The following is a 57,671-nucleotide window of genomic DNA, read 5'->3' on the forward strand; positions in this document are numbered from 1 at the left end:
CGGTCTGCCGTTGGCTGCCAAGCCCGGCAAGGTAATACCGGACGGCATTGAGTTTGTCTTGCAGTGAATACTTCATAAAGCTGCACCTCCAAATGTCAGATGTGTCCAACATTTGGGGTGCAGTTCACAAAGGCGCCCTGATTTTAGGCGATGTTCAGATACTTGTGGGTCTGCATCGACAGCCGCCAGTTGCGCGCGATGCAGGTTTCGATGCACAGGCGGGTCGCCTCTTCTTTCTGGCTGATCGGCTGCAGCGCGATAATCCGTGCCTTGTCGTCCTGCAGCGTCGCCAGCAGCGCGTCCAGCGCCTCGATGTCGCGCTCGCGCGCCACCGGATGCTTCACCTCGTCGGCGCGCCGCAGCGCCTGATCCAGCACCTTCATGCCGCCACGCATATTCACCTTCGGCGAAACCGTCACCCAGGTGTTGGCGGAACAGCGCACCTCGTGGGTACCGCTGGTCTCAATCTGGCAGCCGTAGCCATGCTGTTCGAACAGCTCGGTCAGCGGCGTCAGATCGTAGATGCAGGGTTCGCCGCCGGTGATCACCACATGGCGCGCGGTGTAGCCTTGTTGACGCATCACCGCCAACAGCTGCTCGGCGCCGGCGTTGCCCCAGGCGTCGCTTTCCTCTGTTTTGACCAGGATCCGTTGCAGGTCGACTTCCCGATTGGCTTCCTTTTCCCAGGTATGTTTGGTATCGCACCAACTGCACCCTACCGGGCAGCCCTGCAGGCGGATAAAAACGGCCGGCACGCCGGTGAAAAAACCTTCGCCCTGCAAGGTTTGGAACATCTCATTGATCGGGTACTGCATCGGTTTCTCAATCTGGAAAAGTAAAAAGCGATTATCGCAGATTCCGGCCCGGCGACCAAACGGCCAACATTGTATTAAATTTTATTCTCCGCGCCGCCGTCAGCATATCTCACCGCCAATGGCGTTCATTTAATTTGTTAACCGGTCTTCGACACTTCATCGGCGGTGCAATCTGCCCCACAGAAAACAACACACAGTTAACAAATAAGATAATTATATTTGACATAAAGCGCCGACGCGCAGATGTATATACAAGCAAACACAAGCCGAGCGCCAGTTTCGGCCACGTTCCATCCATCACGACTACATCTGCGTTTAGAGGGTGCCATGACTCATTCCACCAGCGAGTTGAACATTCAGCAGGCCATCGACGACAGCAAGTTTTCGCTGTTTCACTGGACCCTGATCATTCTCGGATTCCTGATCCTCGCCATCGACGGCTTCGATACCGCCGCCATGGGCTATATTGCGCCGTCGGTCGCCAAAGACTGGGGCATCGTCAAACAGGATCTGGGGCCGGTGCTGAGCGCCGCGCTGCTGGGGCTGTCGCTCGGCGCGCTGATCGCCGGGCCGATCTCCGATCGCATCGGCCGCAAGCGCGTACTGGTGTTTTCCTGCCTGTTCTTCGGCCTGTCGAGCCTGGCCACCGCCTACGCCGGTTCGCTCAATAGCCTGACGCTGTGGCGTTTCCTCACCGGCCTCGGGCTGGGGGCGGCGATGCCCAACGCCATCACGCTGATCTCCGAATACGCGCCGCAGCGCTGCCGTTCGCTGGCGATCAACACCATGTACTGCGGCTTTCCGCTGGGCGCGGCCGGCGGCGGCGCCATTTCATCGTGGCTGATCCCGAGCTACGGCTGGCACAGCGTGCTGCTGCTGGGCGCCATTGCGCCGCTGGCGTTGACGGTCTTGCTGATCCTGCTGCTGCCGGAATCGGTCAAATATATGGTTAATCGCGGCCAGGATGCGGCGAAGATCAAGCGTATCGCACAGCGCTTCGTCAGCCAAAGCCTCGACGACGTGACGCGTTTTTACCTGTACGAAGAGAAGCTGACACAGGCCAAGACCAGCGTCGGCCTGCTGTTCAGCCGCCCTTACCTGCTCGGCACGCTGATGCTGTGGCTGACCTACTTCATGGGGCTGGTGATCTACTACGTGCTGCTGAGCTGGATGCCAATCCTGATGCAGGGGCTGGGCTATCAGCTGGAACAGTCGGCGATGCTCACCTCGCTGTTCACCTTCGGCGGCACGCTCGGCATCCTGGTGGCCGGCTGGCTGATGGATCGCTGGAATGCGCACAAGGTGGTCTCGAGCGGCTTTGTCGTCACCGCCCTGCTGATCGTGGCGATGGCGACCGAAGACAAGCAGATCGTGTTGCTGGGCGCCTTCATCTTCCTGATGGGCGTCACCATGAACGGCGCGCAGTCCGGGCTGCAAACGCTGGCGGCCACCTTCTACCCCACCCACAGCCGCGCCACCGGCATCGCCTGGATGCAGGGCATCGGCCGCTTCGGCGGCGTCGCCGGCACCATGATGGGCGCTCAGTTGCTGGCGATGCAGTGGGAAGTGCAAAGCATCCTGATGTTCCTGTGCGTACCGGCGCTGATCGCCGCCGTCGCCACGGTGTGCAAGATGAGCCGCAAGCCGACGCTGCAACCGGCGGCCTGAGCCGCAAAAGCCCGCTCCGGCGGGCTGGTTCCCTGTGGCGATAGGGTTTATTTATCCCCTGGTCGCAACTGTAATCAGTCTGTAAAAATATTGTGACTAGCCGCCCAAAAATGAGTCAATTTTAATTCATTTTTGCCGAACAGCTCACTTTTCTCCGGCGTCTCTCGCATGAAACCGGCGATAAAAAAACGCATATCAATCTGATATAAAAAGAAAATAACTTTTTCTTATGCCACTTTTCGGCGGCAACTGGTCAGTGTTGCATATGCTTGTACATACAAGTATATGTTAATAAACCCTACGCATGGTTATGCCGTGGTACTCATCCCCACCGCGGCATGGAATCTGCACCGATACTGTTTGAGGAAACTGCTGTGACTACAAATAACAAAGTTCGCAATGTCGATGTACGCGCGCCACGCGGCACACAATTAAACGCAAAAAGCTGGCTGACCGAAGCGCCGTTACGCATGCTGATGAACAACCTCGATCCTGAAGTTGCGGAGAACCCACACGAGCTGGTGGTGTACGGCGGCATCGGCCGCGCCGCGCGCGACTGGGATTGCTACGACAAGATCGTCGAAACCCTGAAAACGCTGGAAGAGGACGAAACCCTGCTGGTGCAGTCCGGCAAGCCGGTCGGCGTCTTCAAAACCCACAGCAACGCCCCGCGCGTGCTGATCGCCAACTCCAACCTGGTGCCGCACTGGGCGACCTGGGAACACTTCAACGAACTGGACGCCAAAGGCCTGGCCATGTATGGCCAGATGACCGCCGGCAGCTGGATCTACATCGGCAGCCAGGGCATCGTCCAGGGCACCTATGAGACCTTCGTCGAAGCGGGCCGCCAGCATTACGACGGCAGCCTGCAGGGCCGCTGGGTACTGACCGCCGGCCTGGGCGGCATGGGCGGCGCGCAGCCGCTGGCCGCGACGCTGGCGGGCGCCTGCTCGCTGAACATCGAATGTCAGCAGAGCCGCATCGATTTCCGCCTGAAAACCCGCTACGTCGATGAGCAGGCCAACGATCTGGACGACGCGCTGGCCCGCATCAAAAAATACACCTCAGAAGGCAAAGCCATCTCCATCGCCCTGTGCGGCAACGCGGCGGAGATCCTGCCTGAGCTGGTGCGCCGCGGCGTGCGCCCGGACATGGTCACCGATCAGACCAGCGCCCACGATCCGCTGAACGGCTACCTGCCGAAGGGCTGGAGCTGGGAAGAGTATCGCCAGCGCGCGCAGACCGAGCCGGCTAAAGTGGTCGCCGCCGCCAAGCAGTCGATGGCCGATCACGTTAAAGCCATGCTGGCGTTCCAGCACATGGGCGTGCCGACCTTCGACTACGGCAACAACATCCGCCAGATGGCGAAAGAAACCGGCGTCGACAACGCCTTTGACTTCCCGGGCTTCGTGCCGGCCTACATCCGTCCGCTGTTCTGCCGCGGTATCGGGCCGTTCCGCTGGGCGGCGCTGTCCGGCGATCCGCAGGATATCTACAAAACCGACGCCATGGTGAAAGAGCTGATCCCGGATGACGAGCACCTGCACCGCTGGCTGGACATGGCGCGCGAGCGCATCAGCTTCCAGGGCCTGCCGGCGCGCATCTGCTGGGTTGGCCTCGGCCAGCGCGCCAAGCTGGGCCTGGCGTTCAACGAGATGGTGCGCCGCGGCGAACTGTCCGCCCCGATCGTCATCGGCCGCGACCACCTGGATTCCGGCTCCGTGTCCAGCCCGAACCGTGAAACCGAAGCGATGAAAGACGGCTCCGACGCAGTTTCCGACTGGCCGCTGCTGAACGCCCTGTTGAACACCGCCAGCGGCGCCACCTGGGTTTCCCTGCACCACGGCGGCGGCGTCGGCATGGGCTTCTCCCAACACTCCGGTATGGTGATCGTCTGCGACGGCACCGATGAGGCCGCCGAGCGCATCGCCCGCGTCCTGCACAACGACCCGGCTACCGGGGTCATGCGTCACGCCGACGCCGGTTACGATATCGCTATCGACTGCGCCCGCGAGCAAGGCCTGAACCTGCCGATGGTTGCCGCCACCCAAGGAGAAAAAGCATGAAAGCGCTGACTATTCGCCCAGGCAAACTGACGCTGACCCAGCTACGCGACGTCTACCAACATCCGGTGACGCTGACGCTGGACGACAACGCCTATGCCCCTATCCAGCAGAGCGTGGCCTGCGTAGAGCGCATCGTTGAAGAAAACCGCACTACTTACGGCATCAACACCGGATTTGGCCTACTGGCTTCGACGCGCATCGCCCGCGACGATCTGGAAAACCTACAGCGTTCGATCGTGCTGTCACACGCCGCCGGCGTGGGCGAGCCGACCGACGACAATCTGGTGCGCCTGATCATGGTGCTGAAGATCAACAGCCTGTCGCGCGGCTTCTCCGGCATTCGTCTGGAAGTCATTCAGGCGCTGATCGCGCTGGTCAACGCCGAAGTTTATCCACATATTCCACTGAAAGGCTCGGTCGGCGCTTCCGGCGACCTGGCGCCGCTGGCGCACATGAGCCTGGTGCTGCTGGGCGAAGGCCAGGCGCGCCATCAGGGCCAATGGTTGCCGGCGACCGAAGCGCTGGCGAAGGCCGGCCTGAAACCGCTGACGCTGGCGGCGAAAGAGGGCTTGGCGCTGCTGAACGGCACCCAGGTCTCCGCTGCCTTCGCACTGCGCGGCCTGTTCGATGCCGAAGACCTGTTCGCCGCCGCCACCGTGGCGGGCAGCCTGACGGTGGAAGCGGCGCTGGGCTCGCGCAGCCCGTTCGATGCGCGTATCCACGAGGTGCGCGGCCAGCGCGGCCAGATTGACGCCGCCCTCGCCTATCGCCACCTGCTCAGCGCGCGCAGCGAAGTCTCCGACTCGCACCGCAACTGTGAAAAAGTGCAGGATCCTTACTCCCTGCGCTGCCAGCCACAGGTGATGGGCGCCTGCCTGACGCAGATCCGCCAGGCCGCCGAGGTGCTGGAAATTGAAGCCAACGCCGTCTCCGATAACCCGCTGGTGTTCGCCGAACAGGGCGACGTGCTGTCCGGCGGCAACTTCCACGCCGAACCGGTGGCGATGGCCGCCGATAACCTGGCGCTGGCGTTTGCCGAAATCGGTTCGCTGTCCGAACGCCGCATCTCGCTGATGATGGACAAGCACATGTCGCAGCTGCCACCGTTCCTGGTGGAAAACGGCGGCGTGAACTCCGGCTTCATGATCGCCCAGGTCACCGCCGCGGCGCTGGCCAGCGAAAACAAGGCGCTGGCGCACCCGTCGAGCGTCGACAGCATTCCGACCTCCGCCAACCAGGAAGACCACGTTTCCATGGCGCCGGCCGCCGGCCGTCGTCTGTGGAGCATGGCGGACAACGTGCGCGGCATTCTGGCGGTCGAATGGCTGGCCGCCTGCCAGGGCCTGGATTTCCGCACCGGCCTGAAGACCTCGGATGGTCTGGAGCAGGCGCGCCGTCTGCTGCGCGAGCATGTCAGTTTCTACGACAAGGATCGTTTCTTCGCCCCCGACATTGAAGCCGCCAGCCAACTCTTGGCGGCCGGTCACCTGACATCGCTGCTGCCTGCGGCGCTGCTGCCTAGCCAGGCATAATCATCACACACTGAATCACGCAGTTTGTTCTGCCCCGCCGGGTGCGTTCCACCCGGCGCGGGCAGCGCGTGCCTGTTCGGCAAACACTTAACGGGAAGCAACATGCGTAACGAAACGACACAACTCAGACGCGGACTAAACGCGCGGCATATCCGTTTCATGGCTCTCGGCTCGGCGATCGGTACCGGCCTGTTCTACGGCTCCGCCGGCGCCATCCAGCTGGCCGGCCCGGCCGTGCTGCTGGCCTACCTGGTGGGCGGCGCGGCGGTATTCATGGTGATGCGCGCGCTGGGTGAAATGGCGGTGCACCAGCCGGTTTCCGGCTCGTTCGGCCACTACGCCAGCCACTATCTCGGCCCGTTGGCCGGGTTCCTCACCGGTTGGACCTACACCTTCGAAATGGTGATCGTCGCCCTGGCGGACGTCACCGCCTTCGGCATTTATATGGGGCTGTGGTTCCCGGAGGTCGCCCAGTGGGTTTGGGTGCTCAGCATCATTCTGTTTATCGGCGCGCTCAACCTGTGCAGCGTCAAGGTATTCGGCGAGCTGGAGTTCTGGCTGTCGCTGGTCAAGGTCGCCGCCATCGTGGCGATGATCGTCGGCGGCGCGGCGGTGATGCTGTTCGGCTTCGGCCAAACCCAGCACGCCACCGGTATCAGCAACCTGTGGCAGCACGGCGGCTTTATGCCTAACGGCATCGGCGGCGTGGTCGCGTCATTGGCGGTGGTGATGTTTGCCTTCGGCGGCATCGAGATCATCGGCATTACCGCCAGCGAGGCGAAAGACCCCGCCAAAGTGCTGCCGAAGGCGATCAACGCCGTGCCGGTGCGCATCCTGCTGTTTTACGTGCTGACGCTGACGGTGCTGATGGCGATCTACCCGTGGAACAGCATCGGCCAGAACGGCAGCCCGTTCGTTGAGATCTTCAGCAACCTCGGCATCAGCTCCGCCGCCAACGTGCTAAACGTGGTGGTGATCACCGCCGCCATCTCGGCCATTAACAGCGACATCTTCGGTGCCGGCCGCATGATGTACGGCATGGCGCAGGACGGCCAGGCGCCGCGCAGCTTCACCAAACTGACCGCCAGCGGCGTGCCGTGGATGACGGTGCTGGTGATGTCGATCGCCCTGCTGTTGGCGGTGGTGCTCAACTACCTGATCCCGGAGAAGGTCTTCATGATCATCGCCTCGATCGCCACCTTCGCCACCGTCTGGGTGTGGCTGATGATCCTGCTGTCGCAGATCGTCATGCGCCGCACGCTGTCGCCGGAGGAAACCCGTCAGCTGAGCTTCCCGGTGCCGTGGTGGCCGGTGGCGCCGGCATTGGCGACCGCCTTTATGGCATTTGTCATCGGCCTGCTCGGCTACTTCGAAGAGAGCCGCATCGCCCTGTACGTCGGGCTGGTGTGGATCGCTTTACTCACCGTGGCTTACTGGCTGTGGGTGCGCAAGAAAGGCGGGGGTTCACCCGTCGCAACCACGCAGCAAAGCTACTAAAACCCATAAGCCCGCCGTTCCCGGGCTTTTTATCATTAAAGCGGAGTATCACCATGCAAACACGACACAAACTCTGGCTTCCATTAATCGCACTCGGGCTGATGACAGGCAGCCTTTCGGCACGCGCCGCCGGCTGGTGCGAGTCCGGCAAACCGGTCAAATTCGCAGGACTGAATTGGGAGAGCGGAATGCTGTTGACCGATGTCATGCAATACGTGCTGCAAAAAGGCTACGACTGTAAAACCGATGTGCTGCCGGGCAATTCCATCACCATGGAACAAGCGGTCGGCACCAACGACATTCAGGTGTTTGCCGAAGAGTGGATTGGCCGCAGCGAAGTGTGGAACAAAGCCGAGAAAGCCGGCAAAGCGGTCAGCGTCGGTGCCCCCATCGTCGGTGCCGAAGAAGGTTGGTATGTACCGCGCTACGTGATTGAAGGCGATGCCAGACGTAAGCTGAAACCACTGGCACCGGATCTGAAAAGCATCCCTGACCTGGCTAAATACGCCCAGGTGTTTCGCGATCAGGAAGAGCCGGGAAAAGGCCGCTTTTACAACTGCCCGGCCGGTTGGACTTGCGAATTGGATAACACCGCCATCCTGAAGAAATTCAACCTGGACGATAAGTTTACCAACTTCCGTCCCGGCACCGGTCCGGCCTTGGATACCGCCATCCTCTCCAGCTACCGCCGCGGCGAACCGATCCTGTTCTACTACTGGTCACCAACCCCGATCATGGGCCAGCTCGATCTGGTGAAACTGGAAGAACCGGGCGTGGACAAGAATATCCACATCAAGGTCGGCCTCTCCAGCGTGTTTAACCAGCAGGCGCCGGAACTGGTGCAGGTATTGGAAAAAGTGAACCTGCCGCTCGATCTGGTGAACCAGAACCTGGCACGCATGAGCAAAGAACGCATCAGCTCGCAGAAGCTGGCGCTGGAGTTCTTCAAGCAGCACCCTGATATCTGGCAACAATGGGTGAGCGAGGACGCGGCGAAAAAAATTCAGGCTTCGTTGTAAGCATATTGAGGTCGAGTAAACACTTACCCGGAGCCTGACAGGTCCGGGCTGTACAGGGGAAAAAGTTATGTTTCCAGAACGCTTTACCTTTTCCATCGCCGATTGGATCAACGGCTGGGTCGATATGCTGGTCACCCACTACGGCGACATGTTCCGCCAGATCTCCGACACCCTGCTGTGGGCGGTGATCCATCTTGAAAGTCTGCTGCGCGCCACGCCCTGGTGGCTGATGCTGGCGATCGTCGGGCTGCTGGCCTGGCACTCTACCCGCCGCTGGCTGTCGACGCTGGTGATCGTCGGCCTGTTATTGCTGGTCGGCACCGCCGGTATGTGGGACAAATTGATGCAAACACTGGCCTTGGTGCTGGTGGCTACGCTGTTGGCGGTGATCATCGGTATCCCTCTTGGCGTGCTGGCGGCCCGCAGCGATCGCGTACGGGCAGTGATGATGCCGCTGATGGATGTAATGCAAACCATGCCGAGCTTCGTTTATCTGATCCCGGTGCTGATGCTGTTTGGCCTGGGCAAGGTACCGGCGATCCTGGCGACGGTGATCTACGCCACGCCGCCGCTGATCCGCCTGACCGATCTGGGGATCCGCCAGGTTGATAAAGAAGTGATGGAGTCAGTCACCGCCTTTGGCGCCAACCGTTGGCAGAAACTGTTTGGCGTACAACTGCCACTGGCGCTACCGAGCATTATGGCCGGCATCAACCAGACCACCATGATGTCGCTGTCAATGGTCGTAGTCGCCTCAATGATCGGCGCGCGCGGTTTGGGTGAAGACGTGCTGGTGGGTATCCAGACACTGAACGTCGGCCTGGGGCTGGAAGCCGGCCTGGCGATCGTCATCCTGGCCGTGGTCATTGACCGTATTACGCAGGCCTATGGCCGCACCGCCGTTGCGAGGTAATCCTGATGAACAAGATTGAAATCCAAAACGTTTACAAGATCTTCGGCCACAAAACGGCGTCAGCGTTGGCAATGAGCCAGCAGGGAAAAACCAAGCAGGAAGTACAAGCCGCCACCGACTGCGTGGTTGGGGTGCACGATCTGTCTATGTCGATCGCCGCCGGTGAGATCTTCGTCATCATGGGGCTGTCCGGTTCCGGCAAGTCGACGCTGGTGCGCCACTTCAACCGCCTGATCGATCCCACCAGTGGCCAGATCCTGATAGACGGTGAAGATATCCTGCGCTACGACGAAAAGCAGTTGGAGCACTTCCGTCGTCACAAGATCAGCATGGTGTTCCAGAGCTTCGGGCTACTGCCGCACAAAACGGTGCTGGATAACGTCGGCTACGGTCTGAAGGTCCGTGGCGAAGCCAAAGAGGTTTATCAGGAGCGGGCCCGTCACTGGATCGATACCGTCGGGCTAAAGGGCTATGAAAAATCCTACCCACATCAGCTGTCCGGAGGTATGCGCCAACGCGTCGGGCTGGCGCGCGCGCTGGCGACCGATACCGATATCATCCTGCTGGACGAGGCCTTCAGCGCACTCGATCCGCTGATCCGCGCCGAAATGCAGGATCAGCTGCTGGCGCTGCAAAAAGAACTGCACAAGACGCTGGTGTTCATCACCCACGATCTGGACGAGGCGGTACGCATCGGCAACCGAATCGCGATCCTGAAAGACGGCAAGCTGATCCAGGTCGGTACCCCGCAGGAGATCCTAAACAATCCGGCCGACGAGTACGTCAACCGCTTCGTGCAACGTCGACTGGCACTGGATGAAAACGTGCAAAAGCCGCGCCCGATGAACGTGGCCAGAGCCTGAGGAGAACATGATGAATTACCCCGCTTCGGTCAGGATCGATAGCCAGCCGCTGCACTGGCAGGACATCGTGGCAGTGGCGCGCTATCGCGCGCCACTCAGCCTATCTGACGCCGCTTGGGCACGTATCGACAATGCCCAGGCAATCGTGCAAAGGATCGTCACTGGCGAGCAGCGCGCCTATGGCGTCAATACCGGTCTGGGCGCGTTGTGCAACCAGGTGCTGCACGGCGAACAGCTGGCGCAACTGTCGCGCAATACGCTGCTGAGCCACGCCTGCGGGGTTGGGGCACCGCTGAGCGATGAACAGACCCGCGCCATCATCTGCTGCGCCATCGTCAACTACAGCCACGGCAAATCCGGCATTCAGCGTCCGTTGGTAGCCATGCTGCTGGCGCTGCTTAACGGCGGTATCACGCCGCTGGTGCCAGCACAGGGCTCTGTGGGTTATCTGACCCATATGGCGCATGTCGGCGTCGCCCTGCTCGGGTTAGGCGAAGTCAGCTATCGCGGCCAAGTGGTTGGCGCCGCACAGGCGCTGGTGGCCGAGGGCCTGACGCTGCCGTCGCTGGGCGCCAAAGACGGCCTGTGTCTGGTCAACGGCACGCCTTGCATGACCGGTCTAAGCTGTCTGGCATTGGCCGACGCCTTCCGGCTGTCGCGCTGGGCCGACGTGTTGGGTGCCATGAGCTTTGAGGCGCTGCGCGGACAGATCGCCGCCTTTGACGAGGAGATCCTTACACTGAAACCGCATCCCGGCATGCAGCAGGTGGGGAAAAATCTGCGCACACTGTTGAACGACAGCGAGGTCATCGCTACCAGCGAGGGCATTCGCACTCAGGATGCGCTGAGCATCCGTTCAATCCCGCAGGTCCATGGCGCCTGTCGCGATCAAATCGCCCACGCCGCGCGGCAGATTGAAACCGAATTGAACGGCGCCACCGATAACCCCCTGTTGCTCGGCACGCCGGATGCCTACCGGGTGATGTCGCAGGCCAACCCGCACGGTGAATCGGTGGCGATGGCCGCCGATCTGCTGGCGGTTGCCGTCGCCGAGTTGGGCGGGATTGCCGAGCGACGCATCGATCGGCTGATCAACCCGTTGGTCAGCGGGCTGCCAGCGTTTCTGGTGAGCGAACCTGGGGTAAACTCCGGCATGATGATCACTCAATATGTGGCGGCGTCGCTGTGCGCAGATAACCGCCAATTGGCCCAACCCTGCGTGGTAGACAATTACGTTACCTCTGCGCTGCAGGAAGATCATCTGAGCCTGGGCACCGGCGCTGCACTGCGGCTGCATCGGATGCTGGAGAACACCAACCAGATTTTGGCAATCGAGTATCTGCTGGCGGCGCAGGCATTTGAGTTTTTGCAGCAGTGCCGATTCGGCGATGGCACAGGTCGCGCCTGGCGCCGGCTGCGACAACATGTAGCACCTTACCATCGGGATCGCTGGCTGGCGCCGGATATCGCCGCCTGCGTGGCGTTGCTGCGAGATGAACAGGCACTGGCGGCGATTGCGCCCGATCTGCACTGATCCCCTGTCCCTCTGTCTACCGGCCATAAAAAAACCCGCCGCAGCGGGTTTTTATTTAACAACCGAATCGGTCGAACTTACTGGCCTTTAACTTCTTTCAGGCCGTTGAACGGCGCACGGTCACCCAGCGCTTCTTCGATACGGATCAGTTGGTTGTATTTGGCAACGCGGTCAGAACGGCTCATGGAACCGGTTTTGATCTGGCCAGCCGCAGTCCCTACCGCCAGGTCGGCGATGGTCGCGTCTTCGGTTTCACCGGAACGGTGAGAGATCACCGCGGTGTAGCCAGCGTCTTTCGCCATCTTGATAGCAGCCAGCGTTTCGGTCAGAGAACCGATCTGGTTGAATTTGATCAGGATGGAGTTAGCGATGCCTTTCTCGATGCCTTCTTTCAGGATCTTGGTGTTGGTCACGAACAGATCGTCGCCCACCAGCTGGATTTTGTCGCCCAGAACTTTGGTCTGGTAAGCGAAGCCCGCCCAGTCGGATTCATCCAGGCCGTCTTCGATAGACACGATTGGGTACTGTTTGGTCAGATCTTCCAGGAAGTGAGTGAACTCTTCGGAAGTGAAGGCTTTGTTGCCTTCGCCGGCCAGCACGTATTTACCGTCTTTGTAGAATTCGGAAGCCGCACAGTCCATCGCCAGAGTCACGTCTTTGCCCAGCTCGTAGCCCGCCGCTTTTACCGCTTCAGCGATAACCGCCAGCGCTTCGGCGTTGGAACCCAGGTTTGGCGCGTAGCCGCCTTCGTCGCCCACGGCGGTGTTCATGCCTTTGGCTTTCAGCACTTTCGCCAGGTGGTGGAACACTTCAGAACCGATGCGCACCGCTTCTTTCAGGGTTTTCGCGCCAACCGGCTGGATCATGAATTCCTGAATGTCGACGTTGTTGTCAGCGTGCTCGCCGCCGTTGATGATGTTCATCATCGGCAGTGGCATGGAGAATTTGCCTGGGGTGCCGTTCAGTTCAGCGATGTGCTCATACAGCGGCATGCCTTTAGAGGCTGCGGCCGCTTTCGCTGCTGCCAGGGAAACCGCGAGAATGGCGTTGGCGCCGAAGTTGGATTTGTTTTCGGTGCCGTCCAGATCGATCATGATCTTGTCGATGTTCGCCTGGTCTTTGGCATCTTTACCCAGTACTGCCTGAGCAATCGGACCGTTCACTGCAGCAACGGCTTTCAGTACGCCTTTACCCAGGAAACGAGACTTGTCACCGTCACGCAGTTCCAGCGCTTCGCGGGAACCGGTAGAAGCACCTGACGGCGCAGCAGCCAGGCCTACGAAACCGCCTTCCAGATGAACTTCGGCTTCAACAGTCGGGTTACCGCGGGAGTCGATGATTTCACGACCGATGACTTTAACGATTTTGGACATTAGGTTTTCCTCAGTACAAGTTAAACTAAAACTCCAGACAAACAGCGCGCGGTTCTCACCGCGCGCCGCCTACCAAATATTTTATTTCACCTGGCGCTTCTGATGCTCGCCAGCGGCTTTCACGAAGCCGGCGAACAGCGGATGCCCATCACGCGGCGTAGACGTAAATTCCGGGTGGAACTGACAGGCTACAAACCACGGGTGATTCGGCAGTTCAATGATCTCGACCAGCTTGTTGTCGGCGGAACGACCGGCGACGCGCAGCCCTGCGGCTTCGATCTGCTTCAACAGCATGTTGTTAACTTCGTAACGGTGACGGTGACGCTCGACAATGGTCGGTTCGCCGTACAGCTGACGCACCAGGCTGTTGTCGCTCAGGTGACATTGCTGGCCACCTACGCGCATCGTGCCGCCCAAATCGCTTTCTTCGCTGCGCACTTCGACGTTGCCGTCTTCGTCGCGCCATTCGGTGATCAACGCCACCACCGGGTACTTACAGTCTGGCATAAACTCGGTGGAGTTGGCGTTCTCCATGCCCGCCACGTTGCGAGCGAACTCCATCAACGCCACCTGCATGCCCAGGCAAATGCCCAGGTAAGGAATGTTGTTCTCGCGCGCATAGCGTGCGGTCATCACTTTGCCTTCCACGCCGCGGTAGCCGAAGCCGCCCGGGATCAGGATCGCGTCCAGCCCTTTCAGCACTTCCACGCCGCGGGTTTCCACGTCCTGCGAGTCGATCAGCTTGATGTTCACGGTCAGACGGTTTTTCAGCCCGCCGTGCTTCAGCGCTTCGATCACCGACTTGTAGGCGTCCGGCAGCTCAACGTATTTGCCGACCATACCGATGGTCACTTCGCCGCCCGGATTGGCTTCTTCGTAGATCACCTGTTCCCATTCGGCCAGGTTGGCTTCCGGCGCGTTCAGGCTGAATCGTTTACAAATATAATCGTCCAGCCCCTGAGATTTCAATAGGCCTGGGATTTTATAAATAGAATCAACGTCTTTCAGAGAGATAACCGCTTTTTCCGGCACGTTGCAGAAAAGCGCGATTTTAGCGCGTTCGTTAGCAGGAACCGCGCGATCGGAACGGCAAATCAGCACATCCGGCTGAATACCGATGGAAAGCAGTTCTTTTACGGAATGCTGGGTTGGCTTGGTTTTCACTTCGCCGGCCGCCGCCATGTACGGCACCAGCGTCAGGTGCATGTACAGGGTGTGCTCGCGGCCCACTTCCACCGCCATCTGACGGATGGCTTCGAGGAACGGCAGCGATTCGATATCGCCGACGGTGCCGCCGATTTCCACCAGCACCACATCGTGGCCTTCACCGCCTTCGATGATGCGCTCTTTGATCGCGTTGGTGATGTGCGGAATGACCTGCACGGTCGCACCCAGATAGTCGCCGCGGCGTTCTTTACGCAGCACGTCGGAGTAGATGCGGCCGGTGGTGAAGTTGTTGCGACGCGACATTTTGGTGCGGATGAAGCGCTCGTAGTGACCCAAATCCAGATCGGTTTCTGCGCCGTCTTCGGTGACGAAAACTTCCCCATGCTGAATCGGGCTCATGGTGCCCGGATCCACGTTGATGTACGGGTCCAGTTTCATGATGGTAACGTTGAGGCCACGGGCTTCAAGAATAGCCGCCAGAGAGGCTGCGGCAATGCCTTTACCCAGAGAGGATACGACCCCGCCGGTCACAAAAATATAATTAGTTGTCATGCTGAACCTGAGAGTTTAGGTTTAAAGACGATGGAAGAACCAGGACGGGAAAGTAGTATACCCGAACCTCTCCTGACCTACAAACGATCGTTTTGCTGTCCATCATCTCGGCCGCCCTCCCGTGTTCATCAGGGTTTACTCCGCCGGCGCCGCATAAACCCTCCAGGTAAAACAAAGAGTTAGCAGAGAAAATTTCTTTTTACCGCCCCTCAGGAGCGATAAAACGCCTTAGATTTCAGTTTGTTGGCCTTTTGCTGCCGCCGGCAGCCATGCGCCTGTGACCCGATCGCAAGCTTAACCGTTTCAGCCATGACGAACCTTGTCGGCGATCAACATTGCGGCGGCGGTTCCGCTTTCCTTAATCCGATTGGCCTGGGATCAAGGCACGTCGAGTTAACGACTGATGTAGAGCATGCGTTCAGGCATATCAACAATCACACGATGCCCCCGCATAAAGCCCATCCCCAGCAGACCATCAAAGCCCAGCACCTCAGACGATGGGCCTTCGCTAACAATGGCCAAATCGTTGCGAGACCGGCCTCGGCGATCGGTCAACGTGAACCTGGCCACTCGGCAATCCAGATTCATGGCCTCAGGCTCAATGGAACGACAGCCGGAAAACAAGACGCCGGCCGGCAAGCCTGCGGCAAACAAAAGAGAATGGCTGGCACCGGTATCAACAATCAGACGCAACGGTTTCTTGCCAACGAAGGCCGTCACGCTCAGCCCCTCATCGGTCTGTTCGAACGGATAAGAAGCCCATATCGCAATGTCTGAAGGCAGATGAGCCAACATTTGCAAGCGATCGTTTTCGAAGTCCATCAGCACTTTTCGATCGCGGAACAGCCCGAGCCCCATCACTTCACTTGCCGGCACCTCGTTTCCCAGGCTGAGCCCCCACGGCTTAAAACTCACCGCTTCAACATCGTTAAAAGGGATATTGCCAATAAACAGCCGACTAATCCGCCAGGCAGACACCTGATGTTCACCGCCAGAGAGATCTCTTAGCCGCCGTGGCGCCAGACGCACCACTTTCAGGCTCGGTTGCGCCACCAGACGCTCCAGATCGTGTTGATAAAGGTGTATCCCTTCTGCGCTGCCGGTATCCAGCATGAGCGTGTGTAACCGGTTACCGATCTGCACATCGACTAATGGCAGCCGGCGTTCATCATACCGCAGCCGCCCGACGTCAGCAGGAGGGGACGCCATGCTGAAACCGGAAACAAAACAGGCTAAAAGCATCAGCCTCTTGATCATAACCGCACTTTCCCTTGTCTGCGTGGAACGTCCTTGATGTCCGACCCGGTACCATTACACCGGCAGCTCATCAGACTTCAGATTTTTTCACCTGCTGCCAGGCCTCTTCCATCTGCTCCAGCGTCGCGTCTTCAAGCCGCAGCCCGCGCTGCTTGACGATCGCTTCCACCTGGCGGAAACGGCGCTCGAACTTGCGGTTTGCCGCCTGCAGCGCGTTCTCCGCCTTGTGGCCCAGATGGCGCGACAGGTTCACCGTAGCGAACAGCAGATCGCCGATCTCCTCTTCCAGCTTGTGCTCATCGACCACCGCCTGGCGGGCTTCGTGCATCACTTCGTCGATCTCTTCATACACTTTGTCCAGCACCGGCCCCAGGGTATTCCAGTCGAAGCCGACCGAGGCGCAGCGCTTCTGGATCTTGTGTGCTTTCATCAATGCCGGCAGCGCCTGCGGAATGTCGTCCAGCACCGAGTGCAGCGCTTTCTCGGCGCGCTCGCCGGCCTTCAGCTGCTCCCAGCGCGCCGCCACGGCTTCGCTGTCTCCCCCCTCGGCGTCGCCGAAGATATGCGGGTGACGGCGTTCCAGCTTGTCGCTGATGGCGGTGCACACCTCATCGAAATCGAACAGCCCCTGCTCCTGCCCCATCTGGGCGTAGAACACCACCTGGAACAGCAAGTCGCCCAGCTCGTCGCGCAGATCGGCATAGTCCTGCCGCTCGATGGCGTCGAGCACTTCGTAAGTCTCTTCCAGCGTGTAAGGCGCGATGGTAGCGAAGGTCTGCTTGCGGTCCCACGAGCAACCGATCTGCGGATCGCGCAGCGTTTTCATGATGTTCAACAGGCGCTGCAGCGGAGTGGATTGGGTCATAAAAAAGTCTCTGAGAAAAGGAGGGTCCATCGGCACCCATGAATTCCGGGCCGCATCCGCTCTCGATACGGCCCGAATGGCGATGTGGGCTTAGTTGCCGTGCAAACGCTTGGCGTCTATCACGTCCGGCAGCTGATTCAGCTTCGCCAGCACCCGGCTCAGCACCTGCTGGTTGTAGATCTCGATATCCATATCGATGGTAGCCAGCTGCTTTTTGGTGTCGCTGCGGCTGGCAACCCCCAGCACGTTGACCTTTTCGTTGGCCAGAATGGTGGTGATGTCGCGCAGCAGCCCGCTGCGGTCGTTGGCCATCACGCGAACCACCAGCGAATAACCACTGGAGTAGCTTTCGCCCCATACCGCGTCGACGATGCGCTCCGGCGCGTGCGATTGCAGATCGACCAGCTGATCGCAGTCCGCACGGTGGATCGAAATACCGCGCCCCTGGGTGATAAAGCCGACGATATCGTCGCCCGGGATCGGCTGGCAGCAGCGGGCGATGTGGTGCATCAGGTTGCCCACGCCTTCTACTACCACCCGGCCGTTATCCTTGCTGCGGGCCGGCGGCGGCGATTTTTGCTGCACCAGCTGGCGCAGCGCCTCACGATCCTGCTCTTCGGCGCTCGGCTTGTTGAACTTGCCCTGCAGGTAATTCACCATCTGGTTCAGGCGAATGTCCCCACCGCCGATCGCCGCCAACACCTCGTCCAGCGAGTTCATGTTATAGCGCGGGATCAACAGCTTCTCGGCCTCTTTCAGGCTGATGCCGAGGTGTTCCAGTTCGTTGTCCAACATCTGGCGGCCGGCGAGAATGTTCTTGTCGCGATCCTGCTTGCGGAACCAGTTGTGGATCTTCGAGCGCCCGCGGCTGGTGGTGACATAGCCCAGGTTGGGGTTCAGCCAGTCGCGGCTCGGGTTCGGCTGCTTCTGGGTGATGATCTCAATCTGATCGCCCATCTTCAGCTGATAGGTAAACGGCACGATGCGGCCGCCGATCTTGGCGCCGATACAGCGGTGGCCGACATCGCTGTGAATGTGGTAGGCGAAGTCAAGCGGCGTGGAGCCGGCCGGCAGATCCACCACGTCGCCTTTCGGGGTAAATACATACACCCGATCGTCGAACACCTGGCTGCGCACTTCGTCGAGCATTTCGCCGGAGTCCGCCATCTCTTCCTGCCAGGCAATCAGCTTGCGCAGCCAGGCGATGCGTTCTTCGTAGCCGGAGCGCACGGTGACCCCCGCGCCCTCTTTGTACTTCCAGTGCGCGGCCACGCCCAGCTCGGCGTCTTCATGCATTTGCCGCGTGCGGATCTGAATTTCGACGGTTTTACCGCGCGGCCCCAGCACCACGGTGTGGATCGACTGGTAACCGTTGGGTTTCGGGTTGGCGACGTAGTCGTCGAACTCGTCCGGCAGATGGCGGAAGTGGGTATGCACGATGCCCAGCGCCGCATAGCAATCCTGCAGGCGCTCCGCCACGATGCGCACCGCGCGCACGTCGAACAGTTCGTCGAACGCCAGGTGCTTTTTCTGCATCTTGCGCCAGATGCTGTAGATGTGTTTCGGCCGGCCGTAGATCTCCACCCGAATGCCTTCGCTGGCCATCTCGGCGCGCAGCCCGGCGACGAAATCGTCGATGAACTGCTCGCGATCGATGCGGCGCTCGTGCAACAACTTGGCGATGCGCTTGTATTCTTCCGGATGCAGGTAGCGGAAGCAGAAATCTTCCAGCTCCCACTTCAGCTGGCCGATGCCGAGCCGGTTAGCCAGCGGGGCGTAGATGTTGGAACACTCTTTCGCCGCCAGCACGCGTTCGTCTTCCGGCGCGTCTTTCACCTCGCGCAGGTGGGCGATGCGTTCCGCCAGCTTGATGACCACGCAGCGGAAATCCTCCACCATCGCCAACAGCATGCGGCGCACGTTGTCGACCTGTTCGGAGGCCATCGAGTCGTTTTGGGTGGCTTTCAGTTGGCGAATGGCGTCCATATCGCGCACGCCGTGCACCAGCGCGACGATGCCCTTGCCGAACGCTTCGGTCAGGGTCTCTTCCTGCACGATGCCGGCATCCACCAGCGGGAACAGCAGCGCGGCGCGCATGCTGTCGTTGTCCATGCTCAGCGTCGAGAGGATCTCCACCATCTCCAGGCCGCGCCACAGCAGCAGCGAGGCGTCGGGATGGTTTTGGGTCTGCTGCTCACAATAACGCCAGGTTGCGGCCAATCGCTCACATGACTGCGGGTTAGGTAGCCCCAAGCTGGCGATCCACTCATCGAGAGCGAACTCACCCGCCGTATTCAGATGTGCACTTCTTACCGCAACCATAACTTCTCCCTACTTTGCAGCGACCTCTGGCGCGCGCTCGTTGATAAACAGCGCCATTGATTCAAGATGCCCCGTGTGCGGAAACATATCCAACATCCGCACGCGCGCAAGACGATAACCGGCGCTCAACAGCACTTTGCTGTCGCGAGCCAGCGTGGTGGGGTTACAGGAAACATAAACCACTCGCGCCGGCGCCAGTTTTACAATATGTGACATCACCCCGGCCGCACCGGCACGGGCGGGATCCAGCATCACCTTATCAAACCCTTGTGCTGCCCAAGGTTGCCGCTCAACGTCGTCCTCCAGATTCTCGTGGAAGAACGAGGCATTATTCAGCTTATTCTTATGTGCATTATATTGCCCATTCGCTACCAGCGTGGCAACACCTTCGATGCCCACCACCGCAGCGGCGCGGCGCGCCAGCGGCAGCGTGAAATTGCCCATGCCGCAGAACAGGTCCAGCACCCGATCATTGGGTTGAATATCGAGCCATTCAAGGGCCTGCGCCACCATTTGTTGGTTTACGGCATCATTGACCTGAATAAAGTCGCGCGGGCTGAAGTCTAAGCGTAGCCCGTCAACCTGATAATACGGCGCTTCACCGCACAGTTTCTCCACGCGATCGCTGTCCGGCGCCAGATAAACGGCGACGTTTTCCCGCTCGCCAAACGCCAACAGCGCCTGGCGATCCGCCTCTTTCAGCGCGTCGAGATGGCGCAGCACTAGCAGCGGGCCGTTGTCCGCCAGCACCAGTTCCGCATGCCCCAGCCGCCGCACCGCCTGCAGCCCGTTCAGGCAGGCGCGCACCGGCGCCAGCAGTTGCTCCAGTTCCGGCCGCAGCACCGGGCAGTGCTCCACCGCCACCAGTTCGCTGGATGCCGCCTGTCGAAAGCCCATCACCAGGCGCTGCGGCTTGGGCTGCCATGCCAGGCTCAGGCGGGCGCGGCGGCGATAGCCGTATTCCGGGCCGGCGATCACCGGCTCCTGTTGCGGAGCCACCCCGGTTTCGCGAGCGATCATGCGCACCAGCGCCGCCGCCTTGCTCTGCTGTTGCAACGCCTCATCCGCATGCTGCTGCTGGCAGCCGCCACACACGCCAAAATGCGGGCAGCGCGGCGCCACCCGCTGCGGGCTGCGGCTCAGCAAGCGCTTAAGCTTGCCTTTGGCGAACTGGCGCTTGTCTTCGGTCAGCTGGATTTCCGCCTGCTCGCCCGGCAATACGCCCGGCACGAACACCGCTTTGCCGTCGTGGCGCGCCACGCCCTGGCCGAAAGGATCGAGATCGCTCACCGTTACGGTGAAGATTTGTGCACTCTGCCGGGTCGTCACGCGGCGTTTGGGAGAGTAGAATTGCGCCATATTTGTCGATTGTGTGCTGGTTCATTAAGCTAGTGTCAGCCGTCAATTCTCCCACATTGGAATCCCATGACCAAATACAGCCTGCGTGCGCGCATGATGATCCTGATTCTGGCCCCGACCTTGCTGATTGGTTTGCTGCTCAGCACCTTCTTCGTGGTGCACCGTTATAACGAGCTGCAGGAGCAATTGGTCGACGCTGGCGCCAGCATCATCGAACCGCTGGCGGTGGCCAGCGAGTACGGCATGACGTTCCGCAGCCGCGAATCGGTCAGGCAGTTGGTCAGCCTGTTGCACCGCCGCCATTCGGACATCGTGCGTTCGATCACCGTGTTCGATGCGCAGAACAATTTGTTCGTCACCTCCAATTACCACCACAACTTCGCCCAGCTGCAGCTGCCGAAAGGCGTGCCTTTGCCCACCGACTTGATGCTCACCCGACGCGGCGATTCGCTGATCCTGCGCACGCCGATCCTGTCGGAAAGCCAGTATCCGGATGAGAGCGCCGACGGCGGCAGCCACCCCGACAACAACCTGGGTTATGTGGCGATCGAGCTGGATCTGCAGTCGGTGCGGCTGCAGCAATATAAAGAGGTCTTCGTCTCCACCCTGCTGCTGTTGCTGTGCATGTGCATCGCCATCCTGTTCGCTTACCGGTTGATGCGCGACGTGACCGGCCCGATCCGCAACATGGTGAACACCGTCGATCGCATTCGCCGCGGCCAGCTCGACAGCCGCGTAGAAGGCTACATGCTCGGCGAGCTGCACATGCTGAAGAACGGCATCAACTCGATGGCGATGTCGCTCACCGCCTATCACGAAGAGATGCAACAGAACATCGATCAGGCCACCTCCGATCTGCGCGAAACGCTGGAGCAGATGGAAATCCAGAACGTCGAGCTGGATCTGGCGAAAAAACGCGCGCAGGAGGCGGCGCGCATCAAGTCCGAATTCCTGGCCAACATGTCGCACGAGCTGCGCACCCCGCTCAACGGCGTGATCGGCTTCACTCGCCAGATGCTGAAAACCGATCTGAGCGCGACCCAGACCGACTATTTGCAGACCATCGAACGCTCGGCCAACAACCTGCTGACCATCATCAACGACGTGCTGGACTTTTCGAAGCTCGAGGCCGGCAAGCTGGTGCTGGAGCATATTCCTTTTGCCCTGCGTGAAACGCTGGACGAGGTGGTGGTGCTGCTGGCGCCCAGCGCCCACGACAAGGGGCTGGAGCTGACGTTGGATGTGCACAACGACGTGCCGGAACAGGTGATCGGCGATTCGCTGCGCCTGCAGCAAATCATCACCAACCTGCTGGGCAATGCCATCAAGTTCACCGAAACCGGCAATATCGACATTCGCGTCGAGCTGCGCAAACAGCTGGAGCGCCGGGTGGAAGTGGAAGTACAGATCCATGACACCGGCATCGGCATCTCCGAACGCCAGCAGTCGCAGCTGTTTCAGGCGTTCCGCCAGGCGGACGCCAGCATCTCCCGCCGCCACGGCGGCACCGGGCTGGGGCTGGTGATCACGCAAAAACTGGTGAAAGAGATGGGGGGCGATATCTGCTTCCACAGCCAGTTGAACCGCGGTTCGACCTTCTGGTTCCACATCACGCTCGATCTGAACGAGGGCATGCTGTCGCTGGCGCCGAGCCTGCCGGACCTGAACGGCAAAACGCTGGCCTACGTCGAATCCAACCCAACGGCGGCGCAGGCGACGCTCAACATGCTCAGCGTCACGCAGCTGGTGATCACCCACTCGCCGACGCTGGGCCAGTTGCCGCCAGGCCACTATGACTTCCTGCTGGCCGGCGTGCCCATCCCGTTCCGCGACAACATGGCGCAGCACGAGGACAAACTGCTGGCCTCGCTGAAACTGGCCGATCGGGTGATTCTGGCGTTGCCGTGCCAGGCGCAGATCGACGCCGAGCTGCTTAAGCAACAAGGTGCCCTTGGCTGTCTGATCAAGCCGATCACCAGCACCCGTCTGTTCCCGCTGCTCCGGATGGAGACGCCGACGCGCCTCGCCGCGCAACCGGCGCGTAAACGCCTGCCGCTGACGGTGATGGCGGTCGACGACAACCCGGCCAACCTGAAGCTGATCGGCACGCTGCTGGGAGAACAGGTAGAAAAAACCCTGCTGTGCGAGAGCGGAGAGGAAGCGCTGGCGCTGGCGCGCGACAACGTGCTGGATCTGATCCTGATGGACATTCAGATGCCGAAGATGGACGGCATTCACGCCAGCGAGCTGATCCGCCAGCTGCCGCACCACAATTCCACGCCGATCGTCGCCGTTACCGCCCATGCGGCCAGCGGCGAGCGCGAGCACCTGCTGCAGGCCGGGATGGACGACTACCTGGCCAAGCCGATCGACGAGAAAATGCTGACCCGCGTGCTGTCGCGCTACCACAGCGGGGAGGTGGAAAGCGCCGTCGCCGACGACGCACCGCTGTCGCTCGACTGGCCGCTGGCGCTGCGCCAGGCCGCCAACAAACCGGATCTGGCGCGCGATCTGCTGCAAATGCTGCTCGATTTCCTGCCGCAGGTGCGCGAACGGGTGCAGGCGCTGCTTGACGGGCAGCATGACGACGAAATTCTCGATCTGGTCCATAAGCTGCACGGCAGCTGCAGCTACAGCGGCGTGCCGCGCCTCAAGCAGCTGTGTTTCTATCTCGAACGGCAGCTGCGCCAGGGCGTCACCAACGAGGAGCTGGAGCCGGAGTGGCTGGAGCTGTTGGATGAGATTGAACTGGTGATCCACGCGGCGCGCGCACATCTGACGCAACCCGCCTGACCCCTCAGGCCATTACGCAAAAAGGCACGCCGCAGCGTGCCTTTGTTTTTAACGCCTGACGCCTGTCACTGCGCCAGCAGGTACAGCTGGCTCTCGCCGCGCTGAATATTCAACGCCAGCACCGACGGCTTGCTGTCGAGGATTTTACGCAGCTCGCCCAGGTTCTGGATCGGCTGCTGGTTCACGCCCAGGATCACGTCGCCCTTTTTCAGGCCGATGCGCGCCGCAGCGCTGCCGGCTTTCACGCTGTCGACCTTGACGCCCTTCACGTTGCCGACCTGGGTGTTGCTCAGCTCGGCGCCTTCGATGCCGGTGTAGATATTGCCCGAGGCCACCTGGGTCTGCGCACTTTGCTCCAGCGTGACGTCAATCGTCACCGGTTTGCCGTCGCGGATAATGCCCAGCGACATCTTGCTGCCGACCGGCAGCGTGCCGATCTCCGCCCGGAACGAGGCGAAGCTGGAGATGGCCTTGCCGTTCATGGTGACGATCACGTCGCCGGCCTTGATGCCCGCCTTCGCGGCGGACGACTTCGGCATCACCTGGCTGACGAAGGCCCCGCGCTGTGCGTCGACCTTCATCGCCTTGGCCAGCTCGGAATTCAGCTCGGTGCCCATGATGCCCAGCTCGCCGCGTTTCACCTGGCCATATTCGACCATTTGCGCCGTCAGGTTTTTCACCATGTTGCTCGGAATGGCGAAGCCGATACCGATGTTGCCGCCGTCCGGCGCCAGGATCGCGGTGTTGATGCCGATCAGCTCGCCGTTCAGGTTAACCAGCGCGCCGCCGGAGTTACCGCGGTTGATCGCCGCATCGGTCTGAATAAAGTTTTCGTAGTTTTCGATGTTCAGGCCGCTGCGGCCCAAGGCGGATACGATGCCCGAAGTGGCGGTTTCACCCAGCCCGTACGGGTTGCCGATCGCCACGGTGTAATCGCCGACGCGCAGCTGATCGGAGTCCGCCATCTTGATCGCCGTCAGATTTTTGAAGTCTTTCAGCTGGATCAGCGCGATATCGGAACGCGGATCCTTGCCGATCACCTTGGCGTCGAAACGGCGGCCGTCGCTCAGCTGTACCTGGATCTTGTTGGCGTTGTCCACCACGTGGTTATTGGTCACCACGTAGCCCTTGGCGGCATCGATGATCACCCCGGCGCCCAGCGCCTGGAATTTCTGCTGCGTGCCCTGTGGCTGGCCATCCTGCCCAGGCTGTTCGCCACCCTGGCACATCGGCGAGCCCTGGAACGGCGATCCGTCCTGGCAGAACGGCGAATCTTCGCCGAAGAATTGTTGGAACTGCTGCGGCATGCGCGGCGTATTGACGGTGGTGCTACCCTCAACGTTAATGCTCACCACGGAAGGCATCACCTTTTCCAGCATCGGCGCCAGGCTCGGCAGCTGTTGGGTACTGGAAGAGGCGGTTTCAGCGGCGCTGGCCGTAACCGGGCCGATCGCCATACCGATGCTGAATGCCAGTGCGCTCAGAACTAATGCGGTTTTTTTCATCTGTGTGTCTCTTATAAAGTCGTTCAAGAAAGAATGGCTGTCTTGCGTGCTTATTCAGAGTGAATTAATAGCCTGAAGTTCCGGCACAGAGGATTGGCAATAGTAAACAAATATTGTCCATCTTTACAAAACTCGATACAGCCAACCGGTTGGAATTGCTGATAATATTCCCCAGCTTAATTATTCCGCCGCCATTAATCGACGATATTCATCATAGGCATAAAGGTCGGTCATTCCGCTGATATAGTCCTGCAATAAACGCGCGCGGAAATAATATTCCCGAATGGCTTGCTGCTCCGGCGATAAATGCTGCAGCCCTTCTACCGCCTCCGCATACGCCAGCCGATGCTTGGTGGACAGCTTGTGGAACAGCCGCGTTTCTATCGGATAAGCGCGATGGCTGTCCTCGCGCACCAGCTGGCTGAAGTCCGCCAGCGGCATCGCCAGCAGCGGGCTGTAAATATCCAGCAGGCCGCTGATCACCCGGTAGCCTTGCAGCTCGAGCTGCTCGACCTCCGGGTGGTTGAACACGTGCTTGAACGCCACATTTTTAAATATTTTCAGCAGCCGGTACGCCGGGCTGGAGTCCTCCAGCAGCGCCTGATTGAAACTGCCCTGATAAACCGCGTCCAGATTGTCGATAAAGCGCTGCGCCGCGTGCGGCACCAGCCGCGCCACGGTAAACACCCGCAGATACATGAAGAACTGATCTTCCGCGCTGCGCCGCGCGCCGCCGCGATCGATCTTGCGAAACGCGCTGGCGACGGTCTTGTCGAACAGATCGCCCGGCACCACCTCGCCCCACTCCTGAATCAGGTGCTGATACAGCTGCTCGACGGTGAAAATGCTCTTCTCCACCGCGTCTTCCAGATCGGCCACGCAGTACGAGATATCGTCGGCGGCCTCCATGATATAGGTCAGCGGGAAACGATCGAACTCGCCCATGTGCAGCTCGCGCCGCAGCCGATCGACGAAGGCCTCTTCCGCCAGATAATAGCCGGGCTTTTTCATCAGGTAACTGTGGCTGGCGGGGATGTCGCTCGCCCAGTAGGCCGGGCGGGTGTATTTCAAAATGCAGCCGACCTGCGCGTAGGTCAGGTTGAGTTTGAGCAGGCTGTACACCATGCGGATCGCCTGGGCGTTGCCCTCGAAGTGGCTGAGATCCTGACGGATCCGGCTGCGCAGCCGGTTCAGATCGCTCTCCCCCTCATGCAGGCGCAGCGTCGCCACCTGGCAGCGATCGTGGCTGCCCGGCTCGCTGCCGCAGCTGGCGGGATCGAGCCGTTGGGCGAACCAGTCGTTGATCGCCGACTCGCCGAAGTGACCGAACGGCGGATTGCCGATGTCGTGCATCAGGCAGGCCATTTCCACGATGCTTTCAAACGGATCGAGCAGCCGGGTCAGGCCGAGCTCATCAATTCTCCCCGCCTGTTTGAAACGGTTGAGGATCTCTTTGGCGATGTGGCGCCCAACCTGCTGCACCTCCATCGAGTGCGTCAGGCGGCTGCGCACCGCCGCGTTGCGCTCCAGTGGAAACACCTGGGTTTTTTGCTGCAGACGGCGAATGGCGGCCGAGTTGACGATGCGCCCGCGATCGCTCTCGAACTGCCGCACGATGTCGTACTCTTCCTCAGCCTCGATCGGTTTGCTGAAAGGCCGTTGGAAGCTGATTTTTTGCTTGAAGTCGATCCCGGACATCTGTTTCTCCGCCGTTGCGCCCTGCCCCCGTGATAACAATTCCCGGCGGCGGATGCAACGCATTATCTCTCACACACAGCCATGATAGACTATGCCGCAATTCTCACGGCCAATCAGCGAGTGTTATTTATGAAAGTAGGCATCATCGGCGCAATGGAGCAGGAAGTCACCCTGCTGCGCGATCAAATCGAAAACCGTCAAACCATCCAGCGCGCAGGCTGCGAAATCTACACCGGCCAGATCGGCGGCGTTGAGGTGGCCCTGCTGAAATCCGGCATCGGCAAAGTCTCTGCGGCCATGGGCACTACCCTGCTGCTGGAACACTGCAACCCGGACGTGGTGATCAACACCGGCTCCGCCGGCGGCCTGGCCAGCACGCTGCGCGTGGGCGATATCGTGGTGTCGGAAGAAGTGCGTTACCACGATGCCGACGTCACCGCTTTCGGCTACGAGCCGGGCCAGATGGCCGGCTGCCCGGCGGCGTTCGTCGCCGACGACGCGCTGATCGCGCTGGCAGAAAGCTGCATCAAACAGCTGGATCTGCACGCGGTGCGCGGCCTGATCTGCAGCGGTGATGCCTTCATCAACGGCGCCGAGCCGCTGGCGCGCATCCGCGCCACCTTCCCGCGCGTCGCCGCCGTGGAAATGGAAGCCGCAGCGATCGCCCACGTCTGCCATCTGTTCGGTACGCCGTTCGTGGTGGTGCGCGCCATTTCCGACGTCGCCGACAGCGAGTCGCACATGAGCTTCGACGAGTTTCTGGTGGTAGCGGCCAAGCAGTCGACGCTGATGGTCAACGCCATGCTGCAAACCCTGGCCAAGCGCGGTTGATGTGAGGCTGCGCTTCACCTCGATGCTCTGTCTGTTGGCGCTCTGGCTGGCCATGCCGGCCGGCGCCGCTCAGCGGGTGATCAGCCTGGCGCCCAACGCGACCGAACTCGCCTATGCCGCCGGCATGGGCGATGTGCTGGTGGCGGCGAGCGCCTATTCCGATTATCCGCCGCAGGCCGCCAAGCTCGAGCAGGTGGCCTCCTGGCAGGGCATCAATCTGGAGCGGGTGCTGGCGCTCAAGCCGGACCTGATCCTCGCCTGGCGCGGCGGCAATCCGCAGCGCGTGCTGGATCAGCTCGCTGCGTTCGGCATCCCGATCTTCTATGCGGACGCCGACACCCTCGAAGGGATCGCCGGTTTGCTGGACAAGCTGGCGCAATACAGCCCGCACCCGGCGCAGGCGCATCAGGCGGCGGCAGGCCTGCGCCGCCAGTTCGCCGCTCTCAAACAACAGTATGCCGCTAACCCATCGCGGCGCGTGCTGCTGCAGTTCGGCACCCAGCCGCTGTTCACCAGTGCCGGCGCCACATTGCAAAGCCAGGTGCTGGCGCTGTGCGGCGGGCAGAACGTCTTTGCCGACAGCCGCACCCCCTGGCCGCAGATCAGCCGCGAGCAGGTGTTGGCGCGCCAGCCGCAGGCCATCGTCATCACCGGGGGCGCGAAAGAAGCCGCCAATGTGAAAGCCTTCTGGGCCCCGCAGCTGCAGGTGCCGGTGATCGCGCTGAACGAAGACTGGTTCAATCGCGGCGGGCCGCGCATTGCGTTGGCGGCGCAGCAGCTGTGCCGCCAGTTGGCGGAGATCCGCTGATGCTGGTGTTCTGGTTGGATATTCTCGGCACGGCGGTATTCGCCGTCTCCGGCGTGCTGCTGGCCGGTAAGCTGCGCATGGATCCCTTCGGCGTGCTGGTCTTGGGTGTGGTCACCGCGGTCGGCGGCGGCACCATCCGTGACATGGCGCTGGCCAACGGCCCGGTGTTCTGGGTCAAGGATCCCACCGATCTGGTGGTGGCGATGATCACCTGCGTCTTGACGCTGCTGCTGGTGCGCCAACCGCGCCGTCTGCCGAAGTGGGTGCTGCCGGTGCTGGACGCCGTCGGGCTGGCGGTGTTCGTCGGCATCGGCGTCAACAAGGCCTTCGCGGCCGGCACCGGCCCGCTGGTGGCGATCTGCATGGGAGTGATCACCGGCGTCGGCGGCGGCATTATCCGCGACGTGCTGGCGCGCGAGATCCCGATGATCCTGCGCACCGAAATTTACGCCACCGCCTGTATCATCGGCGGCATCGTGCACGCCACGGCGTTTTACACCTTCAGCATGCCGCTGCAACAGGCGATGATGCTGGGCATGATCATCACCCTGGCCATTCGGCTGGCGGCCATCCGCTGGCACCTCAAATTGCCCGCCTTTATTCTCGAACGCTGAGCCGTCGCCCTGCGGGGCGACGCTTTGCAACGCCGCACCTGGTGATTTATTAGACTATTAACGGGGTTGATGATATTATTTTCGACCGAAAAATAGCGTAGTGACGATGTAAAATTCTGTTATCCGCAGATTAACCCCCTCCCCGCGCTGTTAAAACTTTTTAACTTTTTGCCGATAAGTCATCACGAGATGGCTTACGGATGACTATTCCCGCAATGATGAAAAAAATTCTGCTTGCCTGCTGTGGCGCCCTGCTGAGTGGCGCCGCGTATGCCGATGCCGTCAGCGGCCAGATCGGCGTTACCCTGACTATTGAACCGCAATGCGCCGTGCACCTCGAGGCCGCCGCCCCACAGGCCGAATGCAGCCACGCGACGGCGCAGCCGAACATCATCCACAGCCCACCGGCACAGGAGAACGGTGCAGAAGTGATCCTCGTGGAATGGTAGGCATAAAAAAACCCGCCGGCCGAAAGGCGAGCGGGTTGAGATTCTGACAGGCAAACTCAGATGCTGAACGACGAACCGCAACCGCAGGTGGTTTTGGCATTCGGGTTGGTCACCACGAAGCGCGACCCTTCCAGCCCTTCGGTGTAGTCCACCGAACCACCGACCAGGTACTGCAGGCTCATCGGATCGACCACCAGCGCCACGCCCTGCTTCTCGATGGTCATGTCGCCATCGTTGACCTTGTCGTCAAAAGTGAAGCCGTACTGGAATCCGCTGCAGCCGCCGCCGGTAATGTAAACCCGCAACTTCAGGTTCGGGTTTTCTTCGTCAGCAATCAAGAATTTAACCTTGTTTGCTGCTGCCTCGGTAAATTGCAGGGGCAGTGCCGTTTGATCACTCATACTCTTTACTCCCAACATTGTTCAGCATCAGATCGCGACTATGGCTGCCTGATTAATATTAACGATTATCCGATACCTGAGTGTTGCGTTCAAGTATTCACCGCATTTGTTGTATTTTCCTTACCTGTTTTCTCCGCCGCTTCCCGCGCCAGCTGCGCCTCCTGTTTTTGCAGCGTGCGGGCCAGGATCGACGAATACAGCGGCTTGCCGCCCAGCAGCTGCGCAACTATCGTGGCGCCCAGGCAGGTGATGATCATCGGTAAAATCAGCTGGTAGTTGTCGGTCATCTCCAGCACCAGCACGATGCCGGTCAGCGGGGCGCGCACCGTGGCGGCGAACAGCGCGCCCATGCCGGCGATGGCGAAGGTCCCCGCCTCGATGCCGTACTGCGGGAACAGATGCGCCCCGGCCAACCCGAAAGCGGTGCCGAACAGCGTGCCCAGCGCCAGCATCGGCGCGAAGATGCCGCCCGGCGCGCCGGAACCGAAGCACAGCAGCGTAGTGAAGATGCGGGTGATGAAGATAAACATCAGCATGCCGACGCTGTAATTGCCCGCCGCGGCGATCGGGATCAGCCCAAAGCCGCCGCCCGCCGCCTCCGGCTGGATCAGCCCCAGAATGCCGCACACGCCGCCGAGCAGCCCGCCCATCAGCAAGATATTGCGCATTCTGCCGCCGTGCAGGCGCGCAAACATGTCTTGAGTGCGGAAGATCAGCGCGTTGAATCCCACGCCCACCGCGCCAAATATCGCCCCCAGCACCAGATAGAGCCACAGGGTATTGATGGGCGCCGAGGACAGTTTACCGACCGCGATCACCGAGCCCTGGCCGTTAAACAGCTGGAACACCACGCTCGACATGATGACGCCGATAAACACCGCTTTAATCGAGATCAGGTTGTAGCGAAACTGCGGCCGCATCTCTTCGATGATGAACAGGATGCCGGCCAGCGGCGCGTTGAACGCGGCGGACAAGCCGGCGGCGGCCCCGGTCGCCAGCAGCGAATGGCGCGCCTCGGCGCCGCGAATGCGCAGCACGTCCAACACCATACGCCCGACGTTGCCGCCCATCTGCACCGTAGGCCCTTCGCGCCCCAGCACCATCCCTGCGCCCAGCGTGCCCATCCCGCCGATGAATTTCACCGGGATCACACGCCACCAGCGCACCGGCCGCAGCTCCTCCAGCGCGCCTTCGATCTCCGGAATGCCCGAACCGCCCGCCTCAGGCGCAAAGCGCCGCACCAGGTAATAACCCAGCGCCGCCAGCGCGGCGGACAGGATAAACGCCAGCGGCCACACCAGGATCCAGGAGTCGGCGACCTGTGCCAGCGAAGCCAGCCGCTGCTGCTGCACCCACTCCACCGCTTTATCGAAGGCCACGCCGAGCAAACCGGCCAGCGTCCCCACCAGTGCGGCCATCACCAGGATCGCCACCGGGGTTTTATCGCGGCGAATAAACTGACGCACCGCATCGCTGCGGCTAAGACGCGGGCTCAACGTCCCGGCTGGCTGTGATTGTGATTCCGTCATCGCGAATAATTCGTCAGGTAATTTGTAATACAAATAGGCAAGGCGGTTATTCTACCCCAAGCCGGTGGCGGACGCTGCCGTTAATGGTATCTGACTGTGATCGTTTCATAACGCGGCGCTCTCCTCTAGAATAGCGCGGTCAAATCATTCAAAAGAGAATCCAGGAGCCGATTTATGAGCCTACACAGCAAATCCGAAAGTCTGTACGCCCAGGCGCAACAGTTGATCCCCGGCGGGGTGAACTCGCCGGTGCGTGCATTCACCGGCGTGGGCGGTGTGCCGCTGTTTATCGAGCGGGCAGACGGGGCTTACCTGTTCGATGCCGACGGCAAGGCCTATATCGACTATGTCGGTTCCTGGGGGCCGATGGTGCTGGGGCACAACCACCCGGCGATCCGGGACGCGGTGATCGAAGCGGCGCAGCGCGGCCTGAGCTTCGGCGCGCCGACCGAGATGGAAGTCAAAATGGCGCAGCTGGTCACCGAGCTGGTGCCGACCATGGATATGGTGCGCATGGTGAACTCGGGCACCGAAGCCACCATGAGCGCCATCCGCCTGGCGCGCGGCTACACCAACCGCGACAAAATCATCAAGTTCGAAGGCTGCTACCACGGCCACGCCGACTGCCTGCTGGTGAAAGCCGGTTCCGGCGCGCTGACCCTCGGCCAGCCGAACTCACCGGGCGTGCCGGCCGACTTCGCCAAGCACACCCTGACCTGCACCTATAACGATCTGGATTCGGTGCGTGCCGCCTTCGAGCAGTACCCGTCCGAGATCGCCTGTATCATCGTCGAGCCGGTTGCCGGCAACATGAACTGCGTGCCGCCGCTGCCGGAATTCCTGCCGGGCCTGCGCGCATTGTGCGACAAGTACGGCGCGCTCTTGATCATCGATGAAGTGATGACCGGTTTCCGCGTGGCGCTGGCCGGCGCGCAATCCTATTACGGCGTCGAGCCGGATCTGACCTGCCTCGGCAAAATCATCGGTGGCGGCATGCCGGTGGGCGCCTTCGGCGGCCGCCGCGACGTGATGGACGCACTGGCGCCGACCGGCCCGGTTTACCAGGCGGGCACCCTGTCCGGCAACCCGATCGCCATGGCGGCGGGTTACGCTTGCCTCACCGAAGTGGCGCAGGTCGGCGTGCACCAGACGCTGACCGAACTGACCGAAATGCTGGCCGCAGGCCTGCTGCACGCGGCGCAGGAAGAGAATATCCCGCTGGTGGTCAACAACGTCGGCGGCATGTTCGGCCTGTTCTTCACCGACGCGCCTGCGGTCACCTGCTATCAGGACGTGATGCAGTGCGACGTGGAACGCTTCAAGCGCTTCTTCCACCTGATGCTGGAAGAAGGGGTATATCTGGCGCCGTCCGCCTTCGAAGCGGGCTTCATGTCCGTGGCGCACAGCAAGGAAGACATCCAGCGCACCATCGACGCCGCGCGTCGCTGCTTCGCCAAGCTGTAATCCCGGCCGAATGGCCAAAAAAACGGGCGCCTCGGCGCCCGTTTTGTTTTTCGCGGCCGCTTAAAGCAGCGTGCCGTAAATGGTCAACAGCGCCACCACCACCACGATGATCATCGTCACCTTGCGCGCCAGCGTCACCGCCGCCCGCGGCGTTTGCACCGGATCCATATGCGGATCGCGCGCCAGCGAGAACTGCGCCAGCCGCGTCAGCACCTGATACGATGACGAATGCCGATCCCCCAGCGAGGCGAACCAGGCCGGCAGCGCACGCTCGCCGTGGCCGAACAGCGCGTAGGCCACCCCGGCCAAACGCACCGGGATCCAGTCCAGCCAGTTCAGCAGATGATCGATACCCGACTGCGAACGCTCCAGCGGCGTATTGTGGCGCGCCAGCCAGGTTTGATAGGCGCGCAGGAAAGCATACCCCGCCAGTGCGATCGGCCCATACGGCCCAAAGACCACGAACCAGAACAGCGGCGCCAGGTAATAGCGGAAGTTGATCCACAGCAGCGCGTTTTGCAGCTCGCGCAGGCGCAGCTCTTCACTGCAGTCCACCGGCAGGCCGTGGATCAACGCCAGCTCCTCCGCCATCTGATCGCTGGCGTGGGTATCGCCCTGCCGCGCCGCTTTCAGGTAGGCGCGGTAGTGTATGCGCTTGATGCCGGCGCCGACGCACAGCAGGTCGATGACGATCCACAGCAGCAGCGTCACCACGCCGAAGAACAACCCGTGAGACAGCCACAGAACGCCCCAGACGATCACCATCCAGGCGGCGGTCATCGCCAGCGTCTGCGCCAGCGAAACCCGATGCAGCCGCTGAAACACCACTTCGAGACGGTGATCCAGCTGCCAGTGTTCTCCCAGCTTAAACAGGCGCTCCCAGGCCAAAACCAGCAACAGCGTAAACAGCGTCATTAGCGATTCCTCTCCCTTTTTCTTGTCTCAAGCATAGCGTCGACGGGCGCGCCGCGTTGTTCCAGAGATGCCAGATAACGACCCCAATCGAACGCCGGCCCGGGATCGGTCTTGCGGCCGGGAGCGATATCGCAATGCCCGGCGATATTGGCTGCCAGCGACGGATAACGCTCGGCCAGCAGCGCGGTGACCGCCTGCAGCGTGCGGTATTGCGCCTCGGTGTAAGGCAACAGATCGGTGCCTTCCAGCTCGATGCCGATAGAGAAATCGTTGCACCGATCGCGCCCCTGATACAGAGAAACGCCCGCGTGCCAGGCGCGCTGGTCGAAGGGCACGTACTGCACGATCTCACCGTCGCGGCGGATCAGGCAGTGCGCCGACACCCGCAGCTGATGGATCGCGGCGAAATAGGGGTGCTGCGCGGGATCGAGCGTGCCGGTAAACAGCTGGTCGATATAGGGGCCGCCGAACTCGCCGGGCGGCAGGCTGATATTGTGGATGACCAGCAGCGAAGGCGGTTCGTCATCCGGGCGCCGATCGCAGTGCGGCGAGAGCACTCGCTTCACCCCGACAATCCAGCCATTTTCCAACTGCATCAGACACCTCTCTGCGGTGGTACTTATTCCAGCAACAGAGTAGCATGTTCCCCTACGATCTAACCGTCCATTTCGGAGTTTTCCATGCCGACACGCCGCTACAGTGCCGACAGTCGCCGCACCGAGCTTCTTGAACGAATTGAAAGTGATATTCCCTCTGCCGTCGCCCAGGCGCTGCGCGAAGACCTGGGGGGTGAAGTCGACGCCGGGCGCGATATTACCGCGCAATTGTTACCGGCGGACAAGCTGGCCGAAGCCACCGTCATCACCCGCGAAGCCGGCATATTCTGCGGCCGCCGCTGGCTGAATGAGGTCTTTATTCAATTGGGCAACCAGGTGCAGGTGGAGTGGCTGGTGGCGGACGGCGACCGTCTGACGCCGAACCAACCGCTTTGCCGGCTGCGCGGCCCTGCGCGGGTGATGCTGACCGGCGAGCGCACCGCGCTGAACTTCGTGCAGACGCTCTGTGGCGTGGCGACCGAGGTCAGCCGCTACGTGGCCCTGCTGGAAGGCACCCGGACTCGCCTGCTCGATACCCGCAAGACCCTGCCCGGCCTGCGCACCGCGCTGAAATACGCCGTGCTGTGCGGGGGTGGCAGCAACCATCGGCTGGGACTGTCCGACGCCTTCCTGATCAAGGAAAACCACATTATCGCCTCCGGCTCTATCAAGAACGCGGTGGAAAAAGCCTTCTGGCTGCACGCCGACGTGCCGGTGGAAGTGGAGGTCGAATCGCTCGATGAGCTGCAGCAGGCGCTGGATGCCGGTGCCGATATCATCATGCTGGACAACTTCAGCGTCGAGATGATGCGCCAGGCGGTCGCTCAAACCCAGGGCCGCGCCCAGCTGGAGGTATCCGGCAACGTCACCAGCGCGACGCTGCGCACCTTTGCCGAGACCGGCGTGGATTACATTTCGGTCGGCGCGCTGACCAAACATGTGACCGCGCTCGATCTGTCGATGCGCTTCAAATGATCCCCCTCGCCCCCGGCGGCTGCCGGGGGCATTACCGCTAAATTGTGAAACCCCTCGCACCGTTTATTTCACCGCTGCAAACAACGTCATTACTGATGGAAGCGCGCCGAGAAACGCGCAAAAGCCCCTCGCCGTGCCCCCGAACAAGCCGCTACCGTTGTCTTCTACACCCTGATGGAGAAAACAACGCATGGAAACGCAACGCGGCTTTACCCTGATAGAACTGATGGTGGTGATCGCCATCATCGCCATCCTCAGCGCCATCGGCATCCCTGCCTACCAGCGCTACATCCAGAAAGCGGCGATGACCGACATGCTGCAAACCATGGCGCCGTATAAACTGGCGGTCGAGCTGTGCGTGCTGGACGAAGGCGCCCCCACCGGCTGTGAGGCCGGCAGCAAAGGCATTCCCACCGGCGGCACGTCGCGTTACGTCAGCGGGGTAAAAGTCGCCAAAGGCGTGATCACGCTGACCGGTACCCAAACACTGCAGGGGCTGGCGGTGGCATTAACCCCCAAAGCGAACGCCGATGGGCTGACCCGCTGGAGCCGGCTGTGCAGCAGTGAAAACGCCACGCTGGTTGAGGTGTGCCAGGAGGTCTTCCGCTTCGACAACGCGGCGGAGTAACGGCGATGAACGCGCAAATCAGCGAAGAGGTTCACGCCCTGTGTCGGCGCTATCAGGCGCTGGCGCTAAGCGAAGACCCAAACACCCTGACGGTCGCACTCAGCGACGAAGCGCCGCCGGGGCTGCTGGCGGCGCTGCGTTTTGCCACCGGCAAGCGCATCCATCTGGAACACTGGCCGGCGGCCAGGCTGGAGCAGGCATTGAACCAATGCCAGGCGTCGCTACCAGCGCCGCTGGCGGCCGAAGAAGACGCCGCCGACATCGCCTACCCCGACGACGGCGATGCGCCGGTGGTGCAGTTCATCAACCAGACGCTGCGCCTGGCCATTCAGCGCCGCGCCTCGGACATCCACTTCGAACCCTTCCGGCAACATTTCCGCATTCGCCTGCGCATCGACGGCGTGCTGCAAACCCTCGCCTCACCGCCGCCGCAGCTGGCCGCGCGCCTCATCGCCCGGCTGAAGATCCTCGGCCAGCTGGATATCGCCGAGCGCCGTCAGCCTCAGGACGGGCAACTCAGCCTGACGCTGGACAGCGCGCGCTATGCCATGCGTATCGCCACCCTGCCGACGCTGCACGGCGAAAAGGTGGTGCTGCGCGTTCAGCAGGGCGAGCAGCAGGAGCTGCCGCTGGATCAACTGGGCATGGGCCGGGCGGATCTGGCGCGCTACGCGACGGCGCTGGCCTGCCCGCAAGGTTTGATCCTGGTGACCGGCCCGACCGGCAGCGGCAAAACGGTCACGCTGTACAGCGGTCTGCGCCAGTTGAACGACGCGCAAAGCAACCTGTGCAGCGTCGAGGATCCGGTCGAGATCCCGCTGTTCGGCGTCAATCAGACCCAGATCAACGCCAAAACCGAGCTGAACTTCGCCCGGGTGCTGCGCGCCCTGCTGCGCCAGGATCCAGACGTCATCATGATCGGCGAGATCCGCGATGCGGAAACCGCCGAGATCGCAGTCAAGGCCGCGCAAACCGGCCACCTGGTGCTGTCGACGCTGCATACCACCTCCACCGGCGAAACCCTGACGCGGTTGTTGCACATGGGTATCCCCGGCTACCTGCTCGCCGGCTGTCTGAAGCTGGTCATCGCACAGCGGCTGGTGCGCAGGCTGTGTCGCCACTGCCGCTACCCACACAGCCAGCCGACGCATTTTCCTGCCTCGGTCTGGCCGGAACCGCTGATCGCCTGGCGCGCCGACGGCTGCGAGCATTGCTTCGGCGGCTACTATGGGCGCATCGGTGTGTATGAGCTGTTGGCCATTACGCCGGCAATACAGGCGGCGTTGCTGGCGAACGCCGCGCCCAGCCTGCTGGCGGATGCCGCCCGCGAGCAGGGGCAGCTTTCGCTGCTGCAGGCCGGGCTGGCGCTGGCCAGCGAAGGCACGACCTCGCTGGAAGAACTGTACCGCGTGATCGACGTCGTCCAGCTCGGCGTAACCGCACCATGAAAGCGCGCCGGCTGTTTCTTTGGCAGGCTTTCGACGCTCAGGGCACCTTGCGCCGCGGCGAACTGATGAGCGATGAAAAACGGCAGGTGAGCCGGTTGCTGATCGAACAAGGCCTGCAACCTTGGCGGATTGGGCACGGCAAACGCATCACGCCCGGCCAGTGGCGCGGAGAGCCCTTAATCCACTTCACCCGCCAACTCGCCACCCTGCTGCAGGCCGGGTTGCCGCTGGTCAATACGCTGCAGTTGCTGGCGGCAGAGCATCCTTCGGCAGCCTGGCGTTGCCTGTTGCGCCAGTTGGCAGAACAGGTGCGTGAAGGGCAGCCGCTCTCCGAAACCCTTGCCGCGCAGCCAGGGGTTTTTCCACTTATCTATCGCCAACTGATCGCCATCGGCGAACTGACCGGCAATCTCGATCGCTGCTGCCTGCAGCTGGCGCAACAGCAGGAAGCCCAGCTGCTGCTGCGCCGCAAAGTGACCAAAGCGCTGCGCTACCCCCTCTTTATCTGTGCGGTGGCGCTGCTGGTCAGCTTACTGATGCTGGTGATGGTCTTGCCGGAGTTCGCCAAGGTTTATCAATCGTTCGATGCACCGCTGCCCTGGTTCACCCTAGGGTTATTAGGGGTGTCCGCGCTGCTGATCGCCGTTGGCCCCTATCTGGCGCTGCTGCTCGGCGCGTTGCTGTTCGGCTATTGCCGCTGGCTGCATCCGCGCCCGCCGTGGCGCCGACGTGAACAGGCCACCTTGCTGCGCCTGCCGCTGATTGCCCGGCTGGTAAGCGGCGGTGCGCTGAGCCAAACGTTTCGCATCCTGGCCATGACCCAACGCGCGGGGCTGACGCTGGTGGAAGGCTTGAACGCGGCGGCGCTGGCGGCGGATCATCTGCTGTACCGACAGGCGCTGGAGCAGGTGCAGCGGCAGATCGCCGAAGGCGAGGCGTTTCATCATGCCCTGGGCCTGCAGCCGCTGTTTCCACCGCTGTGCCGGCAGCTGGTGCGGGTGGGCGAAGAATCCGGTTCGCTGGACGCCCTGCTGGATAAATTGGCGCAGTGGTACGAACGGCAGACGCACGAGCTGGCCGATACGCTGGCGCAAACGCTGGAGCCGCTGCTGATGCTGGTGGTGGGCGGGATTGTCGGCGCTTTGGTGATCGCCATGTACCTGCCTATTTTTCAACTGGGCAGCGTGCTGGGATAAAAAAGAGGATAGCGGGCGCCGCGGTGCGCGGCGCCCGAATGCAAGGTGCGGCTTATTTGCTGCCGAAGACGCGGTTTTCCTGCTCCGCCACGCGGATAAAGGTGGTGCGCTTGGTCAGCTCTTTCAGGCGCTCGGCACCGACGTAGGTACAAGCGGAGCGCAGGCCGCCGAGGATATCGCGCACGGTAAACTCCACCTCGCCACGCAGCGGCAGCTTGACGGTTTTGCCTTCGGCCGCGCGATACTCCGCCACGCCGCCGACGTGGCGCTTCATCGCCGACTCGGAGCTCATGCCGTAGAACAGCATGAACTTCTCGCCGTTCTCTTCCACCACGGTGCCTTCGCACTCGTCGTGGCCGGCCAGCATACCGCCCAGCATCACGAAGTCAGCGCCACCGCCGAAGGCTTTGGCGACGTCGCCCGGCACCGAACAGCCGCCGTCGCTGACGATTTGGCCCCCCAGCCCGTGAGCCGCGTCGGCGCATTCGATCACCGCCGAGAGCTGTGGATAGCCGACGCCGGTCTTCACGCGGGTGGTGCAGACGGAGCCTGGGCCAATGCCGACCTTAACGATGTCGGCGCCGGAGAGGAGCAACTCTTCCACCATCTCGCCGGTCACCACGTTGCCGGCGCAGATCACGTGATTCGGGCAGGCTTCGCGCGCTTTCTGCAGGAAGGCGACGAAATGTTCAGAGTAGCCGTTGGCCACGTCGATGCAGATGAATTTCAGCGCCGGAGACAGGGCCAGGATCTGCTGCATTTTGGCGAAGTCGGCTTCGGAAGTGCCGGTGGACACCATGACGTGGCGCAGCACCGATTCCGGCATGCGCTGCACGAAATCAGCCCATTGCTCGACGCTGTAATGTTTGTGTACGGCGGTGAGAACGTCGAAAGAAGCCAGGGCCTCAGCCATGCGGAAGGTGCCCACCGTGTCCATGTTGGCGGCGATAATCGGCACGCCGGACCAGCTGCAACCTGAATGCTTGAAGGTAAACTGACGTTCCAGTTCAACCTCGGAACGGCTTTTCAGCGTGGAGCGCTTAGGGCGGATCAACACGTCTTTAAAGCCCAATTTCAAATCTTCTTCAATACGCATGACTTATGATTTCCTGGTTAATGGCGACGGATCGCAAGGAGGATATTCGAACCTCTGCCCGACGGCTTTCCAGTGGCGCAAAAAGACGGCGGCGAGATTAATGCCAGTTCCAGTGACGTTATAATACGCGCTAATAATCGCCGAACAAGACTGCGAATTCGCCTTTATTTACGCTACAATCCGACAAATTTACCTGCATCACCGCAGTGTGATTGCCCGCTCATTTTTGCCATGCCGCTGCGTTTTTTCTCGCCACCCGATCGGTACCGATGCGCAAGCGCCGCCTGCCGACTTGCACTTCTGCGCGATCGCTTTATGATTCGACTATTATTTTTTTATGAACATCGGATGCACCTAACACCATGGCCTACATTGTTGCGTTGACCGGGGGCATAGGCAGCGGCAAGACGACCGTCGCGAACGCCTTTGCGCGTCACGGCGCAACCCTTGTGGATGCCGACGTGATCGCCCGTCAGGTCGTCGAGCCGGGCACCCCTGCCTTGGCCGCGATCGCCGAGCGATTTGGTAATGAAATGTTGCTGCCGGACGGTGCGTTGAACCGCGCTGCGCTGCGTCAGCGCATCTTCAGCCACCCCGATGACAAAAGCTGGCTGAACCAGCTGCTGCATCCGCTGATACACCGTGAAACCCAGCGCCAACTGGCGCAGGCCACCAGCCCGTACGCGCTGTGGGTGGTGCCGCTGCTGGTGGAAAACGGCCTGCAGGATCGCGCCGACCGGGTGCTGGTGATCGACGTCGACGCCGAAACCCAGTTGGCTCGCACCATTGCGCGCGACGGCGTCAGCCGTGAGCAAGCGCAGAGCATTCTCGCCGCCCAGGCCACGCGCCGGCAGCTCCTCGCCGTGGCGGATGACATAATTGACAATAGCGGCGCCGCTCAGGGGATAGAGCCACAGGTCGCCGCACTGCATCGTCGCTACCTTGAACTGGCGGCAACAGCGCCCCAACAGGATTAAACTGCATGAGTGATGTTTCCCCAACCGTTCTCTTTGAACACCCGTTGAACGAAAAAATGCGCACCTGGCTGCGCATCGAATTTCTGCTGCAACAGCTGCACGGCCAACGCGCTCTGAGTGAAACCGCCATCGCCCTCACCTTCTTTCGCACCGTATCCGACTTGCTGGATGTGCTGGAACGTGGCGAAGTGCGCACCGAACTGCTCAAAGAGCTGGAGCGCCAGCAGCAGAAACTGTTGGCCTGGGCCGATGTACCGGGCGTGGATATGGCGCTGATCGATCAGCTGCGCGGCCAGTTGAAATCGCGCTCATCGGCGCTGATGGCGGCGCCGCGCCTCGGCCAGGCGCTGCGCGAAGACCGGCTGATCGGCCTGGTGCGTCAGCGGCTGAACATTCCCGGCGGCTGCTGCAGCTTCGATCTGCCGACCCTGCACATGTGGATGCACGCGCCGCAGCAGGATCGCGATGCCGACGTCGCCGCCTGGCTGCAGTCGCTGGAGCCGCTGAATCAGGCGCTGATCATGGTGTTGGATCTGATCCGCCAATCCGGGCCGTTCCGTAATCAAATCAGCCTGAACGGCTTTTTCCAGGACAACGCCGAAGGGGCGGATCTGCTGCGCCTGCGCCTCCATTTGGCGCCGCAGCTTTATCCGCAGATTTCCGGCCACAAGACGCGTTACGCCATTCGTTTCCTGCCGCTGGATAGCGAAAATGGCGTGGTGCCTGAACGCCTGACGTTCGAACTGGCCTGTTGTTGAACTTGTGCAAGAAAGCCTTCTCAGCACTGACAGAAGGCGTAAGGAACCGTTATGACGACCGTAGTAAAATGCCCAACCTGTGGCACCGGCGTGGTTTGGGGTGAAGTCAGCCCGTTCCGGCCGTTTTGCAGCAAGCGCTGCCAGCTGATCGATCTCGGCGAATGGGCCGATGAAGAGAAGCGTATTCCGAGCAACAGCGATCTGTCGGAGAGCGAAGACTGGAGTGAAATGGACGATCGTTGATCGTCCGCGATTGGCCTGGCGCCCGCCAGGCCGCTGCTGTTATTGCGCGGCGTTCGCCTGCGCCACCAGCAGTTGGATAATGCCGACGTTGGCTTCAGGGAACTCATCTTCACGCAGGTCCGCCTGTTTTACCCAGCGCATCGGTTGCCCCTCACGGCCGAACGGCTCTCCCGTCCATCCCTCCACCAGATAAAAATTCAGCGTCACGATGCGATCGCTGAAGCGATGTTCCACCACCTCCAGCAGTTCGGCGCGTTCGGCTTCAATACCGGTCTCTTCTCGCAGCTCGCGGCTCAGCGCCTGTTCCGGCGTTTCGCCCTGTTCAATCTTGCCGCCGGGAAACTCCCAGAATCCGGCCATGTGCGCGTCGGCGGCGCGGCGGGTAATAAAGATTTCCCGTTGAGCATTGCGAATGATGCCCACGGCGATATTCAGATATTTCATTTCACCCTCCTGCTGGGTGCCAAAAAACAGGGGCTCAGCAAGCTGAACCCCTGGGTGTTATCGGTTAACCGCTGCCGGCATTACTGCAGGCGGCCGTGGCACTGCTTGAATTTCTTGCCGGAACCGCATGGGCACGGATCGTTACGGCCCACTTTACGTTCGGCAGTCGCCGGGGCGTTCGGATCTTCGGTCACCAGCGCGTTCTCGTCGTGGTGGCTCAGCTGTTGGTACTGCGCCAGGCGCTCAGCTTCTTCACGGCGCTGATGTTCCAGCGCCTCCACCTCTTCCGGCATCCGCACCTGAACCTTGCTCAGCACGCTGATCACTTCATATTTCAGCGATTCCAGCATGGTGGCGAACATGTTGAAGGATTCACGCTTGTACTCCTGCTTCGGATCCTTCTGCGCATAGCCGCGCAGGTGGATACCCTGACGCAGGTAGTCCATCGCCGCCAGGTGCTCTTTCCACAGGGAATCCAGCGTCTGCAGCATCACGCCCTTCTCGAAGTTGCGCATCATTTCGCTGCCGACCACTTCTTCCTTACGCTGGTACTGCTCTTTGGCGTTCTCCAGAATGCGCTCGCGCAGCGTCTCTTCGTGCAGCTCCGGCTCTTTGTCCAGCCATTGTGCGATCGGCATCTCCAGATCGAAGTCGTTCTTCAGACGCTCTTCCAGCCCCTGAATGTCCCACTCTTCTTCCAGCGACTGCGGGGTGATGTAGTTGTCGATGGTGCTCTTGAACACGTCCTCGCGGATGCTGGCGATGGTTTCGCTCACGTCGGACACGTCCAGCAATTCGTTGCGCTGGCTGTAGATGGCGCGGCGCTGATCGTTGGCGACGTCGTCGTATTCCAACAGCTGCTTACGGATGTCGAAGTTGCGGCTCTCTACCTTGCGCTGGGCGTTGGCGATCGCCTTGGTCACCCACGGGTGCTCAATCGCTTCGCCTTCTTTCATGCCCAGTTTGCGCATCATGCCGGACACGCGATCCGAGGCGAAGATACGCATCAGGGCATCTTCCATCGACAGGTAGAAGCGGGATGAACCGGCGTCGCCCTGACGACCGGAACGGCCGCGCAGCTGGTTATCGATACGGCGCGACTCATGGCGTTCGGTGCCGATGATATGCAGGCCGCCCGCCGCCAGCACCGCGTCGTGGCGCACTTTCCAGGCGGCTTTGATGGCTTCGATCTGCTCTTCGGTCGGCGCTTCCAGCAGCGCCACTTCGGCCTGCCAGCTGCCGCCCAGCACGATATCGGTACCACGGCCCGCCATGTTGGTGGCGATGGTCACCGCACCGCTCTGGCCGGCCTGGGCGACGATGTCCGCTTCCATGGCGTGGAATTTGGCGTTCAGCACCTTGTGCTCGATACCCGCTTTGGTCAGCTCATGGGAAACCACTTCGGATTTCTCGATTGAGATGGTACCCACCAGCACCGGCTGGCCTTTGGCGGTACGCTCGCGGATGTCTTCGATGATCGCGCCGATCTTCTCTTTCTCGGTCATGTACACCAGATCCGGCATGTCCTTACGGATCATCGGACGGTTAGTTGGCACCACGATGGTGTCCAGCTTGTAGATCGAGCTGAATTCGAAGGCTTCGGTATCGGCGGTACCGGTCATCCCGGCCAGCTTTTCGTACAGACGGAAGTAGTTCTGGAAGGTGATCGAAGCCAGCGTCTGGTTCTCGTTCTGGATCTCCACGCCTTCTTTGGCTTCCACCGCCTGGTGCAGGCCGTCGGACCAACGGCGGCCCTGCATGGTACGGCCGGTGTGTTCATCGACGATGATCACTTCGCCGTCTTTCACGATGTAGTCAACGTCGCGGGTGAACAACACGTGGGCACGCAGCGCGGCGGTAACGTGGTGCATCAGCATGATGTTGGTCGGTGAGTACAGCGACTCGCCTTCATCCATAATGCCGGCTTCCACCAGCATCTCTTCGATCAGGATCAGGCCGCGTTCGGTCAGGTGAACCTGACGCGCCTTCTCATCCACCGAGAAGTGCCCTTCACCCTTGAAGGTGTCGGAGTCTTCTTTTTCCTGGCGGATCAGTTTAGGGATCAGCTTGTTGACCTTGATGTACATCTCGGAGCTGTCTTCGGCCGGGCCGGAGATGATCAGCGGCGTACGCGCTTCATCGATCAGGATGGAGTCCACCTCATCCACCAGCGCATAGTGCAGCTTGCGCTGCACGCGCTCTTCCGGGCTGAACGCCATGTTGTCGCGCAGGTAGTCGAAGCCGTATTCGTTGTTGGTGCCGTAAGTGATGTCGGCGGCATAAGCTTCACGCTTCGCCGGCGCCGGCATGCCCGGCAGGTTGATGCCGATGCTCAGGCCGAGGAACTCGAACAGCGGGCGGTTGTTTTCGGCGTCGCGCTGCGCCAGATAGTCGTTGACGGTCACCACGTGCACGCCGCGGCCGCTCAGGGCGTTCAGATAAGCCGGCAGCGTGGCGGTCAGGGTTTTACCTTCACCGGTACGCATCTCGGCGATGCAGCGATCGTTCAGCACCATACCGCCCAGCAGCTGCACGTCGAAGTGACGCATGCCGAACACGCGCTTGCTCGCCTCACGCACCACGGCGAAGGCTTCCGGGATCAGGCTTTCCAGCGACTCACCTTTCTCCAGGCGCGCGCGGAACTCGTTGGTTTTCGCTTTCAGCTCGTCATCGGACAATTTTTCCATGTCCGGTTCCATGCGGTTGATCTGCTCAACCACTTTGCGCATGCGGCGCAGGGTACGATCGTTACGGCTGCCAAAAACTTTGGTTAATAATTTCACTAACATGATGTTTGATATCTCTGTCATGACGGCCGAACACGGCAGTCAACTTGCTATTATTTATGGTTTTTGTGCCCTAAGGGCGGAGTCAGACGAGAGCGACGGGCCCGGCGCGAATGCCTTGCACCTGCGCCACCCACAGACCGGTCTGGTGCCGTGCCAGCGATGGCAGCACCTCAAGGTGGGTATGGCGAATGATGGTCGGCGGCTTCGGCTCGTGCGTCAGCAGCGCGTTGAGGGTAGATAGCAGCGCCAGTTGCGCCACCTGCAAAGGCGGTTCCGCTTCGGCTTCGCTCTCCTGCACCCGCGCATAAACCGCCTGCGGCGCCAGCGCGAAAGAGAGGTGACGAATGACGGTGCGCAGCGCATGTTGCTGCCAGTAATCTACGCTGAAGGTAGGGCGGCGGTGCGCCTCCTGCAGCAGGGCCAGGCTGTTGAAGGTGCCGTTGGCCGCATTTTGCCGGTTAAGGCTGGACGAGGTGCTTGGCAGTGCGGCCTGATCGGGGGCGCCGGACAAATTGGAAGACGCGCCAAGCGTGGCCGCAACCATCCCTAACAGGAGATGGGGCCAGAAATAACGTCTGCCAAATTGTCGCCAACGATTTAGAATACCGATCACGAGTTTATAATCCGCCGGAGCCCATTATGCGCGATAGCCGTCCACAATTATTAGATGTCCTGTTCGACGACGCGTCTGCCGGCAGCAAAGGGCCGCTGCATAACGTCCAGCAACGCGCGGTGGCGCTGCTCAAGCTTAACCGTGCAGTGAAGGGCCTGTTGCCCGCTCCCCTGCATCCCTGGTGCCGCGTCGCGAATTTCCGACAGGGTATTTTAGTGCTCGAGACGGCAAATGCCAGTTGGATGATGCGCTTGCGCTACGAACAACCCGCTTTGCTGTCTGCACTACGAGCGCAAATTCTACCATCATTGTCGTCGATCGACATCAGGATTAATCCGGCCTTGATGGCGAAAGGCAGCCACCAGGTGCAAAACGCAGAGAAAGCGCCGGAAAAACCGGTGCCAATGCGGCATTTGAGTCTGGAAAGTGCGGAAGAGCTGAGAGGATTGGCGAGCCGTAGCCCGGAGAAACTGCGCAAAATATTGGAACGGCTGGCTGCATTGGCCGGAGAGGGTACCAACACAACCAGTCGTGATAAGTAATCAGCGACACAGCTGCAAAACATCAGACGGCATCACGAGCCTGAATTATCAGGCTCTCAGGGGATGCGCCTGCCGTTATTCGCAGCAGGCGAGGAATTCAGACCTTACGCCAATACGGTGGACGGTGCCTTGAATGCCAGCGGCATTTCGGCTTCGTCCTGGAAGGTCACGTATTCCCACGCTTCCTGCTTGGCCAGCACGGCCTGCAGCAGTTTGTTGTTCAGCGCGTGGCCAGACTTGAACGCGGTGAACGCGCCAATGATGTTGTGGCCGCACATGAACAGGTCGCCGATGGCGTCCAGCATTTTGTGACGTACGAATTCGTCTTCGAAACGCAGGCCGTCTTCGTTCAGCACGCGGTAGTCATCCACCACGATGGCGCAGTCGAAGCTGCCGCCCAGGGCCAGGCCGCGGGACTGCAGGTATTCGATGTCGCGCATAAACCCGAAGGTGCGCGCGCGGCTGATTTGACGCACGAACGACTCAGCCGAGAAATCAAGGCGATAGCGCTGAGAGCTGGCGTCGATAGCCGGGTGGTTGAAGTCGATGGTGAAGTCCAGACGGAACCCGTTATGCGGGGACAGCTCGGCCCACTTGTCGCCATCTTCAACACGCACGGTCTCTTTCAGACGCAGGAATTTCTTCGCCGAGTTCAGTTCTTCGATGCCGGCATCCAGCAGCAAGAACACGAACGGACTGGCGCTGCCGTCCATGATTGGGATTTCAGCGGCGTCGACTTCGATGACGATGTTGTCGATGCCCAGCCCAGCCAGCGCGGCGTTGAGGTGCTCAACGGTCGAAATACGCACGTCATGCTCATTCACCAGGCAAGTACAGAGCATGGTATCACGCACGGATTTTGCATCAGCCGGAAAATCAACCGGTGGATTCAAGTCAGTGCGACGATAGATGACCCCGGTATTAGCCGGCGCTGGGCGCATTGTCAGCGTGACTTTCTTGCCGGTATGCAAACCGACGCCAGTCGCCTGAACAATACGTTTTAATGTCCTTTGTTTGATCATCGTTTTATCTCGCAATGTTATCCATCCTACCAGCCAAGCATACAGCATGGCTGGCGGGACAGTTTAGCACAAAGAGCGGAGATTCCAAATTCTCAGGATATTCTTAGTCTGCCTGTTTACGCAGGAAGGCTGGAATATCAAGATAGTCGGGCTCTTTATTCGGCTGCGCAGCTTGGTCGTTGACCACCTTGGCGGCAGGTTTCACTTCCTGCGGCAGAGGCGACATGCCGTGCTGCTGATAACGGTGATCCATCACCGGCTGGCTGGCCTGTTTATTGGTCACCAGGGTGATTTCAGGGCGCTTGTCCATACCGATACCGGTCGCAACCACGGTGACGCGCAGTTCGTCGTTCATTTCCGGATCCAGCGAGGTACCGATAACCACGGTAGCGTTGTCGGATGCGAACGCACGGATGGTGTTACCCACGGTTTCGAACTCATCCAGACGCAGGTCGAAGCCGGCGGTGATGTTGACCAGCACGCCGCGCGCGCCGGACAGGTCGATGTCTTCCAGCAGCGGGCTGGAGATCGCCATTTCGGCCGCTTCTTCGGCGCGGTCTTCACCGCAAGCCACGCCGGAACCCATCATCGCGTAGCCCATTTCGGACATCACGGTGCGCACGTCGGCGAAGTCGACGTTCATCAGGCCCGGACGGGTGATCAGCTCGGCGATACCCTGCACCGCACCTTTCAGCACGTCGTTGGCCGCGCCGAACGCGTCCAGCAGAGAGATGCCGCGCCCCAGAACTTTCAGCAATTTGTCGTTCGGGATGGTGATCAGCGAGTCCACGTGTTTGGACAGCTCAGCGATACCCTGCTCCGCGAATGCCATGCGCTTCTTGCCTTCGAAATTGAAAGGCTTGGTCACCACGGCCACGGTCAGAATACCCAAATCTTTAGCCACTTCAGCCACCACTGGCGCCGCACCGGTACCGGTACCGCCGCCCATGCCGGCCGCGATGAAGACCATGTCTGCGCCGTCCAGCGCTGCGCGCAGGGCTTCGCGGTCTTCTTCCGCTGAATTGCGACCCACTTCCGGGTTCGCGCCCGCCCCCAGACCTTTGGTAATACCGCTACCAATCTGGATGGTTTGGCCAACCGCCGTTTTGCGGAGCGCCTGGGCGTCCGTGTTCACAGCGAAGAATTCAACACCTTCGATGCGCTCGCGCACCATGTGTTCAACGGCATTGCCACCGCCGCCGCCGACGCCGATGACTTTAATCACCGCGTCATTGGTTAGTTCCATTGGTTCAAACATAGTTTCTCTCCGTTTTGTGCCTGTCGCTGCGAGATCATAAAAAGATTACTCAGCATGATCTCTTTGTTGAAACATTAAAACTCTTTTCTCAGCCAGCTATTGATACGTTTAAACCAATTGCCCACCGAGGCGCGTTTTTCTACTTCCGTCTCACCGCTCAGGTGAGACTCTTTTCCATAGTGCAGCAGACCTACCGCTGTCGAGTAGTAAGGCTCCTGCGCATAATCCGTCAGACCCGTGATGTTCAAGGGTTGGCCGATGCGTACCTGGGTGTGGAACACCCGTTGCGCACAGGCTGCCAGGCCATCAATCTGGGCGGCACCACCGGTCAGCACGATACCGGCTGCCAGATGATGCTTCACCCCTTGCTGACGCAGTTGCTCCTGCAATTGCAAAATTTCATCGTTAACCAGATTCAACAGTTCGGTGTAGCGTGGCTCAATGACTTCAGCCAGCGTCTGTCTTTGCAGACTGCGCGGAGGACGTCCCCCGACGCTAGGCACCTCTACATTCTCATCCTTGCTAACAATCGACCCAAGCGCACAACCGTGTCGAACTTTAATCGCTTCCGCGTCAGTCGGCGGCGTGCCGAAGGCGTAGGCGATATCGCTGGTGACCACGTTCCCGGCGTAAGGGATCACTTTGGTGTGGCGCAGCGCACCGCCGGTGTACACCGCCATATCCATGGTGCCGCCGCCGATATCCACTACGCAAACGCCGAGTTCGCGCTCATCTTCGGTCAGCACCGCGTAGCTCGCGGCCAGACCGGCGAAAATAAGTTGGTCAACTTTCAGGCCGCAACGTTCCACGGCCTTGACGATGTTCTTCGCCATATCGTTATGGCAGGTAATCAGATGCACCTTGGCCTGCATGCGCACGCCGGACAGCCCAACCGGGTTTTTGATGCCTTCCTGATAATCGATGGCGTATTCCTGAGGAATCACGTGCAGGATGCGGTGTTCGTCGCGCACGCGCACCGATTTGGCGGTGTGCACCACGTTCTCCACGTCGTCCTGCGTCACTTCCTCTTCCGAGATCGGCACCATGCCGATTTCGTTCTGGCAGCTGATGTGTTTGCCTGACAGCGCCAGGTACACCGAGGAGATCTGGCAGTCCGCCATCAGCTCGGCCTGATCGATGGCGCGCTGTACGCACTTCACCACCGACTCCAGGTCGTTTACGCCACCCTTATCCATACCGCGAGACGGGCAGCTGCCCACCCCGATAATGTTGACCATGCCATCGGGCAGAACTTCCCCTACCAACGCGGAGACTTTTGCAGTACCGATCTCCAGTCCAACTACCAGTTTTCTGTCCGTCGACTTGATCATTGTTGTTTTGCCTGTGCCTGATTCTGTTGCTGATTACTGTTTTGCTGACCGCCAAGCGCCTGCGGATCGACCAACACCGGAGCCCACCCTACCGAAGCGCCGGACTCGTAGCGCAGATCGACATAGCTGACACGCTTGCTCTCCGCCTGGCCCTGCTGCTGCAATACCGGGTAAAGCTCGATAAACCGCTGCAAACGCCCGTTGCGGTCATCGCGCCCCAGCTCCAGCCGGACATCGTTGTCCAGCGCCAGCTGCCAGGAATGGCGCGCGGTCATCGCCGCCATTTTCAGCGTATATTTGCTGGCCGCCAACGTGGCGCTCATCGCCCGATAGCCTTCCAGCACATCCTGCTCGCTCCCTTCCGGCCCGTAGAGCAACGGCAACTTCTGTTTGCCCGCCCGCTCCGCCGGCACGCTGAACGCTTTGCCCTCGGCGTCCATCATGTGCAGGTCGTTCCAGCGCGCCACCGGGACGTACTCCACCAGATGGATCTTCAACTCATCCGGCCATTGTTTGCGCACGCTGGCCTGCTTGATCCACGGCAGACGTTCGATCTGCTGCTGGATGACGTCCACGTCCTGCGTCATAAAGGTGCCGGGTGCGCCCAGCGCCAGGATCGCCTGACGAATATCATCGTTGGTGGTGTAGTGGCGTTCACCGGTCACCACCAGCCTTGAGAGCGGCAGGCGACTGGCGTCTTTCATCCAGCCAAGCACCGCCCAACCGCTCCACACGACCGTTCCCAACACCATCAGCAGGAACATCATTCCCGCCAACTGGGTTCCATTGCTGCGGCGCGGGCCGTTATCCACCTCGCGATCGCGCGCATTCAGGGCAGCTTGCGACATATCAGTCGGCCAACTCCAAAATTCTCGCCACCAACTGCGAGAAGCTTAATCCAAACTGGCGCGCCGCCATCGGCACCAGGCTATGACTGGTCATGCCCGGAGAGGTGTTCACCTCAAGCAGATAGAAGCTGCCATCGCTGTCTTGCATCACGTCGACGCGGCCCCAGCCGCTGCAATCCAGACCGCGGTAAGCGCGCAGCGCCAACGCCGCCATCTCGGCTTCCTGCTCGGCGCTCAAACCGCTCGGGCAGAAGTACTGCGTGTCGTCCGAAATATACTTGGCCTGGTAGTCGTAAAACACGCCGGCCGGCTGGATGCGGATCGACGGCAGCACCTGGTCGCCCAGCATCGCCACGGTGTATTCCGGGCCGCTCAGCCACTTCTCCACCAGCACGTCGTCGTCATGGCGGAAGGCCTCTTCCAATGCCGCTTCCAACGCGGCGCTTTCGGTGACCTTGCTCATGCCGACGCTGGAGCCTTCACGGCTCGGCTTGACGATCAGCGGCAGGCCGAGATCCGCCACGCGCGCCAGCAGCGCCGCTTTTTCAGCGCCGAGGTACAGCTGGCGATTCAACGCCACGTAAGGCGCCACCGGCAAGCCCATCGACTGCCACACCATCTTGGTGCGCCATTTGTCCATGGTCAGCGCCGAAGCCATCACGCCGCTGCCGGTATAAGGCAGCTCGAGAAACTCCAGCAACCCCTGCAGGGTGCCGTCCTCGCCGCCGCGGCCGTGCAGCGCGATAAACACTTTGGTGAACCCCTGCTCTTTCAGCTGGGTCACCGGGAAATCGCGGGTATCGACGCCGTGCGCATCGATACCGGCTTCGCGCAACCCGGCCAGCACCGCGGCGCCGGATTGCAGAGAAACGTCACGTTCAGCGGAGGTGCCACCCAGCAGAACGGCAACTTTATCAGCCATGGTGCTCCTCCTCTTTCTTCGGCGGCTGCAGTTTCAGCTCGGCCAGTTTACGGGCGATTTTGCCCACGTTGCCGGCGCCTTGCACCAGCACCAGATCGTCGTCCTGCAGCAGCTGCGCCAGGGTTTCCGGCACGGTATCGGCATCGGAAACCAGGATCGGATCCAGCTTGCCGCGGCTGCGGATGGTGCGGCACAGCGAGCGGCTGTCCGCGCCCGGGATCGGTGCTTCGCCGGCGGCGTACACGTCGAGCATCAGCAGCACGTCCACCTGCGACAGCACGTTGGCGAAATCGTCGTACAGATCGCGGGTGCGCGTATAACGGTGCGGCTGGAAGATCATCACCAGACGCTTGTCCGGCCAGCCGGCGCGCGCCGCTTTCAGCGTAGCGTCCACCTCGGTCGGATGGTGGCCGTAGTCGTCCACCAGCATCGCGCTGCCCGCTTTGCCGTTGACCGGCTCCAGCGGGAACTCGCCGAGGAAATCGAAGCGGCGCCCGGTGCCCTGGAAGCCCGCCAGCGCGCGCAGGATATCGTCGTCGTCGATGCCTTCTTCGGTCGCCACCGCTACCGCCGCCGCTGCATTCAACGCATTGTGGCGGCCCGGCGCGTTCAGCGTCACCGTCAGCAACGGTTTGTCCTGACGGCTCAGGGTAAAGTGCCCCTGTGGCCCAATCTGCCGGTAGTCTTCGATGCGCACATCGGCATCGTCACTGAAGCCGTAGGTGGTGATGTGGCGACCCACGCGCGGCAACAGCTCACGCACCACCGGATCGTCGATGCACATCACCGCGCGGCCGTAGAACGGCAGGTTGTGCAAGAAATTGATAAACGTCTGCTTCAGGTTCTCGAAGTCGCCCTGGTAGGTGTCCATGTGGTCGGCTTCGATGTTGGTGACCACGGCCACCATCGGCTGCAGATGCAGGAACGACGCGTCGCTCTCATCCGCTTCCGCGATCAAATAACGGCTGGACCCCAGTCGCGCGTGGGTGCCCGCCGCCTTCACCAGCCCGCCGTTGACGAAGGTCGGGTCCAGGCGGGCTTCGGCGTAAATGCTCGAAACCATCGCCGTGGTGGTGGTTTTGCCGTGCGTGCCGGCGATAGCGATGCCGTGGCGAAAACGCATCAGCTCCGCCAGCATCTCTGCGCGGCGGATCACCGGGATGCGCGCTTCACGGGCGGCGACGATCTCCGGGTTGTCGGCGGAGATGGCGGTAGAGACCACCACCACGCTCGCATCCAGCACGTTTTCCGGACGGTGATTGAAGTAAATCGTCGCCCCGAGCGCGCTCAATTGTTGGGTTACCGGATTCGGCGCCAGGTCGGAGCCGCTGATCTGATACCCTTCGTTTGCCAACACTTCGGCGATACCACCCATGCCGGCGCCACCGATGCCGACAAAGTGAATGTGCCGGACGCGACGCATCTCGGGCACGATAGTACGTAGTTTCGCCAGTTGTTGTGTATTCATCACTCTCTCTAATCCGGATCCGGTATCCCGGCCCTACATCACATTGCTTTATTCAGGTTCGGCGCACCGAACCCCTGCATTCGTTACCTGGCGAGCCGCACCAGCTCCGTGGCCACGCGCTCGGTGGCGTCCGGAATGGCGACCGCGCGCGCTTTCTCGGCCATGGCCAGCAGCGTCTTGCGATCCCAGCTCGCCAGCAGTTCGGCCACCACATCGGCGTTGAACTGCGGCTGTTCGATAATCTTCGCCGCGCCGGCTTCTTCCAGCGGACGCGCGTTCCAGTACTGCTGACGGTCCTTGTGCATGAACGGCACGAAGATCGCCGGCAGCCCCGCCGCCGCGATTTCGCTGACGGTCAGCGCGCCGGAGCGGCAGACCACCACGTCGGCCCAGGCGTAGGCGGCGGCCATGTCGTCGATGAACTCGGTCACCTTGTGCTGCGTCTGCCCTACCCTTTCGTAGTCGCGCAGCACCGTTTCCAGCGCGCCCTTGCCAACCTGATGCCAGAGCGTAATTCTATCGCCCAAACGCGCCGCGACTTCAGGAACTGTCTGATTCAGCACGCGCGCGCCCTGACTTCCGCCAATCACCAGCACGCGGATCGGGCCCTCGCGCCCTTGCAACCGCTCCGCCGGCAACGGCAGCGCCAACACGTCGGTACGCACCGGGTTGCCCACCACCTCGGCGTTCGGGAACGCGCCGGGAAAGGCCTGCATCACTTTAGCGGCGATACGCGCCAGCCAGCGGTTGGTCAAGCCGGCGATGCCGTTCTGCTCGTGCAGCACCACCGGGATGCCGCACTGCCAGGCCGCCAGGCCGCCGGGGCCGGAAACGTAACCGCCCATCCCCAGCACCACATCCGGCTGATAGCTGCGCATGATGGCTTTTGCCTGGCGCACCGCCTGCCAGATCCGCAGCGGCGCAGTCAGCTGAGCCTTCAGGCCTTTGCCGCGCAGGCCGGAGATGCGGATAAAATCAATCTCGATCCCGTGCTTCGGCACCAGATCGGCTTCCATTCGGTCTGCGGTTCCGAGCCAGCGCACCTGCCAGCCCTGCGCCATCAGATGATGCGCGACCGCCAGCCCCGGGAACACGTGCCCGCCGGTACCGCCTGCCATCACCATTAAACGCTTAGGTTTCCCGCTCATCCCTTACCTCTTCACAAACGCCTGAGCCTTGGTCAGGCGCGTTTCATAATCAATGCGCAGCAACAGCACGATGGCCGTCGACATAATCAGCAAGCTCGAACCGCCGTAACTGATCAGCGGCAGCGTCAGACCTTTGGTCGGCAGCATGCCCGCCGCGGCGCCGACGTTAACCAGCGCCTGGAAGCTGAACCACACGCCGATCGCGCAGGCCAGGAAGCCGGAGAAGCGTTGGTCGATCTCCAGCGCGCGGCGCCCGATGGACATCGCGCGAAAAGCGACGAAGAATACCATTAACAGGGCTAAAACCACACCGATATAGCCCAGTTCTTCCCCCAAAATGGAGAAGATGAAGTCGGTGTGCGCCTCCGGCAAATACTCCAGTTTCTGCACCGAGTTGCCGAGCCCCTGCCCCCAGAACTCGCCGCGGCCGAACGCCATCAGCGACTGGGTCAGCTGGTAGCCGCTGCCGAACGGATCGGCCCACGGGTTCCAGAACGAGGTCACGCGGCGCATACGGTACGGTTCCGCGATGATCAGCAGCACCACGGCGAACACGCCGGAGCCGATGATCGCGAGGAACTGCCACATTTTCGCGCCGGCCAGGAACAGCATCGCCAGCGTGGTGATGAACAGCACCACCACGGTACCGAGGTCCGGCTGCGCCAGCAGCAGCACCGCCAGCACCACCATCACGCCCATCGGTTTACAGAAGCCCCAGAAGTTGCTGCGCACCTCTTCCACCTTGCGCACCAGATAGCTTGCCAGATAGCAGAACAGCGACAGCTTGGACAGCTCCGCCGGCTGAATGCGCAGCGGGCCGAGCGCGATCCAGCGCGAAGCCCCGTTGACCGAGCTCCCCACCACCAGCACGATCAGCAGCATCACGATCGACATCAGCAACATCACGTTGCTGTAGCGCTGCCAAACTTCCATCGGGACGCGCAGCGTCACCAGCGACAGGCCGAACGCCAGGCCGAGGTACAGCGCATCACGTTTGGCGAACAGGAACGGATCGTCCGCCAGGCGTTGGCCGATCGGCATCGACGCCGAGGTCACCATCACGAAGCCGATGATCGCCAACCCAAAGGTCAGCCACAGCAGGGTGCGATCGTACAGCACCATGTTGACTGCGTCGTTGTCGCGCGCGCCGGTCACCCAGTCTTTCAGCCGTTCTGTCAGCCCGAAGTTCGGCAAGCGTAGTTTCATCCGCCAAGCTCCTGCGCCAGGCGGGCGAACTCATCGCCGCGCACTTCAAAATTACGGAACTGATCGAGACTGGCGCAGGCCGGCGACAGCAATACCATGTCGCCAGGCTGTACGCGGCCGGCGAGGGTGCGCATCGCCTGCTCCATGGTCTCGGTCAGCGTCGCCACTTCCGGCCGCAGCTGTGCCAGTTGGGCACCGTCGCGGCCAAAGCAATACAGACGCACGTTGTCGCCCTGCAGATAGCGCGCCAGCGGCGAGAAATCGGCGGACTTGCCGTCGCCGCCCAGCAGCAGATGCAGCGTGCCGTCTACCTGCAGGCCGTTCAGTGCCGCTTCGGTGCTGCCGACGTTGGTGGCTTTGGAATCATTGATCCAACGCACGCCATTATTCTCCCAGGCCAGCTGGAAGCGGTGCGCCAGGCCGGTAAAGGTGGTCAGCGCCTTCAGGCTGGACGCACGCGGGATGTTAACCGCATCCGCCAGCGCCAGTGCCGCCAGGGCGTTGGTGTAATTGTGGCGGCCGGTCAGCTTCATTTCGCGCGTATTCAGCACCTTCTCACCGCGCACCCGCAGCCAGGTTTCCCCCTGCTGGCGGTTCAGGTGATAGTCGCCCACGTCGGCACCAAAGCTGACGCAGCGCTCGTCGGCGCCGCGCACCGGCATGGTCAGCGCGTCGTCCGCGTTCACCACGCACACCGCGGCGTTTTCATACACGCGCAGCTTGGCACCGCGATACTGCTGCAGGCCGAACGGATAGCGATCCATATGATCTTCGGTCACGTTCAGGATGGTCGCCGCCGCCGCTCGCAGGCTATACGTCGTTTCCAGCTGGAAGCTGGACAGTTCCAGCACGTAAAGCTGAGATTCCTGGCTCAGCAGGCTCAGCGCCGGCAGGCCGATATTGCCGCCCACGCCCACCGCCCAACCGGCGGCTTTCGCCATCTCGCCCACCAGGGTGGTGACGGTGCTCTTGCCGTTGGAACCGGTGATCGCCACGATCGGCGCCTGCGCTTCGCGGCAGAACAGTTCGACGTCACCGACGATTTCTACGCCGGCGTCCGCCGCGGCGCTCAATGCCGGGGTCGCCAGCGCGACGCCCGGGCTGGCGACGATCAGATCCGCCGCCAGCAGCCAGTCCTGATTCAGAGCGCCCAGATGGCGTTCCACGCTTGCAGGCAGTTTGTCCAACCCTGGCGGCGCGATGCGGGTATCCATCACGCGCGGCGTCACGCCGCGCGCCATGAAGAAATCGACGCAGGACAGGCCGGTGAGGCCCAACCCGATGATGACGACTTTTCTACCCTGATAGTCTGCCATGATTAACGCACCTTCAGCGTTGCCAGGCCAATCAGCACCAGCATCAGCGAAATGATCCAGAAGCGCACGATCACGCGCGGCTCCGGCCAGCCTTTCAATTCATAGTGGTGGTGAATCGGCGCCATGCGGAAAATGCGTTGTCCGCGCAGCTTGAACGATCCCACCTGCAGGATCACCGACAGCGTCTCTACCACGAACACGCCGCCCATGATCACCAACAAGAACTCCTGACGCAGCAGCACCGCGATGGTGCCCAGCGCGCCGCCCAGCGCCAACGAACCGACGTCGCCCATAAACACCTGGGCCGGGTAAGTGTTGAACCACAGGAACCCGAGGCCGGCGCCGACGATGGCGGTACACACGATCACCAACTCACCGGCATGACGCAGATACGGAATATGCAGGTAGTTGGCGAAATTCATGTTACCGGTCGCCCAGGCCACCAGCGCAAAGCCGGCCGCCACGAACACCGTCGGCATGATAGCCAGGCCGTCCAGGCCGTCGGTCAGGTTGACCGCGTTGCTGGTACCGACGATGACGAAATAGGCCAGCAGGATATACAGCAGGCCCAGCTGCGGCATCACGTCCTTAAAGAACGGCACAACCAGCTCGGTGGCTGGCGTGTCTTTTCCTACGGCGTACATGGCGAATGCGACAATCAGCGCAATCACCGACTGCCAGAAATACTTCCAGCGGGCGATCAGCCCTTTGGTGTCCTTACGCACCACCTTGCGGTAGTCGTCGACGAAGCCGACGATGCCATACCCCACCAGCACGAACAGCACGCACCAGACATACGGGTTGGACGGGTAGGCCCACATCAGCACCGAAATGGTGATGGAGGTCAGGATCATGATGCCGCCCATGGTCGGCGTGCCGCGCTTGCTGAAGTGCGACTCGGGGCCGTCGTTACGCACCACCTGGCCGAAGGACATTTCTTGCAGGCGCTTGATCACCCGCGGGCCCATCCACAGCGACAGGAACAGCGCGGTCAACAGGCTGACAATGGCCCGGAACGTCAGATACGAAAAGACGTTG

49 protein-coding genes (1 of these 49 running past the window's edge) are annotated in these 57,671 nt (G+C 61.1%); 22 read left to right on the forward strand and 27 right to left on the reverse strand.

Annotated features, from left to right (window positions below; genetic code table 11):
• Positions 1 to 143: 143 nt before the first annotated feature.
• Positions 144 to 815 carry a 7-carboxy-7-deazaguanine synthase QueE gene (queE, locus tag M6G53_RS10670; RefSeq protein ID WP_253331163.1) on the reverse strand — a complete coding sequence of 224 codons (672 nt, stop codon included), beginning with the start codon at positions 813 to 815 and terminating at the stop codon, positions 144 to 146.
• 327 nt (positions 816 to 1,142) lie between these two features.
• Between queE and M6G53_RS10675 the strand changes: the two genes are divergently transcribed.
• From M6G53_RS10675 to M6G53_RS10710, 8 genes are all read left to right on the forward strand, one after another.
• Complete coding sequence (locus M6G53_RS10675) at positions 1,143 to 2,483, forward strand: MFS transporter (RefSeq protein ID WP_253331165.1); 1,341 nt, start codon at positions 1,143 to 1,145, stop codon at positions 2,481 to 2,483.
• A 374-nt stretch (positions 2,484 to 2,857) separates the two neighbouring features.
• Positions 2,858 to 4,549 (forward strand): urocanate hydratase, encoded by a 1,692-nt coding sequence (hutU, locus tag M6G53_RS10680; RefSeq protein WP_253331167.1) that lies wholly within the window; start codon positions 2,858 to 2,860, stop codon positions 4,547 to 4,549.
• Positions 4,546 to 6,081 carry a histidine ammonia-lyase gene (hutH, locus tag M6G53_RS10685; protein ID WP_253331168.1) on the forward strand — a complete coding sequence of 512 codons (1,536 nt, stop codon included), beginning with the start codon at positions 4,546 to 4,548 and terminating at the stop codon, positions 6,079 to 6,081. The genes hutU and hutH overlap by 4 nt, the downstream gene beginning before the upstream one ends.
• 102 nt (positions 6,082 to 6,183) lie before the next feature.
• The gene (locus tag M6G53_RS10690) at positions 6,184 to 7,578 is read left to right on the forward strand and encodes an amino acid permease (RefSeq protein ID WP_253331170.1); all 1,395 of its coding nucleotides are present in this window, start codon (positions 6,184 to 6,186) and stop codon (positions 7,576 to 7,578) included.
• A 101-nt stretch (positions 7,579 to 7,679) separates the two neighbouring features.
• Positions 7,680 to 8,597, forward strand: a complete 918-nt coding sequence (locus M6G53_RS10695) for an ABC transporter substrate-binding protein (protein WP_301286186.1) — start codon at positions 7,680 to 7,682, stop codon at positions 8,595 to 8,597.
• Positions 8,598 to 8,664: 67 nt separating this feature from the next.
• On the forward strand, positions 8,665 to 9,510 hold the full coding sequence (locus M6G53_RS10700) for an ABC transporter permease (RefSeq protein WP_253331174.1): 846 nt from the start codon (positions 8,665 to 8,667) through the stop codon (positions 9,508 to 9,510).
• Positions 9,511 to 9,515: 5 nt separating this feature from the next.
• A complete protein-coding gene (locus M6G53_RS10705) occupies positions 9,516 to 10,373 on the forward strand; it encodes a quaternary amine ABC transporter ATP-binding protein (RefSeq protein WP_253331176.1) in 858 nt (285 codons plus the stop codon).
• A gap of 10 nt (positions 10,374 to 10,383) precedes the next feature.
• Positions 10,384 to 11,907, forward strand: a complete 1,524-nt coding sequence (locus M6G53_RS10710; protein ID WP_253331318.1) for an HAL/PAL/TAL family ammonia-lyase — start codon at positions 10,384 to 10,386, stop codon at positions 11,905 to 11,907.
• Between the two features lie 77 nt (positions 11,908 to 11,984).
• Here M6G53_RS10710 and eno read toward each other — a convergent pair whose 3' ends face one another.
• The 6 genes from eno to rlmD all read right to left on the reverse strand — a co-directional run bounded on the left by eno (position 11,985) and on the right by rlmD (position 20,802).
• On the reverse strand, positions 11,985 to 13,280 hold the full coding sequence (gene eno / locus M6G53_RS10715; RefSeq protein WP_038873548.1) for a phosphopyruvate hydratase: 1,296 nt from the start codon (positions 13,278 to 13,280) through the stop codon (positions 11,985 to 11,987).
• An 81-nt stretch (positions 13,281 to 13,361) separates the two neighbouring features.
• Positions 13,362 to 14,999, reverse strand: coding sequence for a glutamine hydrolyzing CTP synthase (gene pyrG, locus M6G53_RS10720; RefSeq protein WP_225529081.1), 1,638 nt, complete (start codon positions 14,997 to 14,999; stop codon positions 13,362 to 13,364).
• Positions 15,000 to 15,392: 393 nt separating this feature from the next.
• Positions 15,393 to 16,256: a pepsin/retropepsin-like aspartic protease family protein gene (locus tag M6G53_RS10725; protein ID WP_253331178.1), complete on the reverse strand. Its 864-nt coding sequence runs from the start codon at positions 16,254 to 16,256 to the stop codon at positions 15,393 to 15,395.
• 70 nt (positions 16,257 to 16,326) lie between these two features.
• The gene (gene mazG / locus M6G53_RS10730; RefSeq protein WP_253331180.1) at positions 16,327 to 17,121 is read right to left on the reverse strand and encodes a nucleoside triphosphate pyrophosphohydrolase; all 795 of its coding nucleotides are present in this window, start codon (positions 17,119 to 17,121) and stop codon (positions 16,327 to 16,329) included.
• A gap of 90 nt (positions 17,122 to 17,211) precedes the next feature.
• The gene (gene relA, locus M6G53_RS10735) at positions 17,212 to 19,443 is read right to left on the reverse strand and encodes a GTP diphosphokinase (RefSeq protein ID WP_253331182.1); all 2,232 of its coding nucleotides are present in this window, start codon (positions 19,441 to 19,443) and stop codon (positions 17,212 to 17,214) included.
• Positions 19,444 to 19,452: 9 nt separating this feature from the next.
• Positions 19,453 to 20,802 carry a 23S rRNA (uracil(1939)-C(5))-methyltransferase RlmD gene (gene rlmD, locus M6G53_RS10740; RefSeq protein WP_253331185.1) on the reverse strand — a complete coding sequence of 450 codons (1,350 nt, stop codon included), beginning with the start codon at positions 20,800 to 20,802 and terminating at the stop codon, positions 19,453 to 19,455.
• A gap of 66 nt (positions 20,803 to 20,868) precedes the next feature.
• Here rlmD and barA point away from each other — a divergent pair, with 66 nt between their 5' ends.
• A complete protein-coding gene (gene barA, locus M6G53_RS10745; RefSeq protein WP_253331187.1) occupies positions 20,869 to 23,595 on the forward strand; it encodes a two-component sensor histidine kinase BarA in 2,727 nt (908 codons plus the stop codon).
• Between the two features lie 65 nt (positions 23,596 to 23,660).
• On the opposite strand, the gene degP is transcribed toward barA, so the two are convergent.
• Both degP and dgt read right to left on the reverse strand, forming a co-directional pair.
• Positions 23,661 to 25,100, reverse strand: coding sequence for a serine endoprotease DegP (degP, locus tag M6G53_RS10750; RefSeq protein ID WP_253331190.1), 1,440 nt, complete (start codon positions 25,098 to 25,100; stop codon positions 23,661 to 23,663).
• A 180-nt stretch (positions 25,101 to 25,280) separates the two neighbouring features.
• Positions 25,281 to 26,798 carry a dGTPase gene (gene dgt / locus M6G53_RS10755; RefSeq protein WP_253331192.1) on the reverse strand — a complete coding sequence of 506 codons (1,518 nt, stop codon included), beginning with the start codon at positions 26,796 to 26,798 and terminating at the stop codon, positions 25,281 to 25,283.
• Positions 26,799 to 26,927: 129 nt separating this feature from the next.
• Here dgt and mtnN point away from each other — a divergent pair, with 129 nt between their 5' ends.
• The 4 genes from mtnN to M6G53_RS10775 all read left to right on the forward strand — a co-directional run bounded on the left by mtnN (position 26,928) and on the right by M6G53_RS10775 (position 29,500).
• Positions 26,928 to 27,629, forward strand: coding sequence for a 5'-methylthioadenosine/S-adenosylhomocysteine nucleosidase (gene mtnN / locus M6G53_RS10760; protein WP_253331194.1), 702 nt, complete (start codon positions 26,928 to 26,930; stop codon positions 27,627 to 27,629).
• Between the two features lie 22 nt (positions 27,630 to 27,651).
• On the forward strand, positions 27,652 to 28,437 hold the full coding sequence (gene btuF, locus M6G53_RS10765) for a vitamin B12 ABC transporter substrate-binding protein BtuF (RefSeq protein ID WP_253331320.1): 786 nt from the start codon (positions 27,652 to 27,654) through the stop codon (positions 28,435 to 28,437).
• Positions 28,437 to 29,051 carry a TRIC cation channel family protein gene (locus M6G53_RS10770; protein WP_253331196.1) on the forward strand — a complete coding sequence of 205 codons (615 nt, stop codon included), beginning with the start codon at positions 28,437 to 28,439 and terminating at the stop codon, positions 29,049 to 29,051. The genes btuF and M6G53_RS10770 overlap by 1 nt, the downstream gene beginning before the upstream one ends.
• A 200-nt stretch (positions 29,052 to 29,251) precedes the next feature.
• Positions 29,252 to 29,500: a hypothetical protein gene (locus tag M6G53_RS10775; protein WP_253331198.1), complete on the forward strand. Its 249-nt coding sequence runs from the start codon at positions 29,252 to 29,254 to the stop codon at positions 29,498 to 29,500.
• Positions 29,501 to 29,556: 56 nt separating this feature from the next.
• On the opposite strand, the gene erpA is transcribed toward M6G53_RS10775, so the two are convergent.
• Together erpA and clcA are read right to left on the reverse strand one after the other, a co-directional pair.
• Positions 29,557 to 29,901, reverse strand: coding sequence for an iron-sulfur cluster insertion protein ErpA (gene erpA, locus M6G53_RS10780; protein WP_004932708.1), 345 nt, complete (start codon positions 29,899 to 29,901; stop codon positions 29,557 to 29,559).
• A gap of 89 nt (positions 29,902 to 29,990) precedes the next feature.
• Positions 29,991 to 31,430 (reverse strand): H(+)/Cl(-) exchange transporter ClcA, encoded by a 1,440-nt coding sequence (gene clcA / locus M6G53_RS10785; RefSeq protein WP_253331199.1) that lies wholly within the window; start codon positions 31,428 to 31,430, stop codon positions 29,991 to 29,993.
• 174 nt (positions 31,431 to 31,604) lie between these two features.
• Between clcA and hemL the strand changes: the two genes are divergently transcribed.
• The gene (gene hemL / locus M6G53_RS10790) at positions 31,605 to 32,894 is read left to right on the forward strand and encodes a glutamate-1-semialdehyde 2,1-aminomutase (protein ID WP_253331201.1); all 1,290 of its coding nucleotides are present in this window, start codon (positions 31,605 to 31,607) and stop codon (positions 32,892 to 32,894) included.
• A 60-nt stretch (positions 32,895 to 32,954) separates the two neighbouring features.
• Here hemL and ampE read toward each other — a convergent pair whose 3' ends face one another.
• The gene (gene ampE, locus M6G53_RS10795; RefSeq protein WP_253331203.1) at positions 32,955 to 33,809 is read right to left on the reverse strand and encodes a beta-lactamase regulator AmpE; all 855 of its coding nucleotides are present in this window, start codon (positions 33,807 to 33,809) and stop codon (positions 32,955 to 32,957) included.
• Entirely contained in the window at positions 33,809 to 34,405 is a 597-nt protein-coding gene (gene ampD, locus M6G53_RS10800) for a 1,6-anhydro-N-acetylmuramyl-L-alanine amidase AmpD (protein ID WP_253331205.1), read from the reverse strand. The genes ampE and ampD overlap by 1 nt, the downstream gene beginning before the upstream one ends.
• A gap of 84 nt (positions 34,406 to 34,489) precedes the next feature.
• Between ampD and nadC the strand changes: the two genes are divergently transcribed.
• The 4 genes from nadC to hofC all read left to right on the forward strand — a co-directional run bounded on the left by nadC (position 34,490) and on the right by hofC (position 38,652).
• Positions 34,490 to 35,380 (forward strand): carboxylating nicotinate-nucleotide diphosphorylase, encoded by an 891-nt coding sequence (nadC, locus tag M6G53_RS10805; protein WP_253331207.1) that lies wholly within the window; start codon positions 34,490 to 34,492, stop codon positions 35,378 to 35,380.
• 190 nt (positions 35,381 to 35,570) lie between these two features.
• A complete protein-coding gene (gene ppdD / locus M6G53_RS10810) occupies positions 35,571 to 36,008 on the forward strand; it encodes a prepilin peptidase-dependent pilin (RefSeq protein WP_060422496.1) in 438 nt (145 codons plus the stop codon).
• A 5-nt stretch (positions 36,009 to 36,013) separates the two neighbouring features.
• Complete coding sequence (gspE, locus tag M6G53_RS10815; protein ID WP_253331209.1) at positions 36,014 to 37,456, forward strand: type II secretion system protein GspE; 1,443 nt, start codon at positions 36,014 to 36,016, stop codon at positions 37,454 to 37,456.
• Positions 37,453 to 38,652: a protein transport protein HofC gene (gene hofC, locus M6G53_RS10820; RefSeq protein ID WP_253331217.1), complete on the forward strand. Its 1,200-nt coding sequence runs from the start codon at positions 37,453 to 37,455 to the stop codon at positions 38,650 to 38,652. Before gspE ends, hofC begins: the two co-directional genes overlap by 4 nt.
• 52 nt (positions 38,653 to 38,704) lie before the next feature.
• On the opposite strand, the gene M6G53_RS10825 is transcribed toward hofC, so the two are convergent.
• Positions 38,705 to 39,748 (reverse strand): GMP reductase, encoded by a 1,044-nt coding sequence (locus tag M6G53_RS10825; RefSeq protein ID WP_253331219.1) that lies wholly within the window; start codon positions 39,746 to 39,748, stop codon positions 38,705 to 38,707.
• Positions 39,749 to 40,110: 362 nt separating this feature from the next.
• On the opposite strand from M6G53_RS10825, the gene coaE reads away from it, so the two are divergent.
• Genes coaE through yacG form a run of 3 tightly spaced genes read left to right on the forward strand, consistent with a single transcriptional unit; the run spans position 40,111 to position 41,726 of the window.
• The gene (gene coaE, locus M6G53_RS10830; protein ID WP_253331221.1) at positions 40,111 to 40,725 is read left to right on the forward strand and encodes a dephospho-CoA kinase; all 615 of its coding nucleotides are present in this window, start codon (positions 40,111 to 40,113) and stop codon (positions 40,723 to 40,725) included.
• 5 nt (positions 40,726 to 40,730) lie between these two features.
• A complete protein-coding gene (gene zapD, locus M6G53_RS10835; protein WP_253331223.1) occupies positions 40,731 to 41,483 on the forward strand; it encodes a cell division protein ZapD in 753 nt (250 codons plus the stop codon).
• 51 nt (positions 41,484 to 41,534) lie between these two features.
• Positions 41,535 to 41,726: a DNA gyrase inhibitor YacG gene (gene yacG, locus M6G53_RS10840; RefSeq protein ID WP_004932737.1), complete on the forward strand. Its 192-nt coding sequence runs from the start codon at positions 41,535 to 41,537 to the stop codon at positions 41,724 to 41,726.
• A gap of 39 nt (positions 41,727 to 41,765) precedes the next feature.
• On the opposite strand, the gene mutT is transcribed toward yacG, so the two are convergent.
• The 3 genes from mutT to secM all read right to left on the reverse strand — a co-directional run bounded on the left by mutT (position 41,766) and on the right by secM (position 45,572).
• Positions 41,766 to 42,170: an 8-oxo-dGTP diphosphatase MutT gene (gene mutT, locus M6G53_RS10845; RefSeq protein ID WP_253331225.1), complete on the reverse strand. Its 405-nt coding sequence runs from the start codon at positions 42,168 to 42,170 to the stop codon at positions 41,766 to 41,768.
• Between the two features lie 80 nt (positions 42,171 to 42,250).
• Positions 42,251 to 44,959, reverse strand: a complete 2,709-nt coding sequence (gene secA, locus M6G53_RS10850; protein ID WP_253331227.1) for a preprotein translocase subunit SecA — start codon at positions 44,957 to 44,959, stop codon at positions 42,251 to 42,253.
• 82 nt (positions 44,960 to 45,041) lie between these two features.
• Complete coding sequence (gene secM / locus M6G53_RS10855) at positions 45,042 to 45,572, reverse strand: secA translation cis-regulator SecM (protein WP_253331230.1); 531 nt, start codon at positions 45,570 to 45,572, stop codon at positions 45,042 to 45,044.
• 26 nt (positions 45,573 to 45,598) lie between these two features.
• Here secM and M6G53_RS10860 point away from each other — a divergent pair, with 26 nt between their 5' ends.
• Complete coding sequence (locus M6G53_RS10860) at positions 45,599 to 46,114, forward strand: DUF721 domain-containing protein (protein ID WP_033637110.1); 516 nt, start codon at positions 45,599 to 45,601, stop codon at positions 46,112 to 46,114.
• Positions 46,115 to 46,218: 104 nt separating this feature from the next.
• On the opposite strand, the gene lpxC is transcribed toward M6G53_RS10860, so the two are convergent.
• The 10 genes from lpxC to mraY all read right to left on the reverse strand — a co-directional run.
• On the reverse strand, positions 46,219 to 47,136 hold the full coding sequence (gene lpxC / locus M6G53_RS10865; RefSeq protein ID WP_004932754.1) for a UDP-3-O-acyl-N-acetylglucosamine deacetylase: 918 nt from the start codon (positions 47,134 to 47,136) through the stop codon (positions 46,219 to 46,221).
• Between the two features lie 103 nt (positions 47,137 to 47,239).
• Positions 47,240 to 48,394, reverse strand: a complete 1,155-nt coding sequence (gene ftsZ, locus M6G53_RS10870; protein WP_004932757.1) for a cell division protein FtsZ — start codon at positions 48,392 to 48,394, stop codon at positions 47,240 to 47,242.
• Between the two features lie 74 nt (positions 48,395 to 48,468).
• Positions 48,469 to 49,725 (reverse strand): cell division protein FtsA, encoded by a 1,257-nt coding sequence (ftsA, locus tag M6G53_RS10875; RefSeq protein ID WP_004932758.1) that lies wholly within the window; start codon positions 49,723 to 49,725, stop codon positions 48,469 to 48,471.
• The gene (gene ftsQ, locus M6G53_RS10880) at positions 49,722 to 50,573 is read right to left on the reverse strand and encodes a cell division protein FtsQ (RefSeq protein ID WP_253331232.1); all 852 of its coding nucleotides are present in this window, start codon (positions 50,571 to 50,573) and stop codon (positions 49,722 to 49,724) included. The genes ftsA and ftsQ overlap by 4 nt, the downstream gene beginning before the upstream one ends.
• A gap of 1 nt (position 50,574) precedes the next feature.
• Positions 50,575 to 51,495 (reverse strand): D-alanine--D-alanine ligase, encoded by a 921-nt coding sequence (locus M6G53_RS10885; protein ID WP_033641257.1) that lies wholly within the window; start codon positions 51,493 to 51,495, stop codon positions 50,575 to 50,577.
• Positions 51,488 to 52,963, reverse strand: a complete 1,476-nt coding sequence (gene murC, locus M6G53_RS10890; RefSeq protein WP_253331234.1) for a UDP-N-acetylmuramate--L-alanine ligase — start codon at positions 52,961 to 52,963, stop codon at positions 51,488 to 51,490. Before murC ends, M6G53_RS10885 begins: the two co-directional genes overlap by 8 nt.
• Before the next feature lie 83 nt (positions 52,964 to 53,046).
• On the reverse strand, positions 53,047 to 54,111 hold the full coding sequence (gene murG / locus M6G53_RS10895; protein WP_253331236.1) for an undecaprenyldiphospho-muramoylpentapeptide beta-N-acetylglucosaminyltransferase: 1,065 nt from the start codon (positions 54,109 to 54,111) through the stop codon (positions 53,047 to 53,049).
• A gap of 3 nt (positions 54,112 to 54,114) precedes the next feature.
• Positions 54,115 to 55,317 (reverse strand): cell division protein FtsW, encoded by a 1,203-nt coding sequence (gene ftsW / locus M6G53_RS10900; RefSeq protein WP_073529754.1) that lies wholly within the window; start codon positions 55,315 to 55,317, stop codon positions 54,115 to 54,117.
• Positions 55,314 to 56,633 (reverse strand): UDP-N-acetylmuramoyl-L-alanine--D-glutamate ligase, encoded by a 1,320-nt coding sequence (murD, locus tag M6G53_RS10905; protein WP_253331237.1) that lies wholly within the window; start codon positions 56,631 to 56,633, stop codon positions 55,314 to 55,316. The genes ftsW and murD overlap by 4 nt, the downstream gene beginning before the upstream one ends.
• Positions 56,634 to 56,635: 2 nt before the next feature.
• Positions 56,636 to 57,671, reverse strand: the 3' portion of a protein-coding gene (mraY, locus tag M6G53_RS10910) for a phospho-N-acetylmuramoyl-pentapeptide-transferase (RefSeq protein WP_004932782.1). Its footprint extends 47 nt past the window's final position; only the last 1,036 of its 1,083 coding nucleotides appear in the window; its start codon lies beyond the right edge, outside the window; it ends in the stop codon at positions 56,636 to 56,638.

Origin of the sequence: Serratia nevei (assembly GCF_024160145.1) — a bacterium.
Taxonomy (GTDB): domain Bacteria; phylum Pseudomonadota; class Gammaproteobacteria; order Enterobacterales; family Enterobacteriaceae; genus Serratia; species Serratia nevei_A.

Bases quoted from the DNA above. Each gene is read 5' to 3' on its own strand.
- M6G53_RS10690 (WP_253331170.1), top strand. From the start codon at position 6,184: ATGCGTAACGAAACGACACAACTCAGACGCGGACTAAACGCGCGGCAT.
- eno (WP_038873548.1), bottom strand. From the start codon at position 13,280: ATGTCCAAAATCGTTAAAGTCATCGGTCGTGAAATCATCGACTCCCGC.
- coaE (WP_253331221.1), top strand. From the start codon at position 40,111: ATGGCCTACATTGTTGCGTTGACCGGGGGCATAGGCAGCGGCAAGACG.
- murD (WP_253331237.1), bottom strand. From the start codon at position 56,633: ATGGCAGACTATCAGGGTAGAAAAGTCGTCATCATCGGGTTGGGCCTC.
- hutH (WP_253331168.1), top strand. From the start codon at position 4,546: ATGAAAGCGCTGACTATTCGCCCAGGCAAACTGACGCTGACCCAGCTA.
- M6G53_RS10710 (WP_253331318.1), top strand. From the start codon at position 10,384: ATGAATTACCCCGCTTCGGTCAGGATCGATAGCCAGCCGCTGCACTGG.
- yacG (WP_004932737.1), top strand. From the start codon at position 41,535: ATGACGACCGTAGTAAAATGCCCAACCTGTGGCACCGGCGTGGTTTGG.
- M6G53_RS10775 (WP_253331198.1), top strand. From the start codon at position 29,252: ATGACTATTCCCGCAATGATGAAAAAAATTCTGCTTGCCTGCTGTGGC.
- ppdD (WP_060422496.1), top strand. From the start codon at position 35,571: ATGGAAACGCAACGCGGCTTTACCCTGATAGAACTGATGGTGGTGATC.
- M6G53_RS10860 (WP_033637110.1), top strand. From the start codon at position 45,599: ATGCGCGATAGCCGTCCACAATTATTAGATGTCCTGTTCGACGACGCG.
- M6G53_RS10700 (WP_253331174.1), top strand. From the start codon at position 8,665: ATGTTTCCAGAACGCTTTACCTTTTCCATCGCCGATTGGATCAACGGC.
- relA (WP_253331182.1), bottom strand. From the start codon at position 19,443: ATGGTTGCGGTAAGAAGTGCACATCTGAATACGGCGGGTGAGTTCGCT.
- mtnN (WP_253331194.1), top strand. From the start codon at position 26,928: ATGAAAGTAGGCATCATCGGCGCAATGGAGCAGGAAGTCACCCTGCTG.
- degP (WP_253331190.1), bottom strand. From the start codon at position 25,100: ATGAAAAAAACCGCATTAGTTCTGAGCGCACTGGCATTCAGCATCGGT.
- queE (WP_253331163.1), bottom strand. From the start codon at position 815: ATGCAGTACCCGATCAATGAGATGTTCCAAACCTTGCAGGGCGAAGGT.
- clcA (WP_253331199.1), bottom strand. From the start codon at position 31,430: ATGACGGAATCACAATCACAGCCAGCCGGGACGTTGAGCCCGCGTCTT.
- nadC (WP_253331207.1), top strand. From the start codon at position 34,490: ATGCCGACACGCCGCTACAGTGCCGACAGTCGCCGCACCGAGCTTCTT.
- erpA (WP_004932708.1), bottom strand. From the start codon at position 29,901: ATGAGTGATCAAACGGCACTGCCCCTGCAATTTACCGAGGCAGCAGCA.
- secA (WP_253331227.1), bottom strand. From the start codon at position 44,959: ATGTTAGTGAAATTATTAACCAAAGTTTTTGGCAGCCGTAACGATCGT.
- murC (WP_253331234.1), bottom strand. From the start codon at position 52,963: ATGAATACACAACAACTGGCGAAACTACGTACTATCGTGCCCGAGATG.
- btuF (WP_253331320.1), top strand. From the start codon at position 27,652: ATGCTCTGTCTGTTGGCGCTCTGGCTGGCCATGCCGGCCGGCGCCGCT.
- rlmD (WP_253331185.1), bottom strand. From the start codon at position 20,802: ATGGCGCAATTCTACTCTCCCAAACGCCGCGTGACGACCCGGCAGAGT.
- gspE (WP_253331209.1), top strand. From the start codon at position 36,014: ATGAACGCGCAAATCAGCGAAGAGGTTCACGCCCTGTGTCGGCGCTAT.
- murG (WP_253331236.1), bottom strand. From the start codon at position 54,111: ATGAGCGGGAAACCTAAGCGTTTAATGGTGATGGCAGGCGGTACCGGC.
- hofC (WP_253331217.1), top strand. From the start codon at position 37,453: ATGAAAGCGCGCCGGCTGTTTCTTTGGCAGGCTTTCGACGCTCAGGGC.
- hemL (WP_253331201.1), top strand. From the start codon at position 31,605: ATGAGCCTACACAGCAAATCCGAAAGTCTGTACGCCCAGGCGCAACAG.
- ampD (WP_253331205.1), bottom strand. From the start codon at position 34,405: ATGCAGTTGGAAAATGGCTGGATTGTCGGGGTGAAGCGAGTGCTCTCG.
- pyrG (WP_225529081.1), bottom strand. From the start codon at position 14,999: ATGACAACTAATTATATTTTTGTGACCGGCGGGGTCGTATCCTCTCTG.
- dgt (WP_253331192.1), bottom strand. From the start codon at position 26,798: ATGTCCGGGATCGACTTCAAGCAAAAAATCAGCTTCCAACGGCCTTTC.
- M6G53_RS10695 (WP_301286186.1), top strand. From the start codon at position 7,680: ATGACAGGCAGCCTTTCGGCACGCGCCGCCGGCTGGTGCGAGTCCGGC.
- ftsW (WP_073529754.1), bottom strand. From the start codon at position 55,317: ATGAAACTACGCTTGCCGAACTTCGGGCTGACAGAACGGCTGAAAGAC.
- mazG (WP_253331180.1), bottom strand. From the start codon at position 17,121: ATGACCCAATCCACTCCGCTGCAGCGCCTGTTGAACATCATGAAAACG.
- M6G53_RS10885 (WP_033641257.1), bottom strand. From the start codon at position 51,495: ATGGCTGATAAAGTTGCCGTTCTGCTGGGTGGCACCTCCGCTGAACGT.
- ampE (WP_253331203.1), bottom strand. From the start codon at position 33,809: ATGACGCTGTTTACGCTGTTGCTGGTTTTGGCCTGGGAGCGCCTGTTT.
- lpxC (WP_004932754.1), bottom strand. From the start codon at position 47,136: ATGATCAAACAAAGGACATTAAAACGTATTGTTCAGGCGACTGGCGTC.
- zapD (WP_253331223.1), top strand. From the start codon at position 40,731: ATGAGTGATGTTTCCCCAACCGTTCTCTTTGAACACCCGTTGAACGAA.
- ftsA (WP_004932758.1), bottom strand. From the start codon at position 49,725: ATGATCAAGTCGACGGACAGAAAACTGGTAGTTGGACTGGAGATCGGT.
- ftsZ (WP_004932757.1), bottom strand. From the start codon at position 48,394: ATGTTTGAACCAATGGAACTAACCAATGACGCGGTGATTAAAGTCATC.
- M6G53_RS10770 (WP_253331196.1), top strand. From the start codon at position 28,437: ATGCTGGTGTTCTGGTTGGATATTCTCGGCACGGCGGTATTCGCCGTC.
- M6G53_RS10725 (WP_253331178.1), bottom strand. From the start codon at position 16,256: ATGATCAAGAGGCTGATGCTTTTAGCCTGTTTTGTTTCCGGTTTCAGC.
- M6G53_RS10825 (WP_253331219.1), bottom strand. From the start codon at position 39,748: ATGCGTATTGAAGAAGATTTGAAATTGGGCTTTAAAGACGTGTTGATC.
- M6G53_RS10675 (WP_253331165.1), top strand. From the start codon at position 1,143: ATGACTCATTCCACCAGCGAGTTGAACATTCAGCAGGCCATCGACGAC.
- barA (WP_253331187.1), top strand. From the start codon at position 20,869: ATGACCAAATACAGCCTGCGTGCGCGCATGATGATCCTGATTCTGGCC.
- mutT (WP_253331225.1), bottom strand. From the start codon at position 42,170: ATGAAATATCTGAATATCGCCGTGGGCATCATTCGCAATGCTCAACGG.
- ftsQ (WP_253331232.1), bottom strand. From the start codon at position 50,573: ATGTCGCAAGCTGCCCTGAATGCGCGCGATCGCGAGGTGGATAACGGC.
- M6G53_RS10705 (WP_253331176.1), top strand. From the start codon at position 9,516: ATGAACAAGATTGAAATCCAAAACGTTTACAAGATCTTCGGCCACAAA.